The sequence below is a fragment of the Anabaena azotica FACHB-119 genome, assembly GCF_014697625.1.
Taxonomy (GTDB): domain Bacteria; phylum Cyanobacteriota; class Cyanobacteriia; order Cyanobacteriales; family Nostocaceae; genus Trichormus; species Trichormus azoticus_A.
On the sequence record NZ_JACJSG010000007.1, the window covers coordinates 173,015 to 215,316 of the forward strand.

Sequence of the window (42,302 nt, forward strand, 5' to 3'; positions counted from 1 at the left end):
ATTAATCGCGTCTCTACTTACCAATGACCAATGACTAATAACTAAAAAAACCGCCACTAGGATAGGGCGGTCTGGTTAAGCAATCGGAGGGTAATCTATAGCCTAAGCTGCTAATTGAGATGTTGCTGTAGCAGGCTTTGCAGTTGTTTCTGCTCAAAAGCTCAGGATAAACTAAGCTGTCGCGCATTTAATACCAAATAGCAGGGGACTCTTGACAGAGTTAAAACTCTTTTGCTGTCTAAGTTTTTCATTTCCTCATGCCCTAACTGTCTTGGCTATTGCTATAACTTACTGCCTACCGTAAGCGCTCATGGGTTCCTTGATAAATCGGATATAAAAATGTTTAAACGTGGATTTGATGACACGAGGCATAGCGAAATCGATGGGCATCAACTTGTCTGGAAGTTGCCAATCATCAATTTTTAATAAATCAGGATGTAAGTTAGGAAACTCGATATCTGCAAGTTCTGGACAAACGCCTAGTCTTTGAGATGCAGCAACGGTAGGCACTTGATGGGGTGGGACGTTGAGAATTTCTACCATTGCCCTATCTAGTGCGAATACATCCGATGCTGCTGCCAATATACCCAAGGGACGAGGTTCACCGCCACTGGGGCCATTACCTTCGTGACCAATGATCCCATCTAAAATAGTTAAGTCTGGATTAATGGCCCTAGCAGTTTCTACTAACATTTCCCCAAATCGGTTAGCATCTTTGCCTGCTTCCATATGCCACCATGCTTTCATTTTCCCAGGAACGCAACCAAAGAGATTTTTCACCCCAAGAGTTAAAGTTAACTGCATATGGGATTTAACTTTTGGTAAGTTAATGATCACATCTGCTTCTATGGCTTCTTTACTTAGCAGTAGGTGATTGAAGTTTTCACTCACAGTTTGATAACGTTTGCCGTGAAAATCGATGATTGGCAGATTGAGTTCTTGAATAAGCGATTGATAACCATTGGCTATTGCTACACCTTTGGCACTACCAAAAGCTGGACTATCCCCCAAAAAAGGCTGTCCGCCTGCGTCAATGACCATTTGGGCTACTGCATAGACTAGTTCGGCACGGGTGGTACATTCCTTAGTTGGGCGTGATCCTGTAAGTAAATTAGGCTTAAGTAAAACACGCTGTCCTGGTTTGACAAAAGCAGCCATCCCTCCAAGAGGTTCTAGCAAGGTAGCAAGAGATTCCCGCAAAGCTTCCCGTTGGTAGGAAGTAGCTCGGATGAGGCTGACAGATGGTTTTTGAGTCTGCATGAGTAAGATTACTAGTGATGAAAATGAGCTTAAATCAGTTATCAGTTATCAGTTATCAGTCAGCTAGGGCGTATGGTGGGGGATAAACAAGCGCCTTTCTAAGCCTTCCAAGCATTGGTGCGGTGTTTCACCAATGTACTTAACTGTTGACTGTTGACTGTTAAAACTATTTTCTATCTTTTATCCGATATGGGGGAGTGGGGGGAGATGGGGGAGTAACCCACCCCTAGCCCCTCCCAAGAGGGGAAAAAGGAGTAGGCGATAATAACTGTCACCTGTTACCTGTCACCTGTTACCTGTCACCTATCACCTGTTACCTGTCACCTGTTACCTGTCACCTATCACCTGTTACCTGTCACCTTAATTTCTTCTACAATCTGCCTATAGTCAGAGTTAGATAAAACTGGTTGGGAGTTTTGTAGTTGGATGGGTGAGGTGATATCAATCCATGATTTGCAACCGCCATATTCTGCATTATAGGGAATTTCTTGGACTTGGGGTAGTTTGTAAGCCCGCAGGAGGAGAATGAATATTGGTTGTTTTGGTTTCCACTTTAAGCGATCGCTAATAAAATTATCGTTCCAAATGTGGAAAGGTAGTAAGCCTTTGACAATTTCCTCGTCGGAGATTGGTAGAATATCGGTGATCTGCGCCCAACTGCCAATGCGGACTGTTTCTGGATGCCAACCAGATGGTACTGGCTGTACAAGATTTGCATATTCAGCCTTGAGTAAGGAAGGCTGTTGATGTTCATAAGTGGGATAAAGCAAAACCTGCTCTTGCGCTACTTGGAAGCGTCCGTTTTTTTCATGGATACCGCCTTTGCGTAGCAACATAATTGTTTTGCCAGTTTCTAAGGCATTGATTGCAACTGCCCATTCTTTGAGTGTATGCACTGTTTGAGTTAATTCTGTCAGCATCGGCATCTACTGGAACTCTGATTTAATTTGAAGGTAACACTGTTAACGTATGAAACTATCCAGGGAAGTGAATTAGAGAACTTATGGAAAAGCGAACACTAGGGACATCTGATGTCAAAATCTCACCCATTCTCATGGGAACTTGGCAAGCTGGGAAGAAAATGTGGGTGGGAATTGAAGATGCTGATTCAATTAAAGCCATCCGTGCCGCAATTGAAGCAGGGATCACTACAATTGACACAGCCGAAGTCTATGGTGAAGGACATTCTGAGAGGATTGTAGCTGAGGCTTTATCTGATGTGCGTGAGCAGGTAGAGTATGCAACTAAGGTTTTCGCCAACCATCTCAAGTATGATCAAGTGATTGCAGCTTGCGATCGCTCTCTCAAAAACTTGAATACAGATTACATTGATTTATATCAAATTCATTGGCCGGCTGGTGCTTTCAATAGTGAGCCAGTACCAATTGAGGAAACTATGAGCGCTCTCAATCATCTTAAACAGCAAGGAAAAATTCGCGCCATTGGTGTTTCCAACTTTTCCCGCGCCCAACTACAAGAAGCCTCACAATATGGCAGAATTGACAGCCTACAGCCTCCCTACTCTTTATTTTGGCGGCAAGTAGAAAAGGATGCAGCACCTTACTGTGTGGAAAATCAGATATCCATCCTAGCTTACTCGCCCCTAGCCCAAGGGTTACTAACAGGTAAATTTACTCGCGGACAACAATTTGACTCAGCAGACAACCGCGCTAAAAATAAACTGTTTCAAGGAGAGAATTTTGAACGCGCTCAACAAGCTCTAGATAAACTGCGTCCCATCGCCGAACGCCATAATGCTACTTTAGCGCAGCTGGCATTAGCTTGGTTAATCGCCCAACCGCAAACAAATGCGATCGCCGGGGCGCGTTATCCTGAACAAGCCAAAGATAACGCCCAAGCTGGCAATATTCAACTATCTGCTGAGGAGATTAGCGAAATTGATGCGATCGGTCGTATTGTCACCGACCATCTTGATGATAGTCCTGTGATGTGGAATTGGTGAAAAACAGGTGACAGGTGACAGTTATTATCCCCTACTCCTTTTTCCCCTCCTCTTAGGGGCTAGGGGTCGGTTACTCCCTTATCTCCCCCAGTAGTAGCTACGCCAGTAGGTTGTGTTACGGCTATGAAAGGATTTGAGCATTTGAAAGAGTAGGAATTAGCCGTAACGCAGCGTATTGACAATTTGCTGTAAAGCCTTTGCTGCATCTGCCTCAATGATTCCTTCTTCCTGATATCTTGGGATGCGATCGCCTGTAAATAGCTGCATTCTCCTTGCTGGGTAATCAAGTATCAACTAGCTAAAGATTAGACTTATGGCTAATTGCTTTGATGCTTGTAAAGGCAGTATTTTAGGTGTCTACTGCTTGGGCATCAGGGTAATTATTATGAGAGAACATCTAGACCAGCGTAAAAAATACACCACAGATTATTCCATACCCAGCCTCAAACAACCAATACGTGGTTTTGGTATAGAACCTGTAGATGCTTCACCCTCACAATTGCCAGATACCCAATCTCTTAACCGACCTCCGACTAATGACATCAGTAGAATCCCACTGCGTCCCCAAGCAAAACTGTCAATTAGCCAGCCTGGAGACTTTTACGAACAGCAAGCAGATAGTATAGCAGAGCAGATAATCCGAAGAACCGCCAGCCGACCGCCACGCCAGTATGTGCAAACGGAGCAAATGTCATGGATAGAAAAACTACATACCAAATCACAGGCTAATTTGACTACCCCTGGAGTACAAAAGCAGCAAACGCCGCAGGAAGAAGAATTACAAATGAAGTCTGCGGATGATTCTTCCTGGCTGCAACGCCAAGCAGCGCCAGAAGAAGAGTTGCAAATGAAGCCTATGGTGCAGCGTCGTCCGGGTGTGGATGGAATGGCTGCAACATCCGATTTAGAAACTTCTATTCAACAGTCCCGTGGTGGTGGACAGCCGCTTGCAGATGAGATCAAGCAACTGATGGAGCAGGCTTTTGGGGCTGATTTTGGTGGTGTCCGCATTCATACTGATGCTCAGTCTGATAAACTAAATCAATCTATACAAGCTCGTGCTTTCACCACAGGGCAGGATATTTTCTTCCGTCAGGGTGAATACTCACCAGGTAGTAATACAGGTAAGGAATTGCTAGCCCATGAGTTGACACACGTTGTCCAGCAGAATGGGAGTGCAGTACAGCGCAAGACAAACCCATCAGCAGATATTGTCAAACAAGTCTCAGAACCACCCAACATAGAAGAAGTTTCGACTCCATCTGCGGATATTGGCATTCAACGGCTTTGCCATGAATGTGAGCAGGAACAACAGCAGTTATCGACAACACAACCACCAGAAGAAAGGCTTCAAGCGAAAGAAATTGCTGGCTACACTATAAATATAAATCCTGATTTGCCATCCTTAAGTAATCCATCTCTCCAGACAAAACAGCAGGTTACTGGTGAATCTCAGGAGCAAGAAACGGCAAAAGAGCAGTTTGCACTACAAGTCTTAGTTAACAGTCCTGGTGGTGAACCGTCTCCTACTAGTGCTGAGGGTACAGAACCACCGCCAGACTCGCCACAGCAACCAGAAGCCAGAGAAAATGCGCTGGTAAATCAAGGACAAGCCGTCAAAAGCCAGACACCTAAATCTACTAAGTCGGTAGAAATTGCTACACCCCAAAATAAATCTCCAGTCAAATCTACAGATGATAAAGCGGCGGAGGAACAAGGTAAAGGGTTAGAAAATACACCAGCATCACAAGCTCTAGAGCAATCCCCTCAGCAGAATCCAGAGGAGATTGGTAAAACAGCTAGCCCAGATCAGGATGGGAAAACTGAAAATATACCAGCATCACAAGCTCTAGAGCAAGTTGTAGGTAGTAATGTAGTAATGAGCGATCCCCTAACCAGAAAACAGCTAGCCCAGATCAGGATGGTAAAACTGCTGAGGGACAAGGTGAAGGGTTAGAAAATACACCAGCATCACAGGCTCTACAAGCGGGTACTGATGAGCAATCTTCTAACCAAAATCCAGAGGAGATTGGCAAAACAGCTAGCCCAGAAACGGCGACAGAGCAAGAACAAGCAATCACCGCAGTTGCAGAAACACAAGCCCAACAAACCGCTATAAATACTCAAACAACGCAGTTAGTTTCCACAACAATCAACTTTGCACCACCGCAACAGCAAACAAGCGATAATGCTGAGTTGCTAGAACAACAAAGGGTTGAAGCTACTAACATCAGCAACGAATTTTTCGCGGCGGCGGCTTTGCGAATGCAGACAATCACGCAACTGGGAGAAGGAATATCAGCAACTATCCAAGGAGCGGCTGAGAATGCCAAAGCTTCCGTAATGGCGACGGTGCAGCAACAAAAAGCTACCGTGACTGCTCAAATTGCCCAGCAGCGTGACCAAGCTGAAAGTGAAGCCCAAGGGATTATAGCCCAAATTCAGGCACAGTATCAAGTAGCATTGGCAACAACATCGCAAACAACTGCCACAGGTCGTCAAAAAGTTGAAACAGAATACACAACCTCGCTTCAAAAATTGGCAGAGAGTGAGAATAACCAGCTAGCAAGGATGGAGGAATTTTACGCTCAAGCTGGGGAGAAATATCGGGCGGCTGGGAAGAATGTGGGCAATGAAGCGATCGCCTTGGGAGAGCAAAAGGCATCTGCATGGGAATCGCAAATTAAAAATGAAGATGATAGCTTCTTGGACGGGCCACTCACAGATAACCGACTCAAGGCGAAGGCGAAAGCAGCTAGGGAAGTTGCTGAACAATACAAAAAGGGTTTAATTCAAGAAGCCAAGAAACAAGCTGATGCTGTAGGCCAAGGTAAGGCGAAAGATATTGCAGCTATTCATAATGTAGCCAATCAGTCTCGTCAACAATTGCAAACTCTGCAACAACAAAGTTTAGACAACTTAAACGCCGTTGAACAGCAAGTATTGTCACAACTGGGACAAGCACAAACTCAGTTAACTCAAACAGCTAACCAAACCCGGCAAACTACATTACAGACTTTAAATCAACAACAAGCAGCCCAAATGCAATTGTTAGATGCTTATGGGCAACGCCAAGTATTAGCAATCGACAGGGATGCCCAAAAAGCGATCGCATCCATCCAAGCCGGAATTAACCAAGCTACTACGAATCTGCAAACGGTACTGCAAGATACCCAAAACCAACTACAGGGAATGCCAGCACCTCCTCCAGAAGAATTGAGTGCAGCCTTAGCCGACATTTTGGCACAGTTTGATGATGCCGTTGCTCAAGTCCAAAATCAAACAGAACAAGGTATTGCCGCATCCGAGCAAGGTATAATCGGCGGCGGACAACAAGTGGTTACTGGGGTAAGGGCGATCGCCCAAACAGGGTTGCAAGAATCTGCGGCTGTGGCAGAGCAAGCAAAAACTACCTTGACAAATCTCCATCAAGGTGCTGTCAACACCTTCAGTCAAATTCAGCAAGCCTTCACAACCACAATCAACAAAACCAGTGAAACAGCCGTTACAGGTTTTGCACAAACTACCCAAGGGGTTGACACCGCTTTCAATCAAGTTAACCAAAATCTCGATAGTAACTTCCAAAAAGCTACCAACGACCTAGAAGCAGGATTGCGTGGGGCGTTGCAAGGCGCGAAACAGCCAAACCTAGAATCAGATATCGAGAAATACGCTCAAGAAGCCGCAGATCAAGAACAACCACGCTGGAAAACAGTCGTTAAAGTCCTGCTAGTGATTGCTGTGATTGTTGTAGCCATAGTTGTAGCTCCCGCAGTGATTGGTGCAGTAGGCGCAGTTGCTGGGGCTTTGGGAGCAAGCGCCGCCGCAGCAGGTACGATTGGTGCGGTGGTTGGAGGGGCAATTGTCGGTGCTGTGGCGGGTGCAGTCATTCAGGTAGGGAATAATGCGATCGACGGTAAGAACCTACTGGATGGGGTTGGAAAAGCCGCCCTTGTGGGTGCGATTGGTGGTGCTGGTGGCGCATTGGGTAATGCACTCGGTCAAGCGGGTAAACTTGGTGCAGGTGTGACTCAATCTGTCTTGAAGTTTGGGATTGATGTCGCCTTTGATATTGCTGGTAGTATTGCTGGTGATTTGGCAGTAGGGAACCCAATTACTGTAGAAGGAATTTTGATTGGTGCGGCTATTGGTGCAGCCGTGCAGATATCAACCGCTAATTTGGGTAAACTGGGCAAATTTGGGCGTAATGTTGAAGCGATGCAAACCAGGACATTCCAAGCAGGTGAGCAGTTTGGTACTTCCTTGGGCGGTAAGGTTAAGGGTGCGTTTGGTGGGGTTGATGCTCCCAAGGTGGGTAGTCCAGATGCGGGTGTGGGTGGTGTTAAGGCTCCTGAAACAGGACTACCAAAAGGCGATCAGCCAGAGGTAGATGCACATGGTAGCACTAAGTCTGATATGGATATGCCAAGTGTTAAACAACCAGACTTTGAGGTGAAACCGGAGACAAATATCCCCAGTGGACGCAGCACTCATTTAGATGAGCCAGAAATTGAGCCTGGTGTAGTTGCTAAAAGGCCAACAACTGACGGACATGAAATCAAAGTTCTCAAAGATGGTCGCGTCGTTCGCTGCTCAGATTGTGCGGAAATTAGACAGAAATATGTAAACATTCTGGAGCAAAACCCCTCTTTCCAAGAACGCCTTAACGATATTGAGCAGAAAATATCTGATGCAGACCAAAAAGCGATACAAGCAGAGCAGCTAGAGCAAATGCTAAAGCTGCTACCAGATAATCCATCGCATTCATTTGTATTCAATGAAAATATACTCAAAGTCAACAACCAAATTGATATTCACCCCACAAAACTCAAAGAACTAGAACGATCTGGCAAACTCCAAGAGCTATTAACTGCCACTAAAGAACTTAATGATGTCAACGGAGACCTGACAAAAGTAAGCCAAAATAACCAGACAATTATTAAACAGTTATCCTCTTCTAGTGGGCAAAGGTTGCGATTCGATTATCAGCTGAATTCGCAGGTTGATGAATACCTAACTTCTATGGGTATTAAGGATAAGCCCTTATTTCAGAACATGAGCAACAGCGATCGCAAACGTTTGTTTGACTTGCCGAACAGTGCCAATCCACCTAAAGACAAAGTAAAGTTAGAGATGTATGAAATTCTCAATCAGCAATCTGTCTCGTACGCCCTTGGTCAAAGTCCTAAAACGGTTTCTGAGTTCGTTAATCATGTAGAGTTTTATAAAGCACATATCAACCGAAAACAAAAAGCTTTGATTGAGGGGTACACTAACAAATTTAATCAACAAGTTGAAGCAGAAAAATTACAATTTAACAAGCTTACACCCAAGCAAAAGGAAGATATCCACAAAAAAGTTTCTCAAGAAGTCTTTGGGCAAGAATTGACAGGTCAAAAGCAAGTTGATAAAGCAATACAACAACAGATTTTAAAAGATGCAGGAATAACCAATGAGCCTGGAAAGGTCAATAAGAGTATTATTCAAGAAGCACAACAAGCTTATCAAGAAAGAGCGCAATACCTTGAAAATCGTCTTGGTTCAAATGAAATTGACCCTAAACTATCTGCCTCTGAAATGAGTGATAAATTTAGAGAACTTGATACAGTCAAGTTTAGTAGTGAATCTACTGCGGTCTACCACGCTTATAAGCACTATGAAGAACTTCCTCCGAGTCACCGCATGGGCGGTAACGAAATGGAAAACTATCTCAACAGTGCTTCAAAAACAATCAAAAACTCTCCTGAACCATTGACTTCTCTTGACCAAGACGGCAATCAAATCTTAATTTACAGAGGTAGTTATACCGAAGGAAATGTTACTTATAAGTTAAAAGCAATTGTGAAAGTCAGTCCCGATGGCAAGGTGAACCTGGCTACTTACTTCCAAGATACAAGCAAGTAAAGTTTGGTAAAGATGGACAGAAAAATTCTCTACGAAAAACTTGATGGTCTTCTAAATATTTTGAAAGTCGTAAAAGAGGAATATGAAACAATCGACACTTGGGCTAATACTAGACAATTCATGGATAGATTAATTGATATCTATCTAGCTTTGAAAACAGAACCATCCATAGCCCAAGATGCAAAATTTCAGGACTATTTGCATGAAAGTGCTACTGAATTGATATGGTTCACCAACTATATCAACAACTTTATGGTCGAGATGGAACAAACTCTCAACTCGACTTTTTATAACGATGAATGGGTCGGCATATGTTGGCAACGCTCTGCTATTGAAGCTATTAAGGAAATTTATCAAAATACTTGCCTGGAAGAGTATTTTACAGAACTAGATACTGAAGACCTTGACGAATGTATAGCAGCGAAAGGTGAGAAAGAGGGCTACCTCACTGAGCAGCAGATTCCGTCTGCTATTCCTTCTTCTCACTGGTGGTGGTGGTATCCAAAAACACCATCAACATCCCATGTCAGTTGATATTTGAAGCTAAAAATAATGCCATAGTTGAATCAGCAAAAGTCAAAGATGATTATTACCCATGATAGATTATTCAGTAGCAGTTGCAATATTTACACGCTCAAACCTAAAAGCTCATAGACGCTGGGTTGAGTTAGGCTTCCAAGGTGAGGGACAGATAGTCGTAGAAAACATGAACCTTACTGGCACTACTATTCCTGGTGCTAATTTAATAGCAGCAAAATTTAAAAATTGTAATTTGAAAAACGCCAATATTAGATATGGTAAATTAAATAGCATTATTTTAGTCGATTGTAGTTTAGAAGATTCCCTGCTTGAAGGCGCGAGCTTTGATCAAGCAGTGATTAAAAATTGCCAATTGGTCGGAACATATCTCAATATTAGTAACTTTATAGGAGTAAATGTAGAACAAGGAAATTGGAGTAAGACGGATCTTCATAACAGTGATTGGACAAATGCTCAGTTGTTAGATGTATGTTTTCAAGAGGCTCGTTTCCAAGAAGCTAAACTTAATAACGCTAGCTTAATCAACTGTGACATGAAGCGTGTTAACTTACTAGCAGCGATCGCACATGACACAGTTTTTAAAGGTTGCGATTTTCGCCATGCGGATTTCAGATTTTTTGAGATCAAAAATGTAATCTTTGATAAATGCGGATTCTCCGGTTGTACTGGTGTACCTGAAATAGAGGGTGCGTGCGAAATAATTGAACCTGATTTGTCAGTAGACTTCGACGGTAGTGGCGTAGCTAATGCTGAAAAAGTTTTTGAGCTTTGGGGCTTGGGTAAGGGTAGTTAACTGTCAGGCGTTGATAGAAAATTTATGAAGGCCTATATTGTGAGAGTTAGTAGAGAAGATGGAGAGAAGAGCCTCAACAGTTCCAAGATAGTTGAGAAGATAATACAGAATCAATCGGAGCATGTCCTAGATTTAGATGAATCTTGGTATGGAATACATTTTGTAATGACAGGGGAGTATCCAATACCAAAGGATGAAGCACAGCGACGAGGAATTTCATGGGATAACAACTCTTTAGAAAATGTTATCCTGGGGGAAGTTCAACACCATATCAAACAATATTTGGGGCGGCTCGCTATCTCAATCCTGAAGAGGTAGCTCAAATGACAGAAAAACTTAATGATATAACTGTGGATAAATTTCAGGAATGGTGCGATCCTGAAGAACTGATAGAGGAACAGGTAGCTCCTGAAAATTGGGATGAAAATAAGTCATTGTGTGATTGGCTAACTGATTATTTTAAAAAACTTTTAGAATTTTACAAATATGCTGCATCTGTTGGGGATGGGATATTAATATATATAACCTAAATCAAAAAATATGAGTGATCGCTCTCCCCTAGACATTGATCTGAACTTGTTCTGCTTAAGTAAAGATTTTCGTCTCATTAATTTCTAGGTACTCCCAATAAAGAATATAAGAACAGTGTTCTCAGGGAAAAAATATGAACATATCACGCCATCTTGCCGACCTAGAAGATATACAGTCTGATTGCGATTACTATGCCACTCGTCTCGAAAAAAGCCTGAGTAATATTCAAAAATCACCTGCTAATCTTGGAACACTTGCTGCAAATGCTCTTTTCTACGCAGGTTACCTGTCTGTGCTAAATCCTAATTCAATAGAGCTTTACCGAGCTTTGCGGATTGCGGCATACTCGTTGACAGAGGTGTGTAGGCTGGCCACATTAAGAGAAGGCAGCTACGAAGTCTTTGTTGGGGAAGGTGAGCCAGTGATGCTACCATCTGGAGTAACAAGTTATTCTAGCGGTATCAGCTGGTTAAACGGATTTTACTTAGCTGCTGCTTGCCGAGAAGCACATTTAAATGACAGCCTCTCTCAAATACCTGTAGCAATCTTAAAACAGTCGAGTACTCGTAGCGATGAATATCTGTATTTACAGATTGAAGCTTTACAAAGTTTTTGGAAAAGACAAGCAGATACTCCGCAAAGATTTATAGAAGCTATGAAAGCTACAGATCCAGAACAGGTGAAATTTGGGACAGTTGATGCAGCCCTAAATCTGGGAGTTCCAGAAATCGACTTGCTGTTTCGTCTGTTAGAAAATGATGGTGCAGCTTTTAATGAGGCACTGGTCAAAGCAATTCAATGGCATAAAAAGCATTGGGGCAAAAAGAGCCTCAAAAACGATCCTCATGGTTTTTTAGCACTTGGGCCTTTAGGTCTAGCTGCGATCGCTTATGAACGAGGTATCAATATAGAAGTGGAATCGGATTACATTCCTAAGTACATTGTCCAAAGGGAATTTTTAAAATAAGTCTTTTGAGAAAACAGTCTGGGTAATTATAGCTATAGCAAAAACCAGAAGTTAACCATGAAACTAAAAGCTCAAAGAATACTATGGACTGATGCCAAAAGATCGCGGTACTTCCTCATCCCCGAAAAACAAAAACTGGCTAGGGGAAGTTTCCAGATTCAGACTTTAACTGGCAAACAAAAGAAAGTCACGCAAATGGCAATTGCCGGCTTTGAAATCTCACAAACAGAGGCGAAAAAATACCTGCAAACAGAAATCAATCAGGGAATGCAGCAAACAAAAGCTACTTTCGCTGATATCACATCATCAACCCCAGCATCGGATGAAGATTTATTAACCCCAAATATTATCTCCTCACTTTTAGGTATTACGCCCCAAGAACTGGAAAATAACCCAGAAGCAGCACAAACAGCTTTTGTTAATCTTTACACTGATATCAAAGCATTGTTAGGTGAATCAAACCCAGAAGATTCAGACGAAACTCAAGCAATGCGCGAGCGTATTCGCTCCATCAGAGAAAGCATACAAGCACAAGCCATCAGTGTTAAAATAGAAGAATTACCCGAAAATTTACAGCCAAGAATTGAGGGATATTTGCAAGAAATTCTCACGCAGTTAGAGAATTTGACTAACCAAATTGACCATCCTGATACAGATGGACAAAACATTGATGAGGTGATTGAAACCTTGACAAAAGATTTTTTATTCAAGGAAGAAAAACGCCAAGAAGAAGACAGAAAACAGCAATACAAAAAATCAGCACAAGATGCGATCGCCCAATCTTTTCAATCCCGTGGTCTGCGGTCATTTGCAGGTGGCGACTTTGAGTAAATTAGACTTTTGGCTAATTGTTGTGATGAGAGCGATCGGTAGTTTTTGAATGAGCGAATTTTGCATTGATTACTCGCCCTTATTCCGCTTAAAATTCTTATCCAAAGAGACGCTACCAATACCTTGGAGAATACCACGACCAATCAAACCTAAACCTCTACCAACTATTTGTGTCAGCACAAAAACAATACCACTGCCCATAATAGATAATAGGGATTGTAAACGCGGAGCGATCGCATCTCTAAATTCCAACCCCAATGTTACCGCTAAAGGTAATCCAGATAGTTGTGCTAATTCCTCATTGCGGGGAGCGTAAATGGAAATTTGTGCAATACCACGGGGTGCAAACACAAATAGTTCGTAGCGGCTTTCAAAAATCGCCTTAGCTTCGTTGACGTAATTATTTAACCGATATTTCCAAGATAAATCATTTCTAAAACGCTCCAGTTCCCTTGTAGACATTAAGGTTTTTACATAAAAGTCTTGCTTAATTTCTTCCACATCTGCTAAATAATTTAGCAGTGGTTGCATCACACCATTTGCCACCTGAATTAATAAATTTTCTAGTAAAATTTCCGCGTGAAAGTTAGCATCAGAACTACCTGCTGGGTAAGATGTATGCTCTACTTTTAAATCTGTTTGAAATAGCAAATAAGAAAACAACTCTAAGACTAAAGGTATTTTATTCAAGATTGCTGTTTGAACAACTTCGGCATTCTGTAATAATACAGTCACAATTTCCAGGTTACGTTTGCCTACTTGCACCCTGGAAAACTTACCAAAAAAATCTGTAATTACTGCTTGCCATAAATCAGATAGAATTACAGGTTGTAAATCTGGTAATTGATTGCTGGTGATTTGGGCATTACGTAAAGCATCAAGTTGTTGGGCTAGTTTTTGCAGAATTAGATATATTAATTCTCGTTTCCTGTCTTCACGTAAGATATCAATTTCCAAGACAGAAGATGAAACGTTTTTTAAAGGAAATTGCAGTTTATTAATACAAGAGGCAAATAAATTAGATTGTAAAGCTCTGGGACTCAGAAGTGGCGGCGATGTTAATGTCCGTGAATCGGAAATGGTCAGAGTAGGAGTTGGTGGGGGTACTATAGGCTGAGGTTGGGAAACTGGGGGAGTTAATGGTTGCTGTTTTTCCTGGGGTAAAATTAGTAACTGATTTAGTAACCAACGACTGGCTAAAAGTTCTCGCCGCCTCCCAACAAGAACAGCTCGTTCTAATATAGGTAAGCCAGGAATTTCTAGCTGTGCTGTAACTTGTTGCAAAGCAGCATCAATGTAACTCATCCCCGATGTATGTAAATTTTGCCGCCATTTTGCCAAGGGGAGACGAGGCGCAGGTGCAACTACCGGAGGATTTTCTCTACTTACCCTTTCACCCAACCAATAGGAATTACCAGCCGCAACTGCTTCGATAACTGTGACTAATTCAGCAATGGGTGTACCTTTAACGCAGTAACCTTTAACACCAGCAGCCCTGGCTGCCATCAGTATTCCCGCATCAGAAACCGCACTGAGGAGCAAAATTGGTAGTGTGGGGTATGTAGCTTTTAATTGCTGACACAGTTGTAAACCTTGCTGCTGACTATCAGTTGAGCGACTATTCCCTAATTCTAAAATTACCAAGTCCACTTGATGGGGGTCAATTTGGGCAAGCTGGGCAAGTATCTCTAATGCTGCTGTGTCTGTTCCGGCTTCTGACACCACTTGTAAGTTAGGTATGGCTTCCAACGCTACCCTTAGTCCAAGGCGGAAAATGGGGTCTTGGTCGATTAATAATAATTGTAAGGGGCGATCGCTCATACTCTGCTCAAGCAACTGTTGACTGTTGACTGTTGACTGTTGACTTTTGACTAATGACCAATACCCATTGTCACCTGTTTTCGTACACCGAGAAATGAAAGATAATGTCCATAAGTGACAATTATTTATGTGATTAAATGAACCTCAGTATCCGGCATTGGTTGACAGAGCGACAAATTGAAATCAACCATATCAAAACATTTACCTCTGGGCAATTGGCAGGTATTGCCTATCGTATTGTTCAGGATATGGAATTTAAAAGCCTGATGCCGTTGGATATTTGTACCTTAGCAGAAGTATTGCAATTAACATTAGATACTGTTGAGCAAGAAATTTCTCTGTTGGCTTTAATCACTGAAAATCTTCTGTGCAGTCTCAGTCAGAAAAAAGCACTGAAACGTAATGAAGGTACTTGGTTAGCATTTCAAATTGCTTACTTATTTGCATTAGAACAAATTTTACTCCAAGAAGAACACTTACAAAGAACTTGGCTCAATCGTGCTAAAATTCCTATCGATATAAAAATAGTTACTCTTAATCCCCAACTCCCAGGGTTGTTAAAAACAATCTCTTCTGGGAAACTGAGTGATACTCAAGCTGAACAAGCACTTTCTTCCCTGGCAAATTCCTTATTAGTGCAACAAATGAACAATGCTACTGAAGCTTGGTTTGTTGCTAATGGTGCGGAAGAATTTGCAGCTAAACTCATGACGCAGCGTTTAAATAATGCACTCCCAGGCTACCTACTCAAAATCATCGCTGAGAATCCTGCACCTCTAGCCCAGCTACAAAAATTTTTCTGCTTAGGGACTCTCAGTGATGTCTCCACCATTAACTTATATAAAGAAAATTATCGAGCCAGTTTACTACAAACTCTCAGCACACCGTTGCTGATAGAGTATTTTTCTCTGAAGGACATCTACATTCCTCCAGTTGGTATACCTCAAGAAACTAGCGATGGAAAGCCAGTTGATTTACAAACATGGGTAGAAAAACAACTAACTGACTTAGAAACTATTACGGTAATTGAGTCAGAACCAGGCTATGGTAAAAGCAGTTTCTGTCAAATATGGGCGGCGGAAGTAGCATTAAAACTTTACCCGAATTGGCTACCAGTGGTGATACGGTTGCGGGATATTCAGTATGGAAAAAGTTTACTAGAAACTCTCAACTCTGGTTTTACATTTAATAGTTATACAAATTTAGCTACTTGGTTAGAGCAAGCAGATCCTCGGTGTATCTTATTACTAGATGGATTAGATGAACTTCCCCCTTCTTTTAATGGTAGGGCAAAGGCAATTTTTCTCCAACAGTTGTGGCAATTCCAGTCTCAAGGACAACATAAAATTGTGCTGACTAGCCGCACTACAACTGTGCAGGAAATAATTTCCGAAATCCCCCTGCAATTGCAAAGAATTACAATTCAACCCTTAGAAGTTAATGAACTAAAGCAATGGTTTCAGCAATGGGCATCAGTCCAGTCCTTATCTACTGCTCAAAACTATTTTACTTTTTTAAAACAGGCAGGATTATTTACTACTAAATCTCACTTAATAGAACTATCCTATCTGATACGCCAACCATTAATGCTGTATTTATTGGCTATTATACACCGCGACGGCTTATTAGATGAGAAAATATTACAAAAAAATCATCGGGCTACCCTGCTTTGGGAAATTCACTCACGCTTGAGGCGATGGTTGCTGGGCTATCCCTTGTTTGATGAGGTGAATACTATTCTATCACGTTCAGGAACGGCTCATATTCACCGTACAGCAGAAGCGATCGCTAATCTCCTCACAGATTACCATCCCCAAGAATTAATCGCACAAATGCAGGCGATCGCACTCCAGATACTACATAGCGAGCGTTACCAAATCACTCTACCTAAAGAAGTAAATCCTAACACCCTACCAGCTTTTTATTTCCAAACCTACAAAGAAAAAACGAGCCTACAACACAAGAAAATAAATCAACTGATCAACTCAGAACTAAAAATACAATTCTCTGTGCGCCAACTAGGAAATTACCTCTGTGCTGAAGCTGTAGCAAACCAACTGCAAATGCTAACTCAGCAGCAAGCTGATGTGTACGGCACAGAAACATTTATTTTAGATAATCCTACTACTGTTGCCGAACATCTTTACTATTTATTAGGTTATGGCATTATCACACAGGAAATTGCCGAATTAATTATGGCTGCTTTACCAACCCAGCACAAGCCAACTCTCTTACAACGTCTAGAATCTTTTTGGCTTGCTTGGTGTCAAGGGCGCTGGTTAGATGGAGGTATTGCACACAAGATATTACCCTATTTTCATAGTTTACAAAACCCTGTCAATGTTGAGCAAGTTAATACAAATGTCGGCGTGAATATATTTTTATTGCTGGCTGCAATTTGTCGGGATATACAGGTTATTTTTTCCCCTTGTGGTAATCCTCTTAATATTCATGAGTTTTACCCAGAAACAATGAAATTTTTGTTAGCTAAAGCGGTACTTTTAGTAGATAATCATCTCATGAAGCGCATCTGTTCCCAATCTTTAGTTAAAATCAACCTTTCAGGTGCATTGTTATCAAAAGTTGTGTTGAGTGGGGCAAATCTTGAACAGGCAGATTTATCTAATGCTATTTTAGTAAATGCTAACTTAACCGATGCTAACTTAACAGGCGCTAATTTAACAGGCGCTAATTTAACAGGCGCTAATTTAACAGGCGTGAACCTAGAAAGCGTCAATCTCACCAATGCTTGCTTATATGATGCTATCTTCAGCGAAGCTGACAGAGAAATTGCCAAACTCAACGGTGCTTTATTCTCTGTGGAACAATTTCAGGTAGTAAAAAGTTTAGTATTTAAACAACCACATTCAAGTGATTTTAGTACCACAGATGAAACAAAACTTTGGGATCAAAATTCTATCTATACGGACTCAATTGAAACCTTAGAAGGTGAAATAATTATGCCCACGTTAAGTTATGAGTTGACAGGTGACAGTTGACAGTTGACAGTTGACAGTTGACAGTTGACAGTTGACATTTGTTCTCCCTCATCTCCCCCATCTCCCCCCACTCCCACCCTACGGGAAGCAAGCTACATCTCCCCCATCTCCCCCTGCTCCCCCTGCTCCCACCCTGCGGGAAGCAAGCTACATCTCCCCCATCTCACTCCCCCATCCCCTGATTTTGAGGATGGCGATACCCATAGAAATTAATGCTGTAATCTGTAATTTTGACCCCCGTTTTTTGTTCTACCTCTTGGATAAACTGTTCTGGAAGCTGAATATGTACATCTAAAATCTGGTTAGTATCCAGACAGTTGACATGGCTGTGAGAGTCGCTGATATTTCCGTATAAACGCCCATCACAACGTTCGATACTCTCGATGATACCTTGACTGGATAATGCTTCTAAGTTTTGATAAACAGATGTATGACCAATGTCTTTACCTTGCTGGTTGAGGCGATCGTAAATTTCCCTAGCAGAAAGATGCTCATTTGCTTGCCATAGCAATTCTAGAATAAAGCGGCGCTGGCGACTAACGCGCATTCCTAACATCTGACACCGCTCAAGAGCATCTTCTAGAGAACGAATTGGTTTTGTAGATATTGCCTGTTGCTGCATATTTAATAAGTTTATTTACTATGGAGGAATTTTCCTAATTTGATGGTTATTGCTGTTTTATATATATGAAGATATTACATGAAAATTCATTACCTCTAACTGTGTTGTGGCTTTTGTCTGCTGCGGTAATCACAGTTTGAGATAATAATTTTTGTTGCTCTTGGAGAGGTTGCTTCGTCACACCTTAATCTAAAACAAACTCATTACAACTTTAACTTAAAATTGTGGTAAATGTCCACCTTATGGGGGGACTGGTGAGACAGCGCTCTTGGTAGGGTTTCCCTCTCTTAGGTTCGCGTTGGCGTAGCCTCACGTAGTGAAGCGTGTCGTAGACAGACGCTGACGCGAACAGCAGGCGACTGCATACCAGAAGGGGGGCTGGGGAATAGCTGGAAAGGCTTTTGGTATGACAAAGGAATAATATTAATTGTGCAGTAAATTTTCCTAAAAAAGCGATCGCTACTGTTATCAAAGTTTAACTTGACCGCACAAAAGCCTAACTGAGGTAGGAAGTGAGAATGTGTAGAAATGTTTAGTGAACTTATTTGTGCGATGTCTACGATGGGATACGCCTAAGCTGACACTCATACAAATATATGCGCCCCTACAGCTATATGTATCAAGATTTTTATGCAATAATATAAAATCTATTCTCCCGTAAGATGCGATAAGTTAGCCTCACCTGTCGCTGAAAGCACTAAAATTAAGTTATACCTATTCGCCAAGCTTTACCAACAAATCCAAACTGAGAAATACCTGTAAAGTCTGGCTTGCTTCATGACTACCAAGATATAAGCAGAGTTCAGGTTAACTTAAGGAGCAAAAAAATTATGTTACTAGAACTCAACCAACTAATTGTGCCTGCTGGTCATCAGTTATTGATGAAAGATATTTCCTGGGCAACATACAAAAGTATTTTGGCAGAACTAGGAGAAAATCGTAGTTATAGAGTATCTTACAATCAAGGGGTGCTGGAAATAATGGCTCCATTACCAGAGCATGAAGTAGGCAAAGTAATTATTGGTGACTTAGTAAAAGCTTTACTTGAAGAACTCGATATTGAATTTTGGAGTTTAGGTTCTACGACTTTTGATAAAGAAAGTATGGATGCAGGGGTAGAACCTGATGATTGTTTTTATATAGAAAATGAAGCTAAGGTTAGAGGCAAAGAAAGAATTAATTTAGAAATTGACCCACCCCCTGATTTAGCTATTGAGATTGATATCACCTCTCGGACTCGTTTTAATAATTATCAAGCGTTAAAAGTTCCCGAATTGTGGCGTTGGAATGGTAGCAGGCTAGAAATCAACGTACTTGTAGAGGGTAGCTATGTACAAACTAATCAAAGTCGCAACTTTCCCAATTTCCCTATTAGCCAAGTGATTCCTGAATATTTGATGCTTTGTAAAACTGATGGTAGAAACGCCACCATGAAAGCATTTAGAAGCTGGATAAGGCAACAAATAGCTAGTTAGTGATTAAACGAATCTCGACGCTGGAAATAAATTCAATAAATAATACTTTAAGTATAGTAACTTTTAAGTAGGGTGTGTTACGGCTATGTAAGGATTTGAGCGTTGGCGAAATGAGAAATTAGCCGTAACGCACCAGCAAATACGGTCACTGCTTTAACGCTACAATTTAAGGTTTACTTTATAAATCATATCTAACAGGACTCACGCAAGTGTCACAATTAGTGGTTGGTGCGTGACGCTACAAGTCTCATGACTACGTTCAAATATTATCGCTCCTCACACACCCTACAGAAAAAATATGCCAGTTGCGTAAGTCATATCTAAAAGAGATTATCATCGAATTAACGCTGAACAGAATGCCAATTCTGTTTCTAGTAATGCCATTTGTTGACCAAGATTTTTGTTAGAATATTTACAGTTATTATTGGTCAATGACGAAGCTGATAGGCGTTATCTAATTCTGGGAAATCGTCGTTTTATAAATTAGCAATTTGATATGCGAGTACTAGATAAAAAGTTAAATCAAAAAGCTTGGGCAGGTGGAGTTATGGAACCTGCAAAAGAATTTCCGCTTACCCAATTATCAATCATCTCTGGGAAAATCCCCGCAGGACTGCGTGGTACACTTTATCGCAACGGCCCTGGAAGGCTAGAACGTGGTGGTGTGCGTGCCGGACATTGGTTTGATGGAGATGGGGCAATTTTGGCTGTTAACTTTACCGATGCAGGTGCTAGTGCAGTTTATCGCTACGTACAAACTACAGGCTATCAACAAGAAAGCACAGTCGGAAAATTCCTGTACGGTAATTATGGCATGACTGCACCTGGGCCTGTCTGGAATCAATGGCGCAAACCAACCAAAAATGCTGCTAATACCTCAGTGTTGGCATTACCTGATAAACTCTTAGCATTGTGGGAAGGTGGTAAACCCCATGCCTTAGATTTAGAAACTTTAGAAACTTGGGGCGAAGATGATTTAGAGGGTTTAACTAATGGATTACCCTATTCAGCACATTTTAAACAAGACCCAAAAACAAAAGAAATTTTTAACTTTGGCGTTAGCGTCGGGTTAAATGGCAAATTGAATGTTTACAAAAGCGACTCTACAGGGAAAATTATCCAAAAAGCAGCATACCCGATAGATGGGTTGCCTCTAGTACATGATTTTGTCTTAGCAGGACAGTATCTGGTATTTTTTATTCCCCCAGTGCGGTTAGATATGCTGCCTGTTTTGTTGGGAATAAGCAACTATAGTGATGCTATGAAGTGGCGACCAGAATTAGGGACTCAGATTTTGGTAATTGACCGCGAAACTTTATCTATAGTCAGTCGAGGGGAAGCAGAACCTTGGTATCAGTGGCATTTTGCCAACGGTTATGTAGATGATAGCGGTGCAGTAATTGTAGATATCGCCCGTTATGAAGATTTTCAAACGAACCAATTTCTCAAAGAAATAGCGACAGGTAAAACTCAAACTCCAGCTAAGAGTAGCTTTTCACGAGTCATTTTTAATCCCCAAACAGCTAAAGTAACAGGAATTGAGAAAATATTAGACCGACAATGTGAATTTCCCATTGTCGCCGCGCCAAATGTCGGACAAGCCTCACGATACACATATATGTCAGGATACCGTCAAGGGACAGATATCAGCCAAGAAATGTTAAATACAATTGCCCGCTTCGACCACAAGACAGATACCCTGACAGAAGCAGACCTTGGAGAAAATCGTTATCCTTGTGAACCGATCCCTGTTGAAGATTGGGTGTTAACGGTGGTGTATGATGGCAATTCTGGTAGTAGTGAAGTTTGGGTATATGATAGCGATCGCCTAGACCAAGAACCAGTTTGTAAATTAGCATTACCTAGCGTCATTCCTCCCGGTTTCCACGGCACTTGGCAAAGTGCGTAAATTGCTATAATGTTCCTACAACTTTTATTTACCTGAGATTCCTATGACCTCCGAGCAACTTGAACAAAGTTCTCCACAACTCGAAGCGCGTGTGGCAACTTTGGAGGTAGAATTGGCACAAATGAAACAATTGCTGTCTGGAGTTATTCAGGAAAAAACCCCTTGGTGGTTAAAAGTTGTAGGTAGCTTTGAAAATGACTCTACCTTTGATGAAGCCATTCGCCTGGGAAAAGAATGGCGTAAGTCAGCTAATTAGGTCGCTAAAATTGCAAAATGTACATTCTTGATACCGACCATCTCAGTCTCATCCAGCGTAATAACCAAGAGGGAAAGCGCATTCTAGCAAGACTGACAGCTATTAAAGATGTTGACGTTGTAGTGACTATAATTACCTACCAAGAACAACTTAGAGGTCGGCTCAATGTGATATCTAGAGCAAAAACAGTAGATGATCAGATTTTAGCATATCAAGGACTACAGCAACTAGCTACAGATTACCGCTTTATTGTGATTGTTCCTTTTAACAGCACAGCAGCTATAGAACATCAACGCCTAAGAAAAGCCTATCCTCGTTTAGGAAATATGGATTTAAAAATTGCTGCTATTTGTTTGACTAACAACGCCACTTTACTAACTCGTAATACCTCAGATTTTGGACAAATTGGAGAACTGCGAATAGAGGACTGGTCAAAATTATAGCGACGATGCTCCGCCCCACCGGAGGTGATCGCCTAGACCAAGCACCAGTTTGTCAATTACAATTACCTAGCGTCATTCCTCACAGTTTCCACGGCACATGGAATCCTATGAAATAGAATAGAGAAGAAGACAAAGCATATTTAACATCCAGCTAACTCAGCATAATCTCCCATGACTACTTCTAACCGCCGCTACCACATTACCACCTTCGGTTGTCAAATGAATAAAGCCGACTCAGAGCGCATGGCTGGCATCTTAGAAGACATGGGCTTTGAGTTCTCCGAAGATCCCAACAATGCAGATGTAATTCTCTACAATACCTGCACTATCCGCGATAACGCCGAACAGAAGGTATATTCTTACCTGGGTAGACAAGCGAAGCGTAAACATCAACAGCCAGACTTAACCTTAGTTGTAGCTGGTTGTGTTGCCCAACAAGAAGGCGAAGCGCTATTACGGCGTGTGCCAGAATTAGATTTAGTTATGGGGCCACAACACGCCAACCGCCTCAAAGATTTACTAGAGTCGGTGTTTGCTGGAAATCAAGTTGTGGCTACCGAAGCCGTGCATATCATGGAAGATATCACCCAGGCGCGGCGAGATAGCACCGTCACAGCTTGGGTAAATGTGATTTACGGCTGTAACGAACGCTGTACATATTGCGTAGTTCCCAACGTGCGCGGCGTGGAACAGTCCCGCACACCAGAAGCCATTCGCGCGGAAATGGAACAACTGGGAAGGCAAGGTTACAAGGAAATTACCTTACTTGGTCAAAATATTGACGCTTACGGCAGAGATTTACCAGGAGTGACACCGGAGGGCAGACACCTACACACCTTTACAGACCTACTATATTACGTTCATGATGTGCCAGGGGTAGAACGGTTAAGATTTGCTACTAGCCACCCTCGTTATTTTACGGAGAGGTTGATTAAGGCTTGTGCAGAGTTACCCAAGGTTTGCGAACACTTCCATATTCCTTTCCAGTCTGGTGACAACCAAGTATTAAAGGCGATGGCGCGGGGATACACCCATGAGAAATACCGCCGGATTATTGATACCATTCGTCAGTATATGCCAGATGCCTCAATTAGCGCCGATGCCATTGTCGGTTTCCCTGGGGAGACAGAAGAACAGTTTGCAAATACCTTGAAATTGGTGGATGATATCGGCTTTGACCAATTAAACACAGCCGCCTACTCACCCCGTCCAGGGACACCAGCCGCATTGTGGGAAAATCAACTGAGTGAAGAAGTAAAAAGCGATCGCCTACAAAGATTAAACCATTTAGTTAACGTCAAAGCAGCCGAGCGATCGCAGCGTTACATGGGACGCATCGAGGAAGTCTTAGTAGAAGACCAAAACCCCAAAGACAAAACCCAAGTCATGGGACGTACCAGAGGAAATCGTCTCACCTTCTTTACTGGAGATATTAACCAATTAAAAGGGCAATTAGTCAAGGTGAAAATTAACGAAGTTCGCGCTTTTAGCTTGACTGGTGAACCGATAGAACTGCGTCAAGCGTTGTCAGTTTAAGCGAATGTACACCACAGTGATAGTAATTATTTGTAATATTGCTTATGACACTAGCAATTGTAGCTGAATATGCACCACTAGAGACTAATCCTGATGGAGTAGTTCTAGTAGGTAAAACTCGCGTCACCCTAGACACTGTAGTTACCGTCTTTAAACAAGGGACAACAGCAGAAGAGATTGTTCATCGCTATCCGTCACTGGGGCTAGCTGATGTCTACGCCACTATTGCTTTTTACCTTAAACACAAACAAGAAGTTGAAGCCTACCTACAGCAACGACAACAGCAAGCACAAGAAATTCGCCAGATGAATGAGTCTAGGTTTAATCCTCAAAGCTTGCGTAATAGATTACAAACCCGCCAAGCTGAACAGTAACAATGTTAAAGTTGCTTGCTGATGAAAACTTTGATAATACCATCGTCAGAGGATTACTACGACGTAACTCAAATATTGATGTTGTCCGTGTCCAAGACGTTGGTTTATCAGGTGAAGATGATCCAACAATATTGTCATGGGCAGCACAGGAAAATCGAGTGTTACTTACCCATGATGTTGCTACAATTACACTCTACGCCTATGAACGGTTAGCACAAGGTCAGCGAATGCCTGGAGTGATTGAAGTTGGTCTTAATTTGCCTATTGGTCGGGTTATAGAAGATATTCTGATTATCCTAGAATGCAGCCTAGATGGAGAACTAGAAGGACAAATTTATTATCTTCCACTATCAAGCAATTGATGAATTACTATGTCCTATCCTCAAGCTGTCTTAAAAAAGCGAATAATTTCCCGCACATGATCAAGGAATTGCCCATCAGTAGAAAGTTGAGCGATCGCATTTCTGGCTTCCCTAGTTAAACGCTCATGTTCATTGTGATTTGTTGCTCTCAATTCTTCTAAATTAGCAGCAATTTTTGCTAAATCTTTGCGAGTTTCATCGGCAAAACGTTGTTGGGTTGCTGCTAAAGAATAGGGCTGTTCTAAGTTAAATTGGTCTTCCAAAACTCTAACTTTCTCTTCCAATTCTACAAAGCGATGACGCAGTTCCACAATATCTTCACGCGGGTATTTCCACTCCTCGCTAATCATTGTCAACCTAGCATAAATATACTCATAAGCACGAATTGCTGGTCTAAGAATTGTTAATAATAAAGCTGCACCAGAACCGATATAACCGACAGAACTAATCCCAGTGGCGGCGAGAGTGTAAAGACCAATGGTTGAGAATAAGTGTAAACCTAAAGCTATCCAAAGCGATCGCCTAGCTAAACTCTGGACATATTGCACTTGTCTTTCGTCCACCGGAATATCTCGTTCTCTTGACTGTGCGGCTTCCGCTAAAACTTGTTTAGCTTGGAAGTGAACATTCCAAGGAACAGTAACAATTACCAACAACCACCAAAAACTTGCACCGCCAATTATCCAATCAAGAAAGTTACCCGCAGGTATATGTAGCCATTGCAGTATACCAAAAGCTAACAGCACTGTAACTACAATTCCCGTGATAGAACTAACAAAAAAGTATAGATACATATAATATCCTGCCTCCATTCAGTTGTAGGAAATAGGGGAATATGTAGAGACGTTGCATGCAACGTCTCTACATTGGTTGTCAAAAAATCCTCTTAACATCACGTTGCTCAATTACGAATTAATCTCATGATGGCTATACTTAAGCATCTAAACAAAAAACTTTGTGATGCTTTTTCTATCTGCATATATAATTTACGGGATGAGATAACTACGCCAAACTCCCTCACTATCTTTACTAGCCTTATCTGGAAGCAACAACCGCCAAGTTTTACCTTCTTGCTGAATTTGCAGGTAAATATCAAAGGGTTGTTGCAGTTTGGTTAACTGTCTGTTGGGTAGCTGAAATGTTAAGTCGTAGGTTCCCAAAACTTGGAAAGCTGGTAAATTTTGAATCGTCAGGGGTTTTTCTTGGCGAATTTTCAGGTGTTTAATTTCAAAGCCTTGAAAATTTAAGTCTAGCTGTTGATTAAGTTGTTGTTGAGTTTGTTCTAACTGAGTTGCGATCGCTTTCTGCACTAACTCGCTAGTGGGTAATAAGCCAATGTTGTTACAACCTACTAATAATATCAGTAATACTGCTGTTAAAAATAATCGCACCATATGATTTTTTCTAGATTTCAGCGATAGTATAGCCGTACATACCCACAATTTTCGCATTAAGTATGTCAGCCCAGACTATCGGCCTTGATAAACAACTCTACGACTACCTTTTAACAACCTCTATCAGAGAACCGGAAATTCTTGGGAAACTGCGTCAAGAAACTGCTAACCATCCCTACGCCAGAATGCAGATATCTCCCGAACAAGGGCAGTTCATGAGACTCCTGATACAATTACTAGGAGCCAAGAAAACTCTAGAAGTGGGTGTATTTACTGGTTATAGTTCACTGTCTGTAGCCTTGGCGCTACCTGCGGATGGCAAAATTATAGCTTGTGATGTGAGTGCAGAATTTACTGCGATCGCCCGCCGCTATTGGCAGCAAGCAGGCGTAGCTGATAAAATCGACTTGCGAATAGCTCCCGCAGTCCAGACATTAGATGCACTCTTGGCAGAAGGACAAGCGGGAACTTTTGATTTTGCCTTCATCGATGCAGATAAAGAAAATTATGATGCTTATTACGAACGCGCCTTGCAACTAGTCCGTCCTGGTGGCTTAATTGCCATTGATAATGTCTTATGGTCTGGAAGAGTTGCAGACTTTCAAATTCAAGACCAAAGTACCCAAGCCATCCGTGCTTTAAATGAAAAATTGCACGATGACGAAAGGGTAACACTTTCACTAGTTCCCATCGGTGACGGACTTACCCTAGCACTCAAGCGGGGTTAATTGAATGCTTCATGCGTAAATTATAAATAATGTAGAGACGTTGCATAGAACGTCTCTACTCACTTTAACAGTGAACAGTGAACAGCTATCAGTTAAATACGAAAGTGAAACACCACACCAATTGGTGGAAGGCGTATTTTAGCGCTTTTTGATCCCCCACCATACGCAGTCAGGACTGATAACTGATAACTGATAACTGATAACTGATTTAAGCAAGCGCAGGTTCTGCAACCTTCTCAGCTTTATTCTTTAAAACTGTTGGTAATTCGCTATTAAATATCTCACCTTCAACTATCTCGGAGCGGAAACCATCGACACCCACAGGGATATCACCAGTAATGGTAGTACGATATAGCACACGCTCAACTTCTATATGATCCAAATCTTGAGGCGCTAAATGTGCGGTGGCGCGGTTGTCCCAGAAGGCGATGTCACCGTTATGCCAACGGAAGCGGGTGGTGTAGGCTGGCTTGGTGATTTGCTTGAAGAATAACTCAAGCAGCAACTCGCTTTCTTGTGGTGATACGTCCAGAATGTGGGAGGTGAAACCAGGGTTGACGAACAATGCACGTTCGCCTGTCTCAGGATGAACCCGCACTACTGGGTGGATGGAAACTATGGGATTAGCTGCTATACGTTGAGCTAGTTTGCTATTGCTGGGTATCCGTAAACGCGCATTGAACCGATGTTCGGCTTTTAATTTGTCTGCCAACTCACGCAAGGGTGCTGATAAACCCTCGTAGGCTGCAACTAAATTAGTCCACTGTGTATCACCACCAACACTAGGAACGTTAACAGCCCGGAGAATTGACCCCGCAGGTGGGTTAACTGCGGCGGTGACATCGGTGTGCCAACGGCTTTCGTAGCTGGAACGACGCAAGCCATTCTTGCGTTCGTAGCGACTGCGGTCAACTGGCAGAATTTGGGGATGTTCTTCGATAGGTTCGTCTTCGTGGGGGTGGGCGTAGGTGACTTCGCCAAAACGAGCCGTGAACGCCACTTGGGCAGCATGATCAATATTTTGATTGCGAAAGAAGACAACTTTCCACTTCAATAGTGCTTTGCGAATTTCTGCGATGACTTCATCTTCTAGATGTGTTGAAAGGTCTACACCACCGATTTCTGCACCAGTAAAACCGGATGTAGGTTTAACTTCGATATGCTTGTAACCCATCTGAGTCTCCATTTTATCCATAAACTTGGCAAAGTCCGCTTCCTATGTTGCCGTCAGGCGTAAGCAACATAAAAAGCGTTCTTCGTTGAAATCTATTCTACAGTAAATCGACCAAATTACCGTATTTTAGTTTTACATTATTTTAAGCAGCCGAAAATTAGGCTTTTTAGGGACTTCCAGAGCAAAAAGTATCTAAAATGTAGGGTGCGTCAGTACGATAAACCCTAACTCCACCAAGAAAATATTCATACTGACGCACTCTACTAACTACAATAAAGTCAATTCAGTACGGACAACACCAGCGCGTTGATGACGGGCTAATAGTTGCACCGTAGTACCAGAAGGGGCGCGTACTACCCACTCTACCTTGGTGCGATCGCTTGTAGAATCGCTTTGTCTTCTGGTAGGGGTTGAAGATTTATAAGCGCGTCCTTCCAATTGACCAACTTCTTCTTGTGCTTTACCTACTGCTAAACTCGCACCCGCAGGTAATTCAATCTCAAAAATACAACCTCGTACCAGCTTTTTCTCTAAAGCTTTTTGGGTGACGTAACTAGGTAGCCAACCTGTATTTTGCACCACCAACTGCACTCGATACAAATCATTACCCAAACTTTGAAAACTAGCATCGTAAATTTCCAAGCGAGGGGAGATTAACAAATGCCAAACCAACCACTCAGGAAAACAGGCTATTTCCTTCTCTAGAAAATTTGCAGGTGGGTTTGCCCAAGCATACATGGTATCCCAACCACCTAATTCGATTTTCCCCAATTGAGGATGTTCAAAAGGATACCAATCTACATAACCCTTGCCACCCAGTTGTTCATCATTCCAACTTAGCAATTTCAGGTCATCTGCTAACGGATGTTCTCGTTGCCAATCGGTATACTTATAATCAGTAATACCAGCTTGACGCTGCGGACTCCATACTTCTACAGTCCAAGCAAATAAACCTTGGTACTCATAAGCCCAATCATCGAATGTACCCGTGATACAATCTTTGGGGTCATAACGGAAATCATGGAAGGCAGAGATAGCTGGGTAGCCTGTAATTTCTGTACCCTTATCACCAATTTTTTGATAAGTGCGGATGTCATTCACCGGAAACTCATCATCACTTCTATCGGTGTAAGGACGGATGAGAACGCCGCTATAGGTATGAAAAGTGATAGCCCCAGTTATGTTAGGATGAGTAGTCACGAATTGAACGAGCGATCGCACCTCCGACTCAGATGTGGGATAAGGCCCAGAACCTGGTTGTTCAAACTCCTGTCGCCACAACGCCGGAAAATTGCGGTTCAAATCTAACCCTTCCTTGGGACGCTGAACCTTAATTTCCACACCATCGTAATTTTCTATCCATCCTTCCGGTAACACACGATAATATTGACCACCCGTTTCCGTCGGTTCACGACGCACCAACAAACGCGGTTCACTAGGACAGACTTTCCAAGCCCCATTATCATCGGGAATACGCATGAGTAAAACCCGCCCATCACCATCCATATCTTCCATCACCAACCCCTCGTTATATTCCTCATCATGGGGATAGGGACGGGTTGAAGAACGCAAAAACTTTGGTTTATCCGCCAAAGCCAACTCCGCCCCATCAGGGTTAACGCGGGGACAAATATAGAAGACGCGACTATCTAAACAACGGGTAATATCTGGGTGTGTACCGTAGGCTGTAACTAAAGTTTGCAAAAAGTAGAGACATACACTAGAAGGTGCGAGTTCAATCGCATGGATATTACCATCAACCCATAACCCTGGTTTTTCTGCATCTGTACCCGTAGCAAAGTTAGTAACTGTCAACAGCCAAATGTCCCGACCTTCATAACTTTTACCGATACTTTCTATTTTGATGAGTTGCGGAAACTCCTGTGCGTAACCATGCACAATTGCTGTCAGTTCCTCGTAACGGTAATACTTATCAAAGCGAACATCCGGCATAATCAAACTCTGCTCCCGTTGTTAATGAATTTACAATATTTTCAGTAAAGTTTTTCAATACCACTGTTATTGGGGAGTGGGGAGTGCTGACAATTCCACGAAAAAACCCACACCTATCAGACTCCCCTCACTCACAATATCAGGACTTACGCACCAAGGTTATCTGTTGAGACAGGGTGTAGGGGGGTAAGGGTGTAAGGGTTTTAAAGATTTACACCCCTATACCCCTATACCCCTACACCCTTGCCCAAACCCTTGATTTTTCGTTTTTATGCGTAAGTCCTAAATATATAGCTATGGGATGTCTATAATTATTTCCTTGGGGTCATGCTCAGACACCATAGTATAAGTAAAAATACGACTTAGGCTTGGGTAAATATGGCTGTTTGTACTAGGATAATTTTCTCCTATAACTATGGATTATGTCTCTATTGAAACTGCGGCTACTCTGAATACAGAAATTCTCCCCATTACTCCACCAGAAGCAACCCTCACCCTTACCAATAAATCAACTCTCCGCATTCCCAAAGATGCAATTCGCACAAGCTTGAAAGCATCAACTGTAGATTCTGTATTCGCCACAGTCTACTCTTTGGGTACTGGGGGAATTTTGCTGAGTAACTTCTTAATCGAGTTAGATGCTAGCCCAGTGATATTTGGGATGTTGTCTTCTATCCCCATGCTGGTGAACTTGATTCAACCTTTAGGCGCTTACTTATCTGAGCTTACCACTAGCCGTTTTCAATATTCTATGTGGATTTTTGGCACTGCTCGCTGCTTATGGCTGATTTTATTTATCGGGGTGATTTTATTCAGTTGGGGAAACATCAATGCTCAACAATTAGAAATATTAACATTATCAATTCTCTTAATCACCAATTTGTTAGGAGGATTAGGGAGTCCTTCTTGGCTAAGTTGGTTAGCAATGATTGTACCTCGACGCTTACGAGGTAGGTATTTTGGGTTACGTAATAGCGCAGCTAGTTTTACTAATTTAATTTGTGTACCTTTGGCTGGGTTGTTTGTCTCTCATTGGTATCAGGGAACTATTCAAGGTTACGGTTTATTACTTTTTATCAGTATATTTTTTGGAATTTTAAGTTTAGTATGTCAATACTTCAAGGTAGATGTAAATCCGCAATGGCAAAATGCGATCAGCTACGCTGGGCGGAACGCCATCGCTCAACCCCCCCAACAAACTAAACTTAGTCATATACCCGATACCACAAGCGAAATTACCCCGCCACAAAATGATTCGTTCAGCATCTGGAAAAACTCCAATTTCTTAACTTTTCTGTTTTATTTCGGTTGCTGGATGCTAGCTGTCAACATTAGCTCCCCTTTTTTTAACCTCTATATGCTAGACACACTCAATCTAGACGTGAGTTGGGTAACGCTATATGGTAGTCTGCAAGCCGGAGCAAATTTGCTGATGCTGATTTTTTGGGGGAAGTTAGCAGATAAGATAGGCAATCGACTGATTTTAATTGTTATCGGTATTTTAGTAGCACTCACCCCATTACTTTGGCTGGGAATTGGTGCAGATACTTGGGGGATTTGGTTGTGGTTTCCTTTATTACATATATTGCTCGGTGGAGTTTGGGCAGCAATAGACTTATGTAATAACAATATCCAGCTAAATATTGCCCCAACTAAAAACCAGTCAATATATTTTGCGATCGCCTCCGCCGTGGCTGGGGTATGTGGTGCATTAGGCACAACCATAGGTAGTATTATCGCCCAGTTTCCTCAGTACGGAGGTTTATTTGCCGTATTCATTCTATCCACTGCGTTGCGCCTAGTAGCCATAGTTCCCTTGTTCTTCGTCCAAGAACCAGGGAAGTAGGGACTGGGGACTGGAGACTCTCACAAGTGTAGGTTTTTAATATAGCAGTGAGTAAGGACTATAAAACTAACGAGAAAATCATTGTTTCATCCACCCCTACACCCCTACACCCTACACCCTTACACCCCAAACCAAGGTTTTTGGAACACCAATAAAAAACCTACACCTGTCAGGGACTGGAGACTGGGGAAGTAACCCACCCTAGTGGCGCGACCGGGCTAAAATACTGTTGTAAATACTCAATGGTTTTAGGTTCACATATACCCAATTGTAGTAAAATAGCTACTAGAAAAGATGTGCCAGTTTGAATGTTATCGTAAATAAAAGGGTTTAAGACCCCTACGTCTATACGTAGTATCATTTTCAGTCGGGGTTTAAATCCCCGACTGAAAATGTCTTTAATTTTGAATTTTGAATTTTGAATTTTGAATTGTTATTGGAAAGGTAGTCCCTGCGGCTTTTAGCTTAGGGATAGAGGGCAAAAGCAGTTTGCCCTTCTCGGATTACTCCGGGTAAAGTAGCTATTTAGGATATTTGTCCATAAATCTACTAACTGTAATAAGTTTTCTCTCTAATACCAATTCAAAAAATCTTTGCCACACATCAATGATCTGTAGGGGCGCACATCTGTGCGCCCCTACCCTCATATGCGTTTATCTGCGTTCAAATTTATCCAAATCTATCGCTACATTTTAGTCCGATCACGCCACTAGCCGCTCCCAGCAGGGGAAAAGCAGGGTGGTTTCATACAAAGAAAGAAAAAACTAGATCGAGTTGATTGGACAAAGCACGTTGTGCTTGGGGAATAGTAAGGAAACCAAAAAAGCGAGCGATCGCAATTAAAAACCTGCCCAGTCCCCAATTAGTTAAACTTCATTGCAAAGTAAGAAGCGAAGTGAAACAACATGATAAGTTTTGATAATGTAAAGCGATTGTAAAAGAGGATAAGGAGAATACGGTGGCAATCGAATCAAACTTATTAAACGGCACAGTTCTACCCAAAGAAGACATTAGTGAGTATGTTGCCCACCTCCAGCTACACATGACTTTACAAGCTCGGAATCTAGTTCCACCCTTGCAACAGACCATAGAAGACAGTAGACAGCAATTACTGCATCAAACCCAAGCCAATTTTGAAAAACTCGTTTCTCGGCAAGGGTTATAATATAAAATATAAATTAACAAAAAATCAAATAAAATAAAAGCGGATATCGTTGGTTTCACCAAGAAAGTGTTACCTACGAGTCTGCTTTTTCTGGTTTTTCAGCATTTAGTTACGAAAATCACCCTTTGGGTGCAAGAGTAAAGAGCATAAAGCCGTTAAAATTATTGCAGCATCTCCCCCGATCCAATCCGTTAAGGCTAAATGGCAGCCCAAAACAAAATGACCTCACTACTCCCCCGCAATCTCAGCGTTGTCATCCGGCCAGTCCATTACCGGGATCTGGACGGAATCGAGCGGATATCTCAAGAATCATTTGCGGCCGACACAGCCCACGGTGCTAGTGCTGTTGCTAATCAAATGCAATGGCTGCGTCGCTGGTATGGTTTACTCAAGTTTTTGAGTTGGTTTCCCAACCCGCTACAGTACCGTTTTTGTGCTTACGTAGCCGAACAGGGGCGGATGCTGTTAGGAATGATTCAAGTTTCGCCCTTCAACAGAACGCGCAGTACTTGGCGAGTTGATCGGGTAGTGTTGGATCGGGCTGTCGATAAGCAAGGTATAGGCTCACAACTGTTACGCCACTGTTTTGAAACAATTGTCGAAGCTCGTACTTGGCTGTTAGAGGTTAATGTCAACGATATAGAAGCCTTAGCACTTTATCGGCAAAATGGGTTTCAGCGTTTGGCAGAAATGACCTACTGGGAAATTGACCCCGATTTATTAAGGGAATTAGCACAAGCCGAGCCAGATTTACCCAATCTGTTGCCAGTAAGTAATGCTGATGCCCAGTTGTTGTATCAATTAGATACAGCATCAATGCCGCCATTAGTGCGCCAAGTGTTTGATCGCAATACCCGCGATTTTAAAACCAGTTTGTTCGGCGCAATTAGAGATGCGATCAAACAATGGGTAACAAAAATTGAAGTAGTAAGTGGCTACGTATTTGAACCCCAACGCAAAGCAGCGATCGGTTATTTTCAAGTACAACTAGACCGCAAAGGTGAAACTCCCCACGTTGCTACCTTGACAGTTCACCCTGCTTATACTTGGCTATATCCAGAATTACTGTCTCAGCTAGCGCGTATTGCACAAGATTTTCCCCAACAAGGCTTACAACTAGCCTCCTCTGACTACCAGCCAGAGCGAGAAGAATATTTAGAGCGTATTGGTGCAAAACGTATAGAACACACCCTAATCATGTCTCGCTCAGTCTGGCACAAACTGCGGGAGTCAAAATTTGTCTCCTTGGAAGGTATCCAATGGACTGATGTCCTCCAAGGGCTACAACCAGCACGTAAACCTATACCTGGGGGTATGTCATGGGTAAATACCGGACAGCAGTCATCCCCAGACATTCCCGTACCCAACCCATCAGAACCTATGGCCTTTGGACTAAAAGAATCCTCAAGTCAACAAGAGCCAGTAGATGAGAGTAGGGAGTAGGGACTGGGGAGATGGGGACTGGGAAGCAGAGGAGCAGAGAAGAATGACTAATGACTATGGACTAATGACTAATGACTAATGACTAATGACTAAATATATTTCAGCTTTGGGACTGGATGTGGGACGCAAGCGAGTTGGTGTAGCAGGGTGCGATCGCACTGGGTTGATCGCCACTGGGATCACCACCGTTGAGCGTACATCTTTTGCACGAGATGTCCAGCAGATACAAGATATAGTCAAGGAGCGTCAGGTAGAAGTTCTCGTGGTGGGTCTACCATATTCAATGGACGGTTCTATAGGGTTTCAAGCTCGTCAAGTGCAGAAGTTTGCTACAAGGCTGGCTAAGGCTTTGCAGTTACCCGTGGAATACGTTGATGAACGCCTGACTTCTTTCCAAGCAGAACAAATGCTCATAGCTGAAAATCGTTCCCCATCACGCAACAAAGGCTTAATCGATCGCAAAGCCGCAGCATTGATTTTGCAGCAGTGGTTGGATGCTAGGCGCACTAATGCTCAGAGTTCGGCGATAGCAGTCGAGTATTGATACCTTTGAACGTGATATTCTGAAAGCTGTTACATAGCAGTTGTATCTAAGTCTAAAGCTTTTTGCTTGACATAATTGTCATTCAAAAGTAAGGCTGCTTTCACATCTGCTGGTACTTATAAAGTTTCATACCTTGGCTATGTTTTCCTCCCCATTTTCTGAAGATAACGACCATGATCCGACAGGTTCCATCACCTTAACCGATGAAAAAGGGCGATCGCTGGAATGTTATGTTGAACATTCGCTCACAGTGGATGAACAAGAATATGTTTTACTACTTCCTGTCGATTCACCCATTGAAATTTTTGCTTGGGAAGGCGATGACGAAAACGAAGAAGCAATTCTCGTAGAATTTGATGATGCCATTATTGATGACCTCTTTGCTACCGCTCAGGCTGTCCTAGCAGAGCAAAACTTGGTACTCAAACAAACAGCCTACGCTTTAACAGTAGCTGGTGATTTACCTCCTGTAGAAGAATCAGAGCTATTTACTCTCGAAATTGAAGACGAAGCGGCTGATTTGGAACCAGAACAACTCCAGCTACTTGCTAACTTCTATCATGATGATCAGGAGTATGCAATTTATACGCCTCTTGATCCTCTGCTATTTTTCGCCAAAATTACAAAAACTGGCGAACCTGTTTTACTCTCCCCGGAGGAGTTTCGCAAGGTGCAACCCTTATTAGAAGAACAACTTTTCAACGAAGTTGAATAAAATCAAAAGTTTTCAATTAAAAATTAAAATATCACATTTTTGATTTTTAATTTGCAGAAAACGAAGTATAGTTAGTTGCACCATAGTCCAATTTGATGCCAAGGATCAAACCGTTCTAGTAACTATTGGTTGACTAACTTTGTGATTCAGTTACAACGGTAATCAATCTACATCTAGTAAAATGCCAAAATCTCAGAATATGTGGGTTTTGGCATTTTGAATTCTATGGTAGGGAACAGGTGACAGGCCTATTGATTTCGTAGTCAGGACTTTAGTCCTCAATACAGACTTAGCATTGGGAACTGTTACCGTACTCAATGAAAACTAACTTGAGTTTTAAGGATATTTAGCCTTAAACAAAAAATGCTCAATCCGACATCGAAAATCTAAAATCTAAAATTGTATGACTTGGAACAAATTTTTACAGCCTGATTTAATTTTGGCGGGTTCAGTATTAAACCTTACCCTAGATGTTATTCAACATCACAAACTCAAGGGATTGGTGTTGGATGTAGATGAAACTTTAGTACCAATTACAGTCGGAGAAGCTTCGCCAGAATTGAAGGAATGGGTAGAAGAGATTCGCAGCCATACGGCGCTGTGGCTAGTAAGTAATAACCTCAACCAAGCCCGCATCGGTGGTATTGCTCGCTCCTTAAACATACCTTACTACTTGGGTGCAGCCAAACCCTCGCGGCGCAAAATTAGAGCAGCTTTACAAGCAATGAATTTACCAGTTGAGCAGGTGGGGATGGTGGGCGATCGCTTATTTACCGATGTCTTAGCAGGTAATCGTTTAGGTATGTTTACTATTTTAGTTGAGCCAATCGTCCATCCTGAAGCGGCTTTGCGCTCTCATCCCATCCGCAATTTTGAAGTTTGGTTTTCTGAGATTTTAGGAGCCTCAATTAATCCTGAACATACAAAAAGTTACAACAAGTAATAATCCTTAAACAAATAGAACCTAAAGAAATAATTAAGAAAGACGATGATCAGCAAAATTTCGGAGAATATAGGTATTAATAAGATGGAGTCAGCAAAAAAAGACTCTAGTGCATAATAAATCAATATAAACTAGTAAAGCGTCAGCCTTCACCTATAGAAGGACTGGCGCTTTAAAATTTAGTCCAGAGTCCATAGTCAACAGTCCATAGTCCAGAGTGAAAACTGTTGACTGTTGACTGTTGACTGTTGACTGTTGACTGTTGACTAATAACCAATGACCAAAACAATTGTCGTCAAAATTGGCACTTCTAGCCTCACGCAACCGGAAACTGGACAATTAGCGCTTTCTACCATTGCGACTTTAGCGGAAACGCTTTGTTATCTGAGACAGCAAGGTAATCGCGTGATTTTAGTTTCCTCTGGTGCGGTGGGGGTGGGTTGTGCGCGTTTAGGTTTAACCGAACGTCCCAAAGCGATCGCCCTCAAACAAGCAGTAGCAGCAGTCGGTCAAGGTCGATTAATGCGTGTATATGACGATTTATTTACCACCTTGCAACAGCCAATCGCCCAAGTTTTGCTCACCCGTAGCGATTTGGTACAGCGCAGCCGTTATTTGAATGTTTACAATACCTTTCGGGAATTACTAGCGCTGGGAGTTATTCCTATAGTTAATGAGAATGATACAGTCGCGGTAGAGGAACTGAAATTTGGTGATAATGATACACTCTCAGCATTGGTTGCTAGTCTTGTTGAGGCAGACTGGCTGTTTTTACTCACGGATGTAGATAGATTATACTCAGCCGACCCGCGTTTTGTCCCCGATGCTCAACCGATATCTTTAGTAACTAGCATCAAAGAATTAGCAGACTTACAGGTGCAAACAGGAACTCAAGGTTCTCAATGGGGTACTGGCGGGATGGTGACAAAAATTTCCGCCGCCAGAATTGCGATCGCGGCGGGAGTGCGTACTGTCATAACTCAAGGGCGATTTCCCCGTAATATTGAGAAAATCTTACAAGGGGAAATGATAGGGACTCATTTTCAACCCCAACCAGAACCAACTTCTGCTCGTAAACGTTGGATTGCCTACGGTTTAGTACCTGCTGGTAAATTATATTTAGATTCAGGTGCGATCACCGCAATTGTCCAAGCTGGTAAATCCTTATTAGCAGCCGGAATCAAAACAGTTGAAGGTGATTTTGATCCGCAAGATGCTGTGCAGTTATTAGATACCCAAGGTAACGAAATTGCCAGAGGGCTAGTTAATTATAACAGCCATGACTTACAAAAAATTTGCGGTCGTCATTCCAAAGAGATTCCCACAATTTTAGGTTACATCGGTGCAGAAACCGTCATTCACCGAGATAACTTAGTCTTGACTTAAAAATAGGGATTAGGGTCTAGAAGCTAGAGGCTAGAGAACAAATATTAATGACTAGACCTCTTGCACGAATAATTAAACAAGCAAAATACATAACTTTAAGACTTATTATTTTGCGTTCTTCTTTGCGTCTTATATTATGTCCGCCTAATTAGTTGTAATTCGGTGCATCTGTGCAAAAAGGTGAAAACTCTTTCTCCCCCTACCCCCTTGCAGTCTTAATGATAAGTCTTTTACCGGACACGATATTAGCGCCTACTCTGCGAGAACGCCTTGCGGCGAATGCGTGAGCCTTAAAATAATATTGTCCGCAACGCCAAAGTATTTATGCAAGAAGTCTACTGTGAAAAAAGAAAACCCCGTTGGGTAACAGGGTTAAATTACTTTAGCCGCAATAATCAACCGTAAAAAAGCAATTTAGACCTATATATAAGTAAAAGGTAGGAAAACCCACCTTTCGTACAGAGCTTATCTTTTAGCCTGGATTTAATATTACATAGGCGTTTGGCATCAATATTACAATCTCATGACATTTGTATGTATCTGGATAGAGTGACCTTGCACATTAGCTACCAAAAAAATCAGGTGTGCGATCGCCATCAGAAATTCTTCGCTCCACATATACCCTCTATCTTTGCATTCTCAGGGTGAGATTAACAGACAATAATAAATTAGTACTCAGGCGATCGCTTGACGTAGCGAGATGCTATTATGACTAAAGGAAACTCTGTATCAGCAGTTTCTCAATTTCACAATCCATTCTGAATCAATATCTGGAGAGGTGTCCGAGTGGTTGATGGTGACGCACTCGAAATGCGTTAAGGATGCAAGTCCTTCGGGGGTTCAAATCCCCCCCTCTCCGTTTTTACCACCTTACCCTGCCATCTCAGCAAAAATCAAAAAGTTTAGTTTTTTCTGAAAAATTGAGTTGGGTTTAAAAATATCTAAATTCTATTTTTCCTCTGCCTAAAGTGACAAAACAGAGTTAAAATGGCGTTTCCACTTGTAATTGAATAGTCTCTTCTGAGTGCGGATGCTGAAAGCGGAGTTCTCTAGCGTGCAAGTGTAAGCGAGTTACCCCAGCAGTGCAACCATAAAAGCGATCGCCTAAAATCACCACCCCTAATCCTTGTGCATCCGCCGCATGAACTCTCAATTGATGGGTGCGTCCTGTAAGTGGAACAAATTCTATACGGGTGTAATATCCTTCTCTGGCGATCGCACGATACTCTGTCACACTAGGTTTACCATGTTGCCAGTCAACTTGCTGATAAGGTCGGTTCTGGGGATCACCCCACAATGGCAAATCAATTATCCCTGCATCTGTGCTGATAACTCCTGCAAGTATAGCTTCATAAACCTTATAAACTTGTCTGTGTTGAAACTGTTGATTAAGTTGACGATAGGTTTGGCTATCCTTTGCTAGTAAAAGAATACCCGATGTATCCTGATCCAAGCGATGTACAGCAGCCAGCATCTTCTCATCAGGTAAAAGATGACGCAAACGACTAACAACACTATCTTGGCTGTCAAGATAACGTCCCGGAACTGACAACAACCCAGCAGGTTTATTCACAGCCATCAGCCATTCATCCTCATAAATCACATGACTACCAAAATCTAGGGTAGAAGAGTGAGATTTCAACCCCGACAACAAAAACCCCATCAACGGTTGACAACGTTCCTCGCAAGCACCGTAAAACTCACCCTGAACCTTATCTTGAGAAGATGAACCACACCAAAATTCAGCCATTGCTAAGGGTTTCAGTCCATGAGTAGCCGCATAATGCAGTAGTTTAGGCGCACAACAGTCTCCTGTTCCCGTAGGTAAACCACTCGGCATTAATTGCTGCAATGATGCAGATTGTCCTAAAAAATTCATCAAAGTGTAAGCAGCGTGCATCTGCGCCTGCAATTGTCGAGATAGGGATTTCCGCTTTTGCTTGAGGTACTGTATCCTAGCATTTGCTGTGGCGATCGCTTCCTCTAATGGTTGCAATACCATATCCCGTTCTTGCTTCAATCGTCGACTTTCCATCCCGTCCTGACGACTTTCTTCATCAAGCTGTTGCAAAGCAGCAGTAATTGCTGCTGGTGAAAGAGTTGCGGATAATAACTGACGCTGCTGTTGTCTTTGATACTTGCGTTGACGGTGGCGATCGCTCATTGCTTGCAACTGCTGATCAAATTCAAGCGCAACAGCCTCATACTTTTTTCTTTCTGGTAGTTGGTTGAGAGTAATCAACTCCTGCTTAATAGCATCTAATTCAGCCAAAGTCCGCACCTCATCCAAGGCAACTTTTTCTCTCCCTGGAATCGGTGGAACCCAACCATCGACTACACTTTCACCATTTAGCAACCCAGAGAAAGCCTTCAGTACCCGTCTTTCACCAGTCCGCGTTTCCACCAGCAAGATGCCATACATTTTCCCTTCACGAGAGTGTAGCTCATCATCAGCCAATTCTGCCATTAAACCACGAGCGATCGCCTCCACTAGAGCAGTACGAGGCAACCTCAACAACTCTCCAGATTGCAGACAATACCCTTCATACCAATAGTTAGCGGACAAATTATCACCCATCAAATCTGACAACCTCCATAAAAGGTATAATGACAAATCCAATGGATAAAATAGTTTGTAGTAAGGACTTTAATCCTTAATTGTTGACAACCAAAGCCCTTACTAAAACCTATCAAAACTTTGAACATCAACCACTAGTTTATACTTGTACCAACAACATTACTCAATCCTTGCACGAAGTGCCGGATTAGGAAAAAGAGCCTGGAAACCAGCTTGGCGTTCATCTAATTGTTCTGGGTTATAATCCCAAAGGCTACTGTAGTAGAAAAAAGCCACTCCCAACCCACGTTCTCGCGTAGTCCGCACCTGAGATTTAATCTGTGACATAGGAACAGCATTATTGCGTAATCCTGTCATAATCCCGATCCCAGTGGGTATGACTCGTTGTGCTTCTTGAATTTCAGGACGAGTGATAATAGAGGTAAAACTTGGCAAATTAGGACGATAAACTTGCACAATAAGTTCATCTACAATCTTTAACCGTATCCAAGCCAGCCAATCTTGTAATTGGAACTTGTAAGCAAAATCATAATAGTTAGGAGATACAGAGAAAATTACGTTAGGCTTTCTCGCCTTTACAGCTTGGTTTAGCCGTACCATAAACCCCGTAATTTTATCAGCACGCCAGCGCACCCATGCAGGGTCTTGAGCATTAGCAGGCGGTGGATTTTTAGTCTCTTTAGTATATAAAGCAACAGTATATTTATCGTAACCAAATTCATGAGGCAAGCTCATGTGATCATCAAACTGAATACCGTCAACATCGTAGTTAGTAACTATTTCCAGCACGAGGTCACTAATCAAACGTTGAACTTGCGGGTGAAAAGGATTCAGCCAAACCACCTCACCAGCAGCGCTAATTGAAGTTTGCCCACCATTACGCTTTTGAGTTAACCATTCTGGATGGTTCATAGCCAATTCTGAGCTTGGAGGAGCCATAAAACCAAACTCAAACCAAGGAATAGCTAACAAACCTCGGCGATGTGCTTGATTGATCACATCCGCAAGAATATCATGTCCATCCGTCCCACGAAATACAAAAGGTTGGATACCAGCCCTTTGTGCTACAGCGCTAGGATACATTACATAGCCAGAATTCCAAACCACGGGGTAGACTGTGTTAAAATTCAACCGCCGTAGTTTACTCATAGCATCCTGCACCTTGAGACGATCTCTAAGGATATCAAAATCATTGTTAGTCATCCAAACCCCACGAATTTCTTGCCGGGGTAGTTGAGATGTAGCAGGAATAAAGCTATTTACCAGTAATACTGTGACAAAAGATATCAAGATCAAAATAGGGAAAACACTCTTGAGCAAAGTTCGACGATAAGTCTTTGCCTGTCTAAGTCGCCACTTGTAAAAAATGCTGCTTAAGTGCATTGATTTAAACAATGCTTTAGCCACCCCCACGCGCCACACCATGAATTTGTAATAGAACTTACTAGCCATAGATTTTACCCGCTTTATTGCTTACTAAAGAATGGTTCATTAGTAGTAATTCAATGCGGTGCATCGAAATTTCTGCCTCAATAAAAATTGAAGCATACTTAGCACAGTAAGTATAGTTAATGAGTTAGATTTTATCAGTAACTCACAAATATCTACATTGAGAAGCACTTCATATTAAATAAATTGAGATATTTTAATACACAATTGATTACCTTATAATTACGTAATTATAGAACAAAACCCCCTTCCGTAATAGAAAGAGGGTTTGTTGTGAGAAAAATAAACCTGGCACCGAGCGATTGTGGCGTAGGGCAACCCCTAAACTATCGTAGCCGTAGCAGAGTTTCACAACTGAGTTCGGGATGGGTTCAGAGTGGGACCAATGCACCATAGGC

34 protein-coding genes, 1 tRNA gene, 1 rRNA gene and 1 pseudogene are annotated in these 42,302 nt (G+C 42.1%); 26 read left to right on the forward strand and 11 right to left on the reverse strand.

Translation table 11 applies throughout. From position 1 onward, the window contains the following. Positions 1 to 288 precede the first annotated feature (288 nt). Complete coding sequence (locus H6G83_RS07010) at positions 289 to 1,260, reverse strand: DUF362 domain-containing protein (RefSeq protein ID WP_190469002.1); 972 nt, start codon at positions 1,258 to 1,260, stop codon at positions 289 to 291. 341 nt (positions 1,261 to 1,601) lie between these two features. Further along, positions 1,602 to 2,180: a DUF1802 family protein gene (locus tag H6G83_RS07015; protein ID WP_190469005.1), complete on the reverse strand. Its 579-nt coding sequence runs from the start codon at positions 2,178 to 2,180 to the stop codon at positions 1,602 to 1,604. An 83-nt stretch (positions 2,181 to 2,263) separates the two neighbouring features. Here H6G83_RS07015 and H6G83_RS07020 point away from each other — a divergent pair, with 83 nt between their 5' ends. From H6G83_RS07020 to H6G83_RS07060, 8 genes and pseudogenes are all read left to right on the forward strand, one after another. Then, positions 2,264 to 3,223, forward strand: coding sequence for an aldo/keto reductase (locus H6G83_RS07020; protein WP_190469008.1), 960 nt, complete (start codon positions 2,264 to 2,266; stop codon positions 3,221 to 3,223). A 313-nt stretch (positions 3,224 to 3,536) separates the two neighbouring features. Beyond that, a complete protein-coding gene (locus tag H6G83_RS07025) occupies positions 3,537 to 5,180 on the forward strand; it encodes an eCIS core domain-containing protein (RefSeq protein WP_199328349.1) in 1,644 nt (547 codons plus the stop codon). 239 nt (positions 5,181 to 5,419) lie between these two features. Then, positions 5,420 to 9,127 carry a hypothetical protein gene (locus tag H6G83_RS07030; protein ID WP_190469011.1) on the forward strand — a complete coding sequence of 1,236 codons (3,708 nt, stop codon included), beginning with the start codon at positions 5,420 to 5,422 and terminating at the stop codon, positions 9,125 to 9,127. A gap of 3 nt (positions 9,128 to 9,130) precedes the next feature. After that, positions 9,131 to 9,661, forward strand: coding sequence for a hypothetical protein (locus tag H6G83_RS07035; RefSeq protein WP_206758983.1), 531 nt, complete (start codon positions 9,131 to 9,133; stop codon positions 9,659 to 9,661). Positions 9,662 to 9,722: 61 nt separating this feature from the next. Beyond that, complete coding sequence (locus H6G83_RS07040; protein WP_190469018.1) at positions 9,723 to 10,460, forward strand: pentapeptide repeat-containing protein; 738 nt, start codon at positions 9,723 to 9,725, stop codon at positions 10,458 to 10,460. 24 nt (positions 10,461 to 10,484) lie between these two features. Continuing rightward, positions 10,485 to 10,990 (forward strand): annotated as a pseudogene (locus H6G83_RS36355) (DUF1877 family protein). A 134-nt stretch (positions 10,991 to 11,124) separates the two neighbouring features. Further along, positions 11,125 to 11,958, forward strand: a complete 834-nt coding sequence (locus H6G83_RS07055; protein ID WP_190469023.1) for an immunity 49 family protein — start codon at positions 11,125 to 11,127, stop codon at positions 11,956 to 11,958. A 57-nt stretch (positions 11,959 to 12,015) separates the two neighbouring features. Then, entirely contained in the window at positions 12,016 to 12,789 is a 774-nt protein-coding gene (locus H6G83_RS07060; protein WP_190469026.1) for a hypothetical protein, read from the forward strand. A gap of 69 nt (positions 12,790 to 12,858) precedes the next feature. Here the strand turns inward: H6G83_RS07060 and H6G83_RS07065 are convergent, their stop codons facing one another. After that, positions 12,859 to 14,610 carry a DUF3685 domain-containing protein gene (locus H6G83_RS07065; RefSeq protein WP_190469121.1) on the reverse strand — a complete coding sequence of 584 codons (1,752 nt, stop codon included), beginning with the start codon at positions 14,608 to 14,610 and terminating at the stop codon, positions 12,859 to 12,861. Between the two features lie 137 nt (positions 14,611 to 14,747). Here H6G83_RS07065 and H6G83_RS07070 point away from each other — a divergent pair, with 137 nt between their 5' ends. Next, positions 14,748 to 17,609 carry a pentapeptide repeat-containing protein gene (locus tag H6G83_RS07070; protein ID WP_190469029.1) on the forward strand — a complete coding sequence of 954 codons (2,862 nt, stop codon included), beginning with the start codon at positions 14,748 to 14,750 and terminating at the stop codon, positions 17,607 to 17,609. A 163-nt stretch (positions 17,610 to 17,772) separates the two neighbouring features. Here H6G83_RS07070 and H6G83_RS07075 read toward each other — a convergent pair whose 3' ends face one another. After that, complete coding sequence (locus H6G83_RS07075) at positions 17,773 to 18,231, reverse strand: Fur family transcriptional regulator (protein ID WP_190469032.1); 459 nt, start codon at positions 18,229 to 18,231, stop codon at positions 17,773 to 17,775. Between the two features lie 830 nt (positions 18,232 to 19,061). Between H6G83_RS07075 and H6G83_RS07080 the strand changes: the two genes are divergently transcribed. The 8 genes from H6G83_RS07080 (at position 19,062) to H6G83_RS07110 (ending at position 24,586) form a co-directional block, all read left to right on the forward strand. Further along, complete coding sequence (locus H6G83_RS07080) at positions 19,062 to 19,706, forward strand: Uma2 family endonuclease (protein WP_190469036.1); 645 nt, start codon at positions 19,062 to 19,064, stop codon at positions 19,704 to 19,706. A 496-nt stretch (positions 19,707 to 20,202) separates the two neighbouring features. Then, positions 20,203 to 21,615 (forward strand): carotenoid oxygenase family protein, encoded by a 1,413-nt coding sequence (locus H6G83_RS07085; protein WP_190469040.1) that lies wholly within the window; start codon positions 20,203 to 20,205, stop codon positions 21,613 to 21,615. Between the two features lie 43 nt (positions 21,616 to 21,658). Beyond that, positions 21,659 to 21,871, forward strand: a complete 213-nt coding sequence (locus H6G83_RS07090; RefSeq protein ID WP_190469043.1) for a hypothetical protein — start codon at positions 21,659 to 21,661, stop codon at positions 21,869 to 21,871. Between the two features lie 17 nt (positions 21,872 to 21,888). Continuing rightward, entirely contained in the window at positions 21,889 to 22,314 is a 426-nt protein-coding gene (locus H6G83_RS07095; protein ID WP_190469047.1) for a type II toxin-antitoxin system VapC family toxin, read from the forward strand. 5 nt (positions 22,315 to 22,319) lie between these two features. Then, positions 22,320 to 22,430 (forward strand): carotenoid oxygenase family protein, encoded by a 111-nt coding sequence (locus tag H6G83_RS35195; RefSeq protein ID WP_242044459.1) that lies wholly within the window; start codon positions 22,320 to 22,322, stop codon positions 22,428 to 22,430. Positions 22,431 to 22,485: 55 nt separating this feature from the next. Beyond that, entirely contained in the window at positions 22,486 to 23,850 is a 1,365-nt protein-coding gene (miaB, locus tag H6G83_RS07100; protein WP_190469050.1) for a tRNA (N6-isopentenyl adenosine(37)-C2)-methylthiotransferase MiaB, read from the forward strand. Positions 23,851 to 23,894: 44 nt separating this feature from the next. Continuing rightward, positions 23,895 to 24,224 (forward strand): DUF433 domain-containing protein, encoded by a 330-nt coding sequence (locus H6G83_RS07105; protein ID WP_190469053.1) that lies wholly within the window; start codon positions 23,895 to 23,897, stop codon positions 24,222 to 24,224. Between the two features lie 2 nt (positions 24,225 to 24,226). After that, positions 24,227 to 24,586 (forward strand): DUF5615 family PIN-like protein, encoded by a 360-nt coding sequence (locus H6G83_RS07110; RefSeq protein ID WP_190469056.1) that lies wholly within the window; start codon positions 24,227 to 24,229, stop codon positions 24,584 to 24,586. Positions 24,587 to 24,606: 20 nt separating this feature from the next. On the opposite strand, the gene H6G83_RS07115 is transcribed toward H6G83_RS07110, so the two are convergent. Together H6G83_RS07115 and H6G83_RS07120 are read right to left on the reverse strand one after the other, a co-directional pair. Then, positions 24,607 to 25,380 carry a hypothetical protein gene (locus tag H6G83_RS07115; protein WP_190469059.1) on the reverse strand — a complete coding sequence of 258 codons (774 nt, stop codon included), beginning with the start codon at positions 25,378 to 25,380 and terminating at the stop codon, positions 24,607 to 24,609. Positions 25,381 to 25,572: 192 nt separating this feature from the next. After that, on the reverse strand, positions 25,573 to 25,980 hold the full coding sequence (locus H6G83_RS07120) for a hypothetical protein (protein ID WP_190469062.1): 408 nt from the start codon (positions 25,978 to 25,980) through the stop codon (positions 25,573 to 25,575). 62 nt (positions 25,981 to 26,042) lie between these two features. Between H6G83_RS07120 and H6G83_RS07125 the strand changes: the two genes are divergently transcribed. Continuing rightward, entirely contained in the window at positions 26,043 to 26,708 is a 666-nt protein-coding gene (locus tag H6G83_RS07125; RefSeq protein WP_190469065.1) for a class I SAM-dependent methyltransferase, read from the forward strand. Positions 26,709 to 26,916: 208 nt separating this feature from the next. Here the strand turns inward: H6G83_RS07125 and H6G83_RS07130 are convergent, their stop codons facing one another. Next, positions 26,917 to 27,903, reverse strand: a complete 987-nt coding sequence (locus tag H6G83_RS07130; RefSeq protein WP_242044461.1) for a TauD/TfdA dioxygenase family protein — start codon at positions 27,901 to 27,903, stop codon at positions 26,917 to 26,919. Between the two features lie 246 nt (positions 27,904 to 28,149). Next, positions 28,150 to 29,835, reverse strand: coding sequence for a M14 family metallopeptidase (locus tag H6G83_RS07135; protein WP_190469068.1), 1,686 nt, complete (start codon positions 29,833 to 29,835; stop codon positions 28,150 to 28,152). Positions 29,836 to 30,250: 415 nt separating this feature from the next. Between H6G83_RS07135 and H6G83_RS07140 the strand changes: the two genes are divergently transcribed. The 8 genes from H6G83_RS07140 (at position 30,251) to H6G83_RS07175 (ending at position 38,736) form a co-directional block, all read left to right on the forward strand. Continuing rightward, positions 30,251 to 31,681 carry an MFS transporter gene (locus H6G83_RS07140; RefSeq protein WP_190469071.1) on the forward strand — a complete coding sequence of 477 codons (1,431 nt, stop codon included), beginning with the start codon at positions 30,251 to 30,253 and terminating at the stop codon, positions 31,679 to 31,681. 964 nt (positions 31,682 to 32,645) lie between these two features. Continuing rightward, positions 32,646 to 32,846, forward strand: a complete 201-nt coding sequence (locus H6G83_RS07145) for a hypothetical protein (protein ID WP_190469126.1) — start codon at positions 32,646 to 32,648, stop codon at positions 32,844 to 32,846. Positions 32,847 to 33,047: 201 nt separating this feature from the next. Next, complete coding sequence (locus H6G83_RS07150; RefSeq protein ID WP_190469074.1) at positions 33,048 to 34,289, forward strand: GNAT family N-acetyltransferase; 1,242 nt, start codon at positions 33,048 to 33,050, stop codon at positions 34,287 to 34,289. An 85-nt stretch (positions 34,290 to 34,374) separates the two neighbouring features. Further along, positions 34,375 to 34,833, forward strand: a complete 459-nt coding sequence (gene ruvX / locus H6G83_RS07155) for a Holliday junction resolvase RuvX (RefSeq protein ID WP_190469077.1) — start codon at positions 34,375 to 34,377, stop codon at positions 34,831 to 34,833. A gap of 139 nt (positions 34,834 to 34,972) precedes the next feature. Continuing rightward, positions 34,973 to 35,548, forward strand: a complete 576-nt coding sequence (locus tag H6G83_RS07160; protein WP_190469080.1) for a DUF3727 domain-containing protein — start codon at positions 34,973 to 34,975, stop codon at positions 35,546 to 35,548. Between the two features lie 403 nt (positions 35,549 to 35,951). After that, complete coding sequence (locus tag H6G83_RS07165) at positions 35,952 to 36,491, forward strand: YqeG family HAD IIIA-type phosphatase (RefSeq protein WP_190469082.1); 540 nt, start codon at positions 35,952 to 35,954, stop codon at positions 36,489 to 36,491. Positions 36,492 to 36,767: 276 nt separating this feature from the next. Continuing rightward, a complete protein-coding gene (gene proB / locus H6G83_RS07170) occupies positions 36,768 to 37,877 on the forward strand; it encodes a glutamate 5-kinase (protein WP_190469084.1) in 1,110 nt (369 codons plus the stop codon). Between the two features lie 772 nt (positions 37,878 to 38,649). Continuing rightward, positions 38,650 to 38,736, forward strand: a tRNA-Ser gene (locus tag H6G83_RS07175). Between the two features lie 123 nt (positions 38,737 to 38,859). Here the strand turns inward: H6G83_RS07175 and H6G83_RS07180 are convergent. The 3 genes from H6G83_RS07180 to rrf all read right to left on the reverse strand — a co-directional run. Next, entirely contained in the window at positions 38,860 to 40,455 is a 1,596-nt protein-coding gene (locus tag H6G83_RS07180) for an RluA family pseudouridine synthase (protein ID WP_190469088.1), read from the reverse strand. A gap of 159 nt (positions 40,456 to 40,614) precedes the next feature. Further along, positions 40,615 to 41,907: a glycoside hydrolase family 10 protein gene (locus H6G83_RS07185; RefSeq protein ID WP_190469091.1), complete on the reverse strand. Its 1,293-nt coding sequence runs from the start codon at positions 41,905 to 41,907 to the stop codon at positions 40,615 to 40,617. Between the two features lie 283 nt (positions 41,908 to 42,190). Next, positions 42,191 to 42,302: ribosomal RNA gene (gene rrf / locus H6G83_RS36505) — 5S ribosomal RNA — on the reverse strand; the annotation flags it as partial.

Excerpts from the sequence above, each read along its gene's own strand:
- H6G83_RS07010 (WP_190469002.1), bottom strand. The coding sequence starts at position 1,260 with ATGCAGACTCAAAAACCATCTGTCAGCCTCATCCGAGCTACTTCCTAC.
- H6G83_RS07015 (WP_190469005.1), bottom strand. The coding sequence starts at position 2,180 with ATGCTGACAGAATTAACTCAAACAGTGCATACACTCAAAGAATGGGCA.
- H6G83_RS07020 (WP_190469008.1), top strand. The coding sequence starts at position 2,264 with ATGGAAAAGCGAACACTAGGGACATCTGATGTCAAAATCTCACCCATT.
- H6G83_RS07025 (WP_199328349.1), top strand. The coding sequence starts at position 3,537 with ATGGCTAATTGCTTTGATGCTTGTAAAGGCAGTATTTTAGGTGTCTAC.
- H6G83_RS07040 (WP_190469018.1), top strand. The coding sequence starts at position 9,723 with ATGATAGATTATTCAGTAGCAGTTGCAATATTTACACGCTCAAACCTA.
- H6G83_RS07055 (WP_190469023.1), top strand. The coding sequence starts at position 11,125 with ATGAACATATCACGCCATCTTGCCGACCTAGAAGATATACAGTCTGAT.
- H6G83_RS07060 (WP_190469026.1), top strand. The coding sequence starts at position 12,016 with ATGAAACTAAAAGCTCAAAGAATACTATGGACTGATGCCAAAAGATCG.
- H6G83_RS07065 (WP_190469121.1), bottom strand. The coding sequence starts at position 14,610 with ATGAGCGATCGCCCCTTACAATTATTATTAATCGACCAAGACCCCATT.
- H6G83_RS07070 (WP_190469029.1), top strand. The coding sequence starts at position 14,748 with ATGAACCTCAGTATCCGGCATTGGTTGACAGAGCGACAAATTGAAATC.
- H6G83_RS07075 (WP_190469032.1), bottom strand. The coding sequence starts at position 18,231 with ATGCAGCAACAGGCAATATCTACAAAACCAATTCGTTCTCTAGAAGAT.
- H6G83_RS07080 (WP_190469036.1), top strand. The coding sequence starts at position 19,062 with ATGTTACTAGAACTCAACCAACTAATTGTGCCTGCTGGTCATCAGTTA.
- H6G83_RS07085 (WP_190469040.1), top strand. The coding sequence starts at position 20,203 with ATGCGAGTACTAGATAAAAAGTTAAATCAAAAAGCTTGGGCAGGTGGA.
- H6G83_RS07090 (WP_190469043.1), top strand. The coding sequence starts at position 21,659 with ATGACCTCCGAGCAACTTGAACAAAGTTCTCCACAACTCGAAGCGCGT.
- H6G83_RS07095 (WP_190469047.1), top strand. The coding sequence starts at position 21,889 with ATGTACATTCTTGATACCGACCATCTCAGTCTCATCCAGCGTAATAAC.
- H6G83_RS35195 (WP_242044459.1), top strand. The coding sequence starts at position 22,320 with ATGCTCCGCCCCACCGGAGGTGATCGCCTAGACCAAGCACCAGTTTGT.
- miaB (WP_190469050.1), top strand. The coding sequence starts at position 22,486 with ATGACTACTTCTAACCGCCGCTACCACATTACCACCTTCGGTTGTCAA.
- H6G83_RS07105 (WP_190469053.1), top strand. The coding sequence starts at position 23,895 with ATGACACTAGCAATTGTAGCTGAATATGCACCACTAGAGACTAATCCT.
- H6G83_RS07110 (WP_190469056.1), top strand. The coding sequence starts at position 24,227 with ATGTTAAAGTTGCTTGCTGATGAAAACTTTGATAATACCATCGTCAGA.
- H6G83_RS07115 (WP_190469059.1), bottom strand. The coding sequence starts at position 25,380 with ATGTATCTATACTTTTTTGTTAGTTCTATCACGGGAATTGTAGTTACA.
- H6G83_RS07120 (WP_190469062.1), bottom strand. The coding sequence starts at position 25,980 with ATGGTGCGATTATTTTTAACAGCAGTATTACTGATATTATTAGTAGGT.
- H6G83_RS07125 (WP_190469065.1), top strand. The coding sequence starts at position 26,043 with ATGTCAGCCCAGACTATCGGCCTTGATAAACAACTCTACGACTACCTT.
- H6G83_RS07130 (WP_242044461.1), bottom strand. The coding sequence starts at position 27,903 with ATGGATAAAATGGAGACTCAGATGGGTTACAAGCATATCGAAGTTAAA.
- H6G83_RS07135 (WP_190469068.1), bottom strand. The coding sequence starts at position 29,835 with ATGCCGGATGTTCGCTTTGATAAGTATTACCGTTACGAGGAACTGACA.
- H6G83_RS07140 (WP_190469071.1), top strand. The coding sequence starts at position 30,251 with ATGGATTATGTCTCTATTGAAACTGCGGCTACTCTGAATACAGAAATT.
- H6G83_RS07150 (WP_190469074.1), top strand. The coding sequence starts at position 33,048 with ATGGCAGCCCAAAACAAAATGACCTCACTACTCCCCCGCAATCTCAGC.
- ruvX (WP_190469077.1), top strand. The coding sequence starts at position 34,375 with ATGACTAAATATATTTCAGCTTTGGGACTGGATGTGGGACGCAAGCGA.
- H6G83_RS07160 (WP_190469080.1), top strand. The coding sequence starts at position 34,973 with ATGTTTTCCTCCCCATTTTCTGAAGATAACGACCATGATCCGACAGGT.
- H6G83_RS07165 (WP_190469082.1), top strand. The coding sequence starts at position 35,952 with ATGACTTGGAACAAATTTTTACAGCCTGATTTAATTTTGGCGGGTTCA.
- proB (WP_190469084.1), top strand. The coding sequence starts at position 36,768 with ATGACCAAAACAATTGTCGTCAAAATTGGCACTTCTAGCCTCACGCAA.
- H6G83_RS07180 (WP_190469088.1), bottom strand. The coding sequence starts at position 40,455 with ATGGGTGATAATTTGTCCGCTAACTATTGGTATGAAGGGTATTGTCTG.
- H6G83_RS07185 (WP_190469091.1), bottom strand. The coding sequence starts at position 41,907 with ATGGCTAGTAAGTTCTATTACAAATTCATGGTGTGGCGCGTGGGGGTG.